This window comes from Lentzea sp. (genome assembly GCF_035525475.1).
In the GTDB taxonomy this organism is placed as follows: Bacteria; Actinomycetota; Actinomycetes; order Mycobacteriales; family Pseudonocardiaceae; genus Lentzea.
Window position 1 is genome coordinate 1 of the sequence record NZ_DATLEC010000100.1, and the last position, 56,167, is coordinate 56,167.

Genomic DNA, 56,167 nt, shown 5'->3' on the forward strand with positions numbered 1-56,167 from the left:
GACCTCTACACCCACCGCGACGAGTTCCGCGACCGGATCGTGCAGGTCATCGGCACCGACCTCAACGGCTACAGCCTCGAGGACGCGGCCATCGACTACCTGGAGCAGACGCCGCTCAAGCAGCTCGACCCGGCGAACATCCTGGACGCGCAGGGCATCCGCAAGATCACGGAGCTGACCGCGATCGAGCACGTCAAGACCAATGAGTTCACCCGCAACGAGGAGAAGGAGATCACGCGCCAGAACGTCAGCGCGCGTGAGGCGATCCTCGAGCTCGAACGGCGCCAGGCCGACGCGGAGATCAAGCAGCGGCGCGAGATCGAGACGGCCCGCGCGCAGCAGGAGGCCGAGACGCAGAAGGTGCAGGCCGAGGAACGCCTCAAGGCCAGCACCGCGTTCATCCGCACCGAGGAGCAGCTCGGCATCCAGACCGAGAACAAGGCCCGCGAGATCGCCGTGGCGGAGAAGAACCGCGAGCGCGTGATCGCCGTCGAGACCGAGCGCATCGAGAAGGACCGCATGCTGGAGGTCATCGCCCGCGAACGCGAGACCTCGCTGCGCATGATCGAGAAGGACAAGGAGCTCGAGCACGAGCGCCGCGCGATCGCCGACCTGGTGCGCGAGCGGGTCGCGGTCGAGAAGACCGTGGCCGAGCAGGAGGAGAACATCAAGCGGCTGCGCGCGGTCGAGGAGGCCGAGCGCGACCGTCAGCAGATCATCATCAGGGCCGAGGCCGAGGCGCAGGAGTCGCTGGTCAAGGACATCAAGGCCGCCGAGGCCGCGGAACAGTCCGCGCAGCACAAGGCCCGTGAGGAGGTCGTGCTCGCCGAGGCCCGCAACCAGGCCGCCGAGCTGGACACCCGCTCCAAGATCCGTCTCGCGGAGGGCACGCAGGCGGAGGCCGCGGCCAAGGGCCTGGCGGACGCACTGGTCAAGGAACGCGACGCCGCCGCGTCCGAGGCGCTCGGCCGCGCCGAGGCCGTGGTCGACCGCGAGAAGGCGCTGGCCGACGCCGAGGGCATCAAGGAACGCCTCAAGGGCGAGGCGGAAGGCCTGTCGCACAAGGCGGAGGCGATGGCCGCGCTCGACACCGCCACCCGCGAGCACGAGGAGTACCGGCTCCGCCTCGAAGCGGAGAAGGAGATCCGGCTCAGGGGCATCGACGTGCAGCGCGATATCGCCGAGGCGCAGGCCATGGTGCTCGCGGCCGGCCTGGAGAAGGCCGACATCGACATCATCGGTGGCGACACGATGTTCTTCGACAGGATCGCCAGCTCGATCACCGCGGGCAAGCAGGTCGACGGCTTCGTCGGCAGCTCCGACGTCGTGCAGGCGCTGGGCTCGAAGTGGATGGACGGGTCGGCGAGCTTCCCGGAGGACCTGACCAAGATCCTCAGCTCCTTCACCACCGGTGACGCGCAGAACATCGCCGCCGCGATCGCCCTGACCCAGATGGCCAAGAACAACGGCCAGAACGCATGACACAGCTCGACGCGGGCACTTATGAGGTGCTGCGAGCCCGGCTGGCCGAACAAGCGGCCGGGCTCGCGAAAAGCACCGAGGCGCTGAACGACCGGCGCGTCGAGACGTTCGGAAGCACGGCTCTCGAACTCGTCGCCACCGAACGCATCCGCACCGAGAACAACTGCGTGCCGCGCGACATCGTGGCGCTCGGCGACGTGATGCTGTTCGGCTACAACGTCTTCATGGGCCTCAAGCCCGAGACGGCGGTCACCGACGTCTTCGCGGTGCACGGCAGGGACTTCGGCACGGTCGAGGCCGGGTTCCTGAACGACCCCCGGTTCCGCGACGACTTCGCCGAGCTCTACCGCTACTACCGCGAGACCCGGCTGCTGCAGCTGCGGGTCGTCGAGCAACGGCTGCTCGCGGTGTTCCAGACCGGCGCGCGGATCGAGGACATCCGCGTGCTGCGCTGGGACATCGGGGTCGACGGCACGGTCACCTACGTCGACAACCGCGGCGACCGCGACCACGTCTTCCCGCCCTCGCACGACTTCGCGTGGGTCGAGACGACCCGCGAGCAGCACGTGCTGGGCCGGCACCCGCACATCGCGATCGACGGCGAGGTCTTCGTCGAGACGGTCGGCGGCACGCTGACCGTCAAGATCGAGAACAACACCGAGTCCGGCGAGGGTGTCTACGAAGAGCCCGTGGACGAGGCGTTGCAGAGCCTCGCGGACGCCGACGTGCAGTACGCGCGCGTCGGTCCGTTGATCCTGCTGCGCGTCCTCCCGTACAAGGAGACCGTGTGGCGGCACCTGGTGTTCAACACCCGCACCAAGGAGGTCGTCAGGCTCGACGGCATCGGCCAGGCCTGCCAGCGGCTGCCAGAGGACCAGGGGATCATCTTCCCCGGCGGGTACTACCTGGTCACGGGTGCGGACAAGACCTTCGACGTCGACACCGGCGAGCTGGAGTTCGAACGGGTCGTCCGGTCCGCGAACGGCGAGGACGTCCTGTACGTCTTCCACGCCCGCCGCGAGGGCCGCAGCCTGCTGCTGCCCTACAACGTGATCCGCAAGGAGGTCGCGACACCGCTGGTCTGCCACGGCTACTCGCTCTTCGCCGACGGCACGCTGGTGATCTTCCGCGAGACCGGCCCCGAACCCGTGCGCGTGCACCCGATGCAGGTCTGGCGCACGCCGTTCCTCGCGGACGAGGTGCTGCCGGAGCACGCGGGCCCGCTCGCCCGCATCGGCAACGCCGAGCTGGTCCGCGGCATCTCGGACTGCCTGTCCATCACCAGGATGAGCGCCGAGATGACGCCGAACGCGCCGGTGTTCGAGGGCCTGATCGCCCTGTGCACCAGGGTGGTCGACGGCGTCCACTGGCTCGGCGAGCTGGGGCTGAAGCAGGACGTCCTGGCCGTCCGGGCCACGGCCGAGCAGGTGCTGGACGAGTTCGAGGCCGTCCGCACCCTCACCGGGCACGCCGCCGAGCAGCTGCGAGTGGCCTCCGAGAAGCTGGCGAGCCTGATCAGGCTCGCCAGGTCGGCCGCGCCGCGCAGCGCCGACGAGTGGGTGCGGCTGCTGGCCGACCTGCGGTCCGCCCAGGGCCGTCTGATCACCCTCAAGGACCTGAAGTACGTCGACCTCGACGAGATCGACCGCCGCGAAGCCGAGCTGGTCGAGGAACTGGGCGCGTCGGCGAGACGAGCCGTCGCGTTCCTGAGCGGTGAGAGCGCGTTCTCCCAGTACCACGAGGAGATCGCCCAGATCGCGGACGCGGAGCTGGAGACCGCGGCCGAGGCGACGCCGTTGCGCGAACGGCTGGCGCACCAGCAGGCAGGGCTCGAGGTGCTGACCGAGGTCGTCAGCACGCTCGATGCCGCAGACACGACGACCCGCACGCGGATCCTGGCGAGCATCGGCGAGGTGCTGGCCGCTGTCAACCGCGCACGGGCCACTGTGGACGGTCGGCGCGCCGGGCTCGCGAACGCCGAGGGACGCGCCGAGTTCGCCGCGGAGTTCGCGCTGCTCGGCCAGGCCGTCACGGGCGCGCTGTCGGTCGCGGACACCCCGCAGCGGTGCGACGACCAGCTCGGCAGGTTGTTGCTGCAGCTGGAGAACCTGGAGTCGCGCTTCGGCGAGTTCGACGACTTCCTGGCCCAGGTCGGCGCCAAGCGCACGGACGTCTACGAGGCTTTCTCCGCGCGCAAGCAGACGCTGCTCGACGAACGCGCGCGCAAGGCCGACCGGCTCGTGCAGTCGGCGGAACGCGTGCTCGGCACGATCCGCCGCCGCGCGGGCAAGCTCACCTCGGCCGACGAGATCAACACCTACTTCGCGGGCGACCCGATGGTCGCCAAGGTCCGCACGGTCGCCGGTCAGCTCCGAGAGCTCGGCGACGTGCGGGCCGACGAGCTCGACGCGGGTCTGCGCGATGCCCGGCAAGAGGGAGGCCGGGCACTGCGCGACCGGGCCGATCTGTACGACGGCGCGTCGATCGTGCTCGGCCGTCACCGCTTCCCGGTGACGACCGAGCCGATGAACCTCACCCTGGTGCCGCGCGACGGCCGGTTGTTCTACGCGATCACCGGAACCGACTACCGCAGCGAGGTCACCGATCCCGGGTTCGCCGCCACCAGGCCGTTCTGGGACCAGCTGCTGGTGTCGGAGACCCAGGACGTCTACCGCTCCGAGCACCTCGCCGGTTGCCTGCTCGCCGAAGGCCGCACCGACGTCGCGAACGCCGCCGCGGAACGCTACGACGAGGGCTACGAGAAGGGCGTCCACGACCACGACGCCGAGAAGATCCTCGCTGTCCTGCAACGGCTCCACGCCGGTGCCGGCCTGCTGCGGTACCCGCCGGCGATCCGCGCGGAGGCCCAGATCCACTGGTCCGGACAGCCGGAGGACCAACGGGCGGTGTGGGCGCGCAAGGCCGAGTCGCTGGCCCGTGCCCGCACGATCTTCGGTGGCACGCACGGGATCCCCGAACTGTGCGCGCAGTTCGGCCTGCCGGAGCTCGCCGCCGAGTACCTGTTCGAGGAACTGGCCTGCGAGCCCAGGGGGTTCGTCACCGGCAAGGCCGCGCGCGTGGTGATCGACAGGTTCCGCGCGGCCGTCACCGAGGAGCTCCAGGACCGCGACCTGATCGAGGCGTGGCTGCGGGCGTTCCTCGGCGACGAGGACTGCCCGGAGTTCCCCGAGGTGGTCGCGGTCCTGCTCACCGACCTGCCGCGCTACGACTCCAGCGCCGCCCTGACCGAGACCGTCACCGGCCTGCTCGGCACGCACCCGCGCGTGACCGGCCAGTCGCTGGAGCTCCGCCTCGACGAGACCCTGACGAGGCTCCGCACCTTCGGAACCGAGCAGGTGCCCGCCTTCCGCGCCTACCAGCGCAGGCGCGACGAGCTGCTCGCGGAGGAACGCCGCAGGCTCAGGCTCGACGACTACCGGCCCGCGGTGCTGAACACGTTCGTGCGCAACAGGTTGCTGAACGAGGTCTACCTGCCGCTGATCGGCGACAACCTCTCCAAGCAGCTGAACGACGGCACGGGCCTGCTGATGCTGATCTCCCCGCCGGGCTACGGCAAGACGACGTTGATGGAGTACGTGGCGAACCGCCTCGGCATGGTGTTCGTCAAGGTCAACGGCCCGGCGCTGGGCACCGGCGTCACCTCGCTCGACCCACGGGAGGCACCGAATGCCACGGCCCGGCAGGAGGTCGAGCGGATCAACTTCGCGTTCGCCCTGGGCAGCAACGTTCTGCTGCACCTCGACGACATCCAGCACACATCACCTGAGCTGCTGCAGAAGTTCATCTCGCTGTGCGACGCGCAACGACGTGTCGACGGCGTCTGGAACGGCGAGGCACGCACGTTCGACCTGCGGGGCAAGCGCTTCGCGGTGTCGATGGCGGGCAACCCGTACACGGAGACGGGACGGGCGTTCCGCGTTCCCGACATGCTCGCGAACCGCGCGGACGTGTGGAACCTGGGCGACGTGCTGTCCGGCCGTGACGCGCTCTTCGCGTTGAGCTACCTGGAGAACGCGTCCGGCTCGAACCCGACGCTGAACGGCGTGGACGTGGAACCGCTGGTGCGCCTCGCGAACGGCGAGAGCGTCGCGCACGACCACGAGACCGTGGAGCTGGAACGGATGCTGTCGGTGGTCCGCAAGCTGCAACGGGTCCAGCAGGTCGTGCTCGCGGTCAACCGGGAGTACATCGCGTCGGCCGCGAACGGGGGCGAGTTCCTGCTGCAGGGCAGCTACCGCAACATGAACCGGATGGCGGCGAGGATCGTGCCGGCGATGAACGACGCCGAGGTCGAGGCGTTGATCGACGACCACTACCTCGGCGAGGCGCAGCTGCTCGGAACGCTGGCGGAGGCGAACCTCGCGAGGCTGCGCGAACTCAAGTCCTAGCCCTTGTCGCAGTCGAGCCGAAACCGCTCGAACCGGCGGCCGTTCGGTCCGCGCAGGTCGATCGGGTGCAGGTGGTTCTCCGCCAGGAGCTCGCAGAACTCCTCGGTGTCGAGCGGCCACTCCAGGCAGCGGTTGAAGTCGTCGTCCGAGACGTGCTTCGCGTCGCAGCGCAGGAGGTCGACCAGGGTGGGCGGCTTGGGCTTGCGCGGTGGTGGAGGCGGCGGGGGCCGGTGCCGGGGTGGTGGGTCGATCCCAGCGGGCGGGGGCGGCGGTGGCGGAGGAGGCGGCGGCCGCATCTGGCCCACGGCGGAGATGGTCGTGGTGGCGGTCGCGGTGACGACCTCGGGCGACGGGGGTGGCGGCGCGACGAGGCGAACGTCCACCGGCTTGTCCTCTGGTGCCGTGAACAGGGCCACGATCAGGGCAGCGCCCATCACCGCCACCGCGGCCGATAAGTAGCCGCGGCGTCTGACACCAGTCATCGCTCCGCTCCCCAGGGTCCGCCTGCCCGGTAGCCGCCGTCCCCGTGGAATCGTTTTGCCCGCTAACGGTGTTACGACCGGGGCATCAGCCCGTCCTATCGGGCCCGGCACCGGTCAGGAGACGCGCAGGACCACCCGCTGCCCGCGCTCCAACGCGGCGCGGTAGTCGTTCCAGTCGGGGTGCTCGCCGGAGATCGTCCGGTAGTACTCCACCAGCAGGTCCATCGCGTCCGGCAACGGCAAGACCGTCGTCGTCCATGGCCATCATCTTCTCCAGGCGCGACGATGTCCGCATGCCCGATCCGAACTCCGTGAGCTGGCAGATGCACGCGGACCCGACGATGTGGATCGCCGGGATCGCGAGCCTCTACCTGCAGGCACTGCACCCCAAGGCCGTCGCCGGTGTCGTGCAGAACTCGAACTTCCAGGCCGACCCGCTCGGCAGGCTGAAGAGGACGGCGGACTTCGTCGGACTCGGCGTCTACGGCACCGGCGAGGAGATCGCCGCCGCCGCGGCACGGGTGCGGGCCACGCACCGGAACCTGCGCGGTGTCGTCGACGGGCGGACGTTCCGGGTCGACGAGCCCGAACTGTTGCTGTGGGTGCATTGCTCGGAGGTTTCGTGTTTCGAAACAGTTCTCGACCGCGCGGGGTACGGATTGTCGGACCGGCAGAAGGACCTTTACTACGCCGAACAGCGATTCGCCGCGAGTTTGGTCGGATTACACCCGGATGAAGTACCCGGATCGCGTCGCGAGATGGCCGACTACTTCGATCGGATGCGTCCGGAACTGCGTCGAACGTCCGATTCCGATGTGATCTACACCTTCTTGCACGGCCCTCCGGTGCGGGGTTTCGTCCGCCACGGCCTTCCGCTGTACCGGGTCCTGGTGGGCCACCTGGCCTACTCGGTGCTACCCGATTGGGCGCTGGAGCTGTACGGGCACAAGCCTTACGCGCAGGCTGATCTTTGGCTGAAGATGATGCGCCGAGCTGCGCTTCTGGTGCCGGGCAAGATCAGAAGGCTCGCTCCTCCCGGGCATCTGCGGCACGCGATCGAGCGTCACGGCAGACATGTGACGCCAAGCAGGACGAGGCTTCCGTAGTTGTCATACGTCACAGTCGATCACTGCCGCAGGTCCGTAGCATTGCTCACGACTCCACACCACCCCTGGAAGGCCTGTCGTGATTCGTCGTGCCGCGCTACTGACAGCCGTCGCGGTGCTTGCCACCGCCTGCGGCAGTGGTGACGCCAACACAGTCATCGGACGTGCTGACTCCGGGAAGCTGGCCATCGGCATCCGCTACGACCAGCCGGGCCTCAGCGAGAGGCGGCTCGACGGCCGCTTCGTCGGCTTCGACGTGGAGGTCGCCAAGTACGTGGCGAACGAGCTCGGCGTGAAGGAAAGCGGTATCACCTTCAAGGAGGCGCGCGGCGCCGCCCGCGAGTCGATGCTCGAGACCGGCGAGGCCGACCTGATCGTCGCCTCCTACTCGATCACGGACGCCCGCAAGCAGAAGGTCGCGTTCGCCGGCCCGTACTTCGAGACCGGTCAGGGCATGCTGGTCCGCTACAACGAGTCGGCCATCCAGGGCCCGGAGACCATGAACGGCCGCAAGCTGTGCTCGGTCAAGGGATCCACCTCCGCCCAGAAGGTCAAGACGGACTTCTCCCGGAACGTGCAGATCGTCGAGTACGGCCAGTACTCCGACTGCGTGGTCGCCCTCATGGCGGGCAACGTCGACGCCGTCACGACCGACGAGGTCATCCTCGCCGGGTTCGCCGCCGAGAACCCCGAGCTGCTCAAGCTCGTCGGCAAGACGTTCTCGAAGGAGCGGTACGGCATCGGCGTGCCGAAGGGCGACGTGAAGTCGCGTGACGCCGTCAACGAGGCCATCGAGAAGATGATCTCCAGTGGGGAGTGGAAGCGAGCTCTGGAACGCTATGTCGGCCCGTCGGGTTACGAGATCCCGCAACCACCCCAGATCACCGAGAAGTCCTAGGGCGTCCCGGCGGACTTCGACGTCCAGGTGGCCCAGTCGAACGCCCAGTCGTAGTAGTCGCCGTCCGACGCCTGCAACGGCTGGGACGAACCGACGACCTCGACCGGGTCACCGATCATCGTGAGGTCGTAGAAGGTCTTCGCGTCGGTGCCGGACAGGTTCGCGCACCCGTGGGAGACGTTCGCCTTGCCCTGCGACGGGATCGTGCCGTTGTTCTCGTGCACGAACTCGCCGTTCTGCGAGATCAGCACCGCCCAGGTGACCGGGACGTCCTTGTAGCCGAAGACGGGGTTGGACATCTTCCGCGCCGCTTCCTTCTGCTGCACGACGTGGATGCCGCCCTTGGTCTCGGCTCGCTTGTCGCTCTCCATCCCGTACGACGCCGGGAAGTCGTGCAGCAGCGCGCCGTCGCGGTAGATCTCGAACCGGTGGGTCTGCGTGTTCGCCTTGGCCACCAGCGCGCGGTCGGCGATCTTGAACTGCACGTGCACGTCCTCGGCACCGTAGGCGCCGCCCCCGAACGGCACCCCGTACACGTCGACGTCCACCGAGACCTCGGTGTTCGGCTTGAAGTACTCGCGCGGCCGCCAGTGCGCCTCGCGGTCGGACAGCCACGCCCACGCGCCCTCGGTCGGCACGGAGGTCTTGACCGTCATGGCCTTCTGCACCGACGCCTTGTCCTGCACCGGTGAGCTGAAGGTGACCTTGATCGGCATCGCGATGCCGTAGGTCTGGTGGTCGCCGATGTTCATCGACGCGCGGGTGAGCCGCTGCGGCTTCACCGTGCGGAACGAGCCGGTGACCGGCACGTCCGCGCCGTCCGCCCCCTTGGCCGACCCGGACCACGCGTAGGCCTTGTCGTAGCCCAGATCCTCGGTGGCGACCCACCTGTCGCCGGTCAGCTCCCCCTTGACGACCGTGCCGTCCGCACCCGTGAGCGCCACGGAGGTGAGCGCGCCACCGGTCACCCCGACCTGGAAAGGTCCAGACGGGCTCACCCCGTCACCCGACTCGGGCGTCACGGTGAGTGCTGCCCCCGCCTTGTCCTCCACGACCGGAGCAGTCGGCGCCGACGGTGTGCCGGGCGCGGCGCTGCAAGCGGTCAACCCCAGCAGTAAAGCCAAAACCAGTGGCCGGAACACGTGTTCTCCCCAAGATCCCCTCGTCCTACGCTGAGAGGACGCGCGAGGCTCGGGCACGTTGCTTGACGAAACGCGATCACCCGCTCGGACCAGCGGGTTTCCCCCTGTTGAGGCACCAAACCGGCCAGTAATGACCTGTAGTGCTATGACGCATCACACGTTAGGCTGACCCGCGCAGGCCGTGGTTTCTGTGTTCGTGCTCCACACGCTCGCGGAACGACACGCGGGCGTGCTGTGCGCTCTCACCGAGCGAGCTGAACGCCCCCGGGACGGCCGGGGTTGCACGGTGCAGCCCCAAGCTTTCCTGCGATGGAGGCAGGTACATGGCACAGGGCACTGTCAAGTGGTTCAACTCCGAGAAGGGCTTTGGTTTCATCGCCCAGGACAACGGCGGCGCAGACGTCTTCGTCCACTACTCGGAGATCCAGGGTCAGGGCTTCCGGACCCTGGAGGAGAACCAGCGCGTGGAGTTCGAGGTGGGCCAGGGCACCAAGGGTCCGCAGGCGCAGAACGTCCGCGCGATCTGATCTGATCTCGCCGCAACCGAAGTCGTACGTGAGAAGGACCCTCTGCCGGGCTCGGCAGAGGGTCCTTCCTCGTTCGGTCGACGGCTCCGGGGCTCCTCGGCCGCGACTGTCGCGGACGAGACTCACGGGACACGCACTAGTGGCCGCGCTGGCGCGCTTCCCACTCCAGTCGCTGCATGACCCACTCCGTGGCGAGAGCCTGCGGGGAGGTCTGGCGCTCGGCGGCGAGCTCCTTGAGCTGCTCGTTCGCCATCGGTTGCAGCCGCAGCTGGTACACCTGGGAGCTGCCGAAGCCCGAGGCGGTGGTCTCGTTGTCCGAGTCAGGGGCCAGGGCGGCCAGGTACGAGGTCAGCTCTTCGTCGTGCGACGTCTCCTGCTGCGGTGCGTCCGCAGGGCGGTGACGGCCGGACTTGGAGCGTCCGAGGGATCCGATAGGCACCGGGACACGATAACGGCTCGGTCACGGATGCCAAACCCCTGTGAGCCAGGTCATCCCACCGTGTCGAAGGCACCCACGCGGAGTGGATGTTCGCCGGGCCGCGAGAGGTGAGCACCTACGGGGGCAGGGAGAGGGAGGAGAGGCCCCCGCGCCAGGGGGAGGAACGCGGGGGCCGGAGGGGATCTCCACAGGCGCTGACCGGGGGTGTGTCAGCTTTTGGATTGTTGCACGCGCACGTTCGTGTTGGGGAGTGTTCGCGCGGAAGATTCTTACGCGGCTGATGGGCGGAATCCCCGCAGTCGCAAGCTGTTGCTGACCACGAACACACTGCTGAACGCCATCGCCGCTCCCGCGATCATGGGGTTCAGCAGTCCGAGCGCCGCGAGCGGAAGTCCAGCGACGTTGTAGGCGAAGGCCCAGAAAAGATTTCCCTTGATCGTGCCCAAGGTCTTGCGGGACAACCGGATCGCGTCCGCCGCCACGCGCAGGTCGCCGCGCACGAGGGTCAGGTCGCTCGCCTCGATCGCCACGTCGGTGCCGGTTCCCATGGCCAGCCCGAGGTCCGCGGCGGCCAGGGCCGGCGCGTCGTTCACGCCGTCGCCGACCATCGCCACGACCCGGCCCTGTGCCTGGAGACGGCGAACCGCGGCCACCTTCTCACCTGGCACGACGTCGGCGATGACCTCGTCGATGCCCACCTCGGCGGCCACCGCCGCCGCGACCGACGCGTTGTCGCCGGTCAGCAGCACGGGGTGCAGGCCGAGTTCCCGCAACGACCGGATCGCCTGCGCGGACGTGGGTTTCACGACGTCCGAGACGACGACGAGACCGACAACCTTGTCATCGAAGGAAACCGCGACAACGGTTCGAGTCGCGTGCGCGGCCGCTGCCTCGGTCAATTCCCGCGGAACGGAAACCTCGCGCACCCGCCCGACAACAACGCGCCGTCCTTCGACGACTCCGCTGACACCGATGCCATCCGTGGAAACGAACTGAGAAACGGGAAGCACTTCGGCGACTTCGCGGACGATCGCCGCGGCGACGGGGTGTTCCGACGCGTTCTCGACGGCCGCCGCGAAACGCAGAACCTCGTCGCGTGACACGCCTTCGACGGCAATCACGTCGACGAGAGTCAAACGACCGGTGGTGACCGTGCCGGTCTTGTCGAGCACGACGGTGTCCACGCGCCGCGTCGACTCCAGCACTTCGGGTCCCTTCACCAGGATCCCGAGCTGGGCGCCGCGGCCGGTGCCGACGAGCAGCGCCGTGGGCGTCGCCAGGCCCAGCGCGCACGGGCAGGCGATCACGAGCACCGCCACCGCCGTCGTCACCGCGAACTCGAGCGGCCGTCCCGCGAGCAGCCAGCCGCCGAACGCCAGCAGCGCGATCACCACGACGACCGGGACGAACACGGCCGACACCCGGTCGGCCAGCCGCTGCACCTCCGCCTTGCCCGCCTGCGCCTGCTCGACCATGCGGGCCATCCGCGCGAGCTGGGTGTCCGCGCCGACGCTCGACGCCTCGACGACCAGCCGGCCACCCGCGTTGACCGTCCCGCCGACCACGGCGTCACCGGCGCCGACCTCGACCGGCACCGACTCGCCGGTGACCATCGAGCTGTCCACGGCGGAGCTGCCCTCGACCACTAGCCCGTCCGTGGCGATCCGCTCACCCGGACGGACCACGAACCGTTCGCCGACCCGGAGCTGCCCGATCGGGACGCGGGTCTCCACGCCGTCGCGCAGCACCGACACGTCCTTGGCGCCGAGCGCGAACAACGACCGCATGGCGGCACCCGCACTGCGCTTGGACCTCGCCTCCAGCCAGCGTCCGAGAAGCAGGAACACGGTCACGCCGACCGCGACCTCCAGGTAGATGTCACCGGAGGCCGAGGACGCCGCGGGGCGGAGCGGGCTGAACTCGTGCCGCATGCCGATCGTCCCGGCCTCGCCGAACACCAACGCGTAGAGCGACCAGAGGTACGAGACCGTGACGCCCATCGACACGAGGGTGTCCATCGTGCTGGCGCCGTGCCGTGCGTTGACCACGGCCGCACGGTGGAACGGCCAGCCGCACACCCACACGACCACGCTGGCCAGCGCCAGCGCGACCCACTGCCAGACGGGGAACTGCAGCGCCGGGACCATCGACAGGACGATCACCGGCACACCGAGCACCGCGGCCAGCGCGAACCTCAGCCCCAGCTCACCGGACTCGTCCGGTGTCTCCGGCTTCGGCTCCTCCGCGTCGTACCCGGCCGCGCGCACCGTCGACACCAGGTCGTCGACGCGCAGGTTGTCCGGGAACTGAACGCTGGCCTTCTCCGTCGCGTAGTTCACGGTGGCGGAGACGCCGTCGAGCCTGTTCAGCTTGCGTTCCACGCGCCTCGCACAGGAGGCGCAGGTCATGCCGCTGATGCTGAGCTCGACGTGACGGGGCTCGGTGGTCGTCATCAGGCGACCTGGTACCCGGCCTCGGTCACGGCGGCGACGACCTCGGAGCGGTCGAGCTCGCGGTCGCTCGTCACGGTGACCGCGCCGGTCTCCAGGACGACGTCGACGCCCGTGACGCCGGCGACCTCGGTCAGCTCCTCCGTGACGGAGCTGACGCAGTGGCCGCAGGTCATGCCGGTGACGGTGTAGGTGGAGGTGACGGACATCGGAGCCTTCTCTCTGTCTACGGGGCTCCGAGTCTATACCCCCCTGGGGTAAGCCATCTACTGAGGACTGTCGGGTTTCGGCTGGTCCAGCTTCTGGATGTTCTTCTCGATCTCGTCGACCAGGTCGTCCAGGCCCGCGAGCATCTTGTCGAGCTCGGCCATCCGCGAGCCGAAGGCGGACTCGATGTCGGCGTCGATGGTGTTCACGTCGATGCCGCTGATCGCCTTGAAGATGGCCTCCTGGTCGACGGGAGGAGGTGTCTGAGACGCGTTTTGGCCCTCTGCTTCGAGGGAAGGCTCCGGCGTGGGGTCGCTCATAGGACCATCATCCCTTGGTCGGTTCCCCACGAGGTATCCGCCGCACCAGCACGGAAAGTAACGCTGGGTGTCGGTGGAATCACTCTGCGGGGGGCTGCGGCTGTTGTCCCAGGTCGCTTAGCCTCGCGCCACACCTCAAGTCGGGGAGGGTGCTATGAGCGGGTCACTGGAAGTGCGGAACTTCCTGTTCACGCAGGACGAGAGCATGTCGCGACAGGGCGGGCCGAGCGTGCCGTCCCAGCGCAGCGGAGAACCCTCGCGGATCTCCGACGAGCAGGTCCACCGGGCGAGGCTCGCCGTCGCGCGCAGCGCGCTGGGCACCGAGGACTGCCGGATGCTGCTCGACATGCTGGGTCTGTCACCGGGCGAGGACGGCGGTACGCCACCCGTGCAGCGGTGAGCTGATGCGAACGAGGAAGCGGCCCTGACGCGAGACGCGCACCCCCCGGAGCGCGTCTCCCGAAGCAGGGCCGCATCCCGAAACATACCCACGGGTCTCTTTCGCGGCAACGGCTAACCTGGGACTCATGCCCCAGCAGGACCGGGCCCACGCGACACGAGAGGCGATCCTCCGAGCCGCAGCCGAGGAGTTCGACCGCCTCGGCTACGAACGCACGTCGCTGACAGCGGTGCTCACCCGCGCCGGCCTGACCAAGGGCGCCTTCTACTTCCACTTCGCCTCCAAGGAAGCGGTCGCGGCCGCGCTCGTCGAACGCCAGGACGAGCTGTGGGCCGAGGTGCGGCAGGCGTGGCGCATCCGCGGGGTCGACCCGTTGAGCGCTCTGCACGGCATGTTCCTGGAGTCGGCCGACCGGATGGCGGCGGACGTCGTGCTGCGCGCGGGCGTGCGGTTGAACGCCGAACGCGAGATCGGCTATCCGGGCGTCCCGAACACCCACATGATGTGGGAGAAGCTGATCGGCACCTACCTGGTCGAGGCGCGCGAACGCGGGCACCTGCTCCCCGGCGTCGACCCGGAAGCCGTGGCACGGACCCTGTGCAGCGCCGCTCTCGGCGCGCGGCTCATCTCCTCGGCGACGACGTCCTGCGCCGACTTCCCCGACCGGTTGCGCGAAGTTCTCCGGCACGTCCTGCCCTGTGTCGTGCCGGCCGGCTGGAAGTTGTCTGGATCACACAACGCGCCGGAAGAGGTCATCGGGCCGTGAGCAGGCATTTGTTGATCTGGGCCATCCGGCTCAGAAGTGGGTTTCGGCAGGTCAGCGCATAAGTGGGACCCCCGTTTTGGAGGTGCGAGGACCCATGGCATATGCTTACGATGCTTCCAGAGACCAGCTAGTCCCCATCATCTAGCGGCCTAGGATCCCGCCCTTTCAAGGCGGTCGCGCGGGTTCGAATCCCGTTGGGGGCACGCAGTAAAAAGCAGTAGATGCAGTACGGTACGATATGCACGAGCAAGGCCCAGTGGCGCAGTTGGTTAGCGCGTCGCCCTGTCACGGCGAAGGTCGCGGGTTCGAGTCCCGTCTGGGTCGCTTCATCTAGTCCTCATGGCCAGGTAGCTCAGTTGGTACGAGCGACCGCCTGAAAAGCGGTAGGTCGGCGGTTCGACCCCGCCCCTGGCCATTCCTCTTCGAAAGAAGCCCCGCAGCGTGCTGCGGGGCTTCTTTCGTCATGTCGTGATTCGGGCGATCGCCTGGTCGTCGTGCGTTTTGGAGCGCGGCCACCGCTTGTGCTCCGAATCACCGCGTTCCGCTTCGCGGATTCGGTCGAGAACTCCACCCAGCGGCATTTCCGCGAGGTCCTCCCACGAGAAGAGCCCGTACTCCGACACTCCACAGGAGACTCCGTCGGTGAGGGCGATCACCGTGCGCACCTCGGACCGCGGCCAGCGGGCCGTCACGGCACGGTGTCCCGCGACGGGGTCGGCCTCCGCGACCCACCACCCGTTCGGCTTGTTCTTCCACGCCAGGATGTCCGGCTGCGATCGCAGGTCTTCGAGTCTCGTGTCCTCGAGCACGTGGGTCGTCCGTCCGAACGCGACCACCGGGGTGTCGCACAGGACGAGCGCGTCGATCGTCTCGTCGTTCCACCGCACGATCGACGCGGTCGACGACGGCGAGTCGCCGGGCACGAGATCGTGCTCCTCGGCGAGATTCGCGATGGCCCGCGCCAGGACATCGGTCAGCGGGTCGGTGTCGTTGATCAACCGGACGAGCTCGTCGGCGAGGTTTGTGGCGTACCAACCACCGTTGCGGCCGGGTGGCCTCCGTGAAGTGACGCCGTCGAGGACGACGACGGCGTTGGTCGTGACCCGGATCCGGTCCTCGGACACGTGTCCCGGTGCTGCCTGCTCAGCGGTCTCGATCTTCACGGCCCCAACGTAGCTGTCAACGTCGGTTGACGGATCGCGGTTGTCAACGTACGTTGACATCATGACTGAAGCGACGGATCTCGCCACGGCGGCAGGAGACCGCGACCCGAAGGTCGGGTTGCGGGCCGTCACCGCGCTGCGGCGACTTTTGGAACATCTCGAGGCCGTCCAGGTCCGCAGTGCGCGGGCCCAGGGCTGGTCGTGGCAGGACATCGCGGCGGAACTCGGCGTCTCCCGCCAGGCGGTGCACAAGAAGCACGGGGGTCGATGATGATCGCGGAACGGTTCACCAGGGAAGCTCGCGAGGCGGTCAGGACCGCTGTGCGGGAAGCGGAACAGGACCGCGCCGGCGAGGTCGGCGTCGAGCACCTGCTGCTGGCGTTGCTCGACGCGCCGGTGCTGGCGGGGTTCGACCTGCCGCGCGCCGGGCTGGAGACGGCGTTCAGGGACTACCGGCGCAAGGGCGGGCTGACCAAGGCGGACGCGGAAGCGTTGCGGGGCTTGGGGATCGACGTCGACCAGGTCATCGACTCGGTCGAGCAGTCGCTCGGGTCCGGTGTGCTGCGGCCGGGTCCGCGCAAGCGGTGGTTCGGGATGCCGTTGGAGGCGGATTTCAAGAAGGCGCTGGAGAACTCGCTGCGCGAGTCCCGCGACCTCGGCCACAACTACCTGGGTGCCGAGCACATCGTGCTGGCGTTGCTGCAGGGCAGGGGGATCGTGGCCGAGGTGCTGACCGAGCACGGGGTCACGTACGAGGAGATCCGCAAGCGGGCCGCGAGCGCTCGCGCCAGGTGAGCGCGGGCAGGAACAGCTGCGAGAGCGGGCCGATGCCGAGCGCGTAGAGGATCGTGCCGATGCCGACGGTACCGCCGAGCAGCCAGCCGGTGCCGAGCACGACCAGCTCGACGACGGTCCTGGTGAGGCGCAGTGACACACCCGTGCGGCGGCAGAAACCGGTCACCATGCCGTCGCGCGGGCCTGCTCCCAGCCGGGAACCGACGTACGCGGCGAACGCGACGGCGTTCAGCACGATGCCCAGCGTCATGAGCGTGATCCTGGGCAGGAGTCCTCCCGGCGCCGGCAGGATCGCCAGCGTCACGTCGACGCTGACGGCGATCAGCACGACGTTGCCGATGGTGCCGATGCCGGGTTTCTGCTTCAGCGGGATCCACACGAGCAGCACCAGGACACCGGTGATCGCGGTGATCAGGCCGAAGCTCAGGCCGGTGCGCTTCTCGAGCCCCTCGTGCAGCACGTCCCACGGGTTCAGGCCGAGGGTCGCGCGGATCTGCATCGCCATGCTGGCGCCGTAGAGCCAGAGACCTGCGAAGAGCTGCGGGAGGCGGCGGGCGGGGGCAACGCGGACGGGGACCTGGTCGAGTGCGGTCAAGGTGGCCATGTGGCCATCCTGCGCTGTGATTGGCCTGGTAATCCATAGCCAATTGAGGATAATTGGCTTCATGCTCCCACCAGGTGGACGTATATCGGGTGCCCGGCTCGTCCGACTGCTCGGATCGTGGCGCCGTGGACTGCCGCGGCAGTGCTCAAACGATCTCGTCGCGGCGATGAAGCTGCTGGTGGCGGACGGGCGGCTGCCCGTCGGCACCCGGTTGCCGTCCGAGCGCGAGCTCACGGAGGTGCTGCCCGTGAGCCGCACCACGATCACCGCGGCGTTCGACCAGCTGCGCGCCGAGGGGGTGGTGCAGTCGCGGCGCGGGGCCGGGTCGTGGATCAGCGGACCCGTCGGGGCGGGGGGTGGCATCACCGTCGCCGACGACACGCTGATCGACCTGTCCCGCGCCGCGCCTGCCGCGCTGTCGTCCGTGCGCTGGGCCATGGACGCCGCGATGACCCGGATGCCGGAGCACCTCGCGTCGCACGGGTACGACGAACGGGGGCTGCCGGTGCTGAGGCAGCGGATCGCGGACCGGTACGCGGCCCGCGGGCTGCCCACCTCACCCGACCAGATCGTGGTGACCTCGGGGGCGCAGCACGCGTGGGCGCTGGTGCTGCGGCTCTTCGTCGGGCCTGGTGACCGGGTGCTCGTGGAGCAGCCGAGCTACCCCAACGCGCTGGAGGCGGTGCGGGCGTCGTTCGGGATCCCCGTGCCGGTGCCGATGCTCGGTGACGGCTGGGACGTGGACGGGTTCGAGGCCGCGCTGCGGCAGGCCGGTCCCCGGCTGGCCTACCTGATCCCGGACTTCCAGAACCCGACCGGGCTGCGGATGTCGTCCGAGTCGCGGGAGGCGCTCTCGGCCGTGCTGCGCAAGGCCCGTACTCCCTTCGTCGTCGACGAGACCCTGGTGGAGCTCTCGCTGGACGACTCGCCGGAGCCGTTGCCGATGGCCGCGTTCGGCGGCGACTCGGTGGTCACGCTGGGGTCCGCGAGCAAGTCGCACTGGGGCGGACTGCGCATCGGGTGGATCAGGGCGTCGTCCGACGTCGTGCACCGGCTGCTGTCGACGCGGGCGGGAACCGACCTGGGCACGCCGGTGTTCGAGCAGCTGGTGATGGCCGCGCTGCTGGAGTCGCCGGAAAGCGTGCTGCGGCAACGGCGCGAGGAGGCGCGGGCGCAGCGGGACGTGGCGGTCTCGGCGCTGGGGGAACACTGTCCACAGTGGAAGTTCGAGGTGCCTGCGGGAGGGCTCGGCCTGTGGTGCGCCCTCGACGGGCCGGTGAGCACGCGGATCGCCGTGATGGCGCAGAACCACGGTGTGCGGCTCGTGCCAGGACCGCGGTTCGCGGTGCACGGGGGCTGTGAGCAGATGCTCCGAGTGCCGTACACGCAGTCGCCCGAAGTGCTCCGCGAGGCGATCGGCCGTTTGGGTGTGGTGGCCGCATCCGTTGCGGGTACGGGTTTTCCCGGCGACGCCGACCTGTCGCTGCCCGTCGCGTGAGACACGTCGGCCCGGTCTCCCGCAGCGGGGGAGACCGGGCCGACGGACTTGCTGACGAGAGGCCTGCGGCGGGGAACGTCCCAGGGATTGACGTCCCCCGTCCGCAGGTTTCCCGTGTGGTCCGAGACTGCGGGGGCAGCGCGGCACTCGGACCAGACCCGACCTGCCAGGGCGCGGTTGGCAGGTCAGGAAGACTGGGTTCCTTGCGTACAACGGGAAATGCGATGAGGAGTTACTGGCGCGACGGAACGAGAGGGTCACAAATCGCGCAGAGGACAGACCTGTCCTGTCGGACTCAGTCGGGTGACGTGGCGGGCAGGCCGGGAATGCTGCCCGGCGCAGTGCCGTCGCGACGCTCCTCGACCGACCACGTGGTGGACGGGAAGAGCGAGTTGTGCGACGTCAGGACGGCGAGCACGCCGCGCGTGCCGCCGGAGTTGTCGGTGTGGCCGGACGCCGCGGAGGACGTCGCGACGACAGGCGCCTGCTGCGGCGTGGGCAGCGGGGCGTCAGGTCCGGGGATGGTCCACGTGAGGTCGCTCACGGGCGCGGGCTCGGTCTTCGCGGGCGCGGGAGGGGGCAGCAGGTCGGGCAGCAGCGGCACGACCTGCTTGGCCACGACGACAGGTGGCGCGGGCGGAGGTGGGGGCGGCGGCAGCTCGGCGGCGAGCTTCGCGGCCTTCCTGGCGGCGCGGACCTGGGCCTTGACCTGAATGACCTCGGGTGGCGCCTGGTTCGAGACGGAGCCGGACCGCGTGGTGCCCTTCGCGCCGCCGGTGAAGTCGAGGACGGGGCCCTCGTCCTGCGGTTCTGGCTCGTCCTCCGGCGTCACGACGACCGGGGGCGGGATGACCACCGGAGGCGGGACGAGCTTCGCCGGTTCGTGACGATCCACCAGGTCCTCGGCGAACGTGGTGACCCAGCCGGCCGGATCGTCCACCAGGGCCGGGGCCTCGGTGGTGATCTCGACGGCCGGCGGCGCCTCGTCGGCACTGGCGGACGCGGTCGGCCCGCCCAGCAACCAGGCGGCGGCGGTCAGTCCGCCGAGCGCAGCGGTCCGCAGCAGCAGTGCGACAGCCCCACCACTCGCCACAGGATCACCACCCGTCCACCTAACAGGTCACCGCCGACGCCCCAGCGCCGTCGGAGGTCGACGTCGAGCTATGTCTAGCACTGGAGAGTGGCTTTGCGAACCCGCTCAGCGCGAAACACTCGGAAGGGCGGTCACGTGCGGCTGTCCGGGTTGCCCTGATCAGGTGTGAACACCCTGAGTGTCGTCATCGGATCGAGTGACATCGCCGCTTTGGTCCCGTGTGGACCGTGTCGCGGCGCGGGATGGTGTCCGATGTGGACGCGCCCAAACAGGTCAACAGCCTCTCTGAGCTGGCCGATCACGCCGCCCGTGCGCTCGGCCCCGTGCACGTGCACGATCAGGCGGGACCAAACGAGAGCTTGGTCCGTTCGGGGGAGCTGATCGTGCTGCCGTCGGACGCATCCGCGGTGCGCAAGCGCTTGCGGGGCAGCTACTCGCACGAGGAGGTCGCTTCAGGGGCCATCCGCATGTTCCTGAAAGCCCCCGATCGTGTGGACGTCGTGGACATCGCCCGGGAAGTCGGCGCGACTCCGAACCACGTCCACTTCGCCTGCCCGATCATGATCGGCACCTCCCGTCCCGTCGTCGGCACGCGGCTGCCGGAGCTGGTGGGCGAGGGCACCGTCGCGTTGCTCGACACCTGTCTCGACGCCCCGCACGGTTCGTTGGTCGCCGGCGTTCTCCGCCACCACGGCGCGGCCGTGCGCCCGTTCCCCGTCCTGGCTCCCTCGGGGTTCGGCGACGACCTGACCCTCGCCGCCGCTCTGCACGCCACCCGCGACCTGCCGGTCGTGCTGGTCTCGTCCGGCACCTGCACGTTCGACGACGAATGCCCGCCGGTGCTGGCGCGGGCCGGGAGCAACGTGGTGGCCGCGGCGGGCAACGGCGGCTCGTCCCGTCCGTGGTGGCCTGCCGCGCTGCCCGCGGTGACGGCGGTGGGCGCTTCGGCTCCGTTCTCAGGTCACGGACCGTGGGTGGACGTGGTCGCCAACGGGGTCGACGTGCCGGCTTCAGTGGGTTCGTCCCAACTGCTGTGCACCGGCACGTCCTTCGCGGCCGCCGTGCACGCCGCGACCCTGGTCCCGGTGCCGTAGCAGCTGAACCCGAGGTGGGCGACGGCTCCGGCGGCCTCGGCCGGGTGGTCGATCAGCCGGTGGACCTCGGCCATGGCCTTCCCGGCCAGTGCGTCCGGCAGTGGCAGCACGCCGGCGATCACGGCCCTGGTGCCCGCGTCGAGGAACGCCCTGGCCAGCCCCGACTCGCACGCCGACAGGACGACGATCTCCGGCGGGTGCTCGATCCTGGCGATGTCGTAGCCGTAGAGCGGGCCGTCCGCGAGCTCCAGGTGCGAGAACAACGGGTTCTCGGGGTGGACGTGCCCGTGAGCGGCGATGTGCGCGATCCCGGCGCCTTCCAGCCCCTGGAGCGCGGACTCCACAGTGGACTCGACGACCGTCCCGCCGTGCTCCTGCTGGAGCGCGGTCACCTCCTCGTCCGCGAGCAGGGGCCCGGCGACCCACACCCGGCGCCCGCCGCGGCTCGGCGGTCGCCAGTGCCGCAGCGACGGGAGGACGTGGACCCGTCCGAACGCCGCCCACGGCATGTCGTGCAGCACGCCGTCCGGGATCACGACGACTTCCCCGGCGTCCGGCAGGAGGTCCGTGGTGATGGTCCGGCCGGCGCGCAACGCGAGTCTGGCGGTGCGGACGAGCTCGGCCGGTTCGGGAACCTCGCGCATCCGGGCACGGCCGCCGGCCAGCGTCACCGCGGTCATCCGTCCTTCGTGGACGATGAAGCTGACCAGTGGAAGTCCTGGCGGCGCAACCACTTCGTCCGTCGTGCGGCGCCGGTGCGCGAGAGTCAGCCTGCGGACGTCCCGCTCCAACGCCTCCAGCGGCAGCCCGAACGCCCTTGCTCTCCGCAGGTCCGTGAGCGCCCGTGCCAGCTCGGGATCGTTGGGCGGGAGGGGCGTCGAGGCGCGGTGCCGTTCCGACCAGTGCAGCACCTCGCGTGCGGTCCGCGCCCGGCTGAGCGCGTGCCCGGTCAGCTCGCGGCGCGGCCAGTCGCCGTGGTGCTCGTCGAGCAGCCTGAGCCCCGCCCGGCACGCCGCCAGCGCACCCCGCCGATCCGACCGGCGGGCCTGCGCGAGCCACCCGAGCGCCCGCGTCTGCACCGGTCCGCGAAACCTGTGCGCCGCGACGGCGTCGAGCTTCCCGGCGGCGAGCATGAACTCGACGTCCTGGCCTCCCAGGCGCAGCGCGGGCTCCGGGTCCCCGTCCCGCAACGCGCACCGCGCGCTCAGGACCGCCAGCTCGGGCACGTGCCGGTCGCACCGCCGCAGCAGTGCGATCGCGGGCGCCAGCACCCGTCTCGCCTCCGTGGTGAGCCCGGCGGCGAGCAGCGCCTCTGCCCGGTCGACCAGGGCCTCCGGCTTGCTCGTGGAGTCGAGACCGGCCTTCGCCGCCTCCTCGTACCTGCGCAGGGCGAGCGGCAGATCGCCGGCGAGCATCGCGACGAACCCCCTGTTGTGCAGGCACATCGCCGCACGACCGGGCTCGCCGATGGCCTGCAGCACCGTCTGCGCGGCCGTGAAGTCGCGTTCGGCCGCCACCAGCCTGGTCGCGTTGCACCGCGCGATCCCGCGCCCGATCAACGCGTTGGCCAGCCAGCGCTCGTCGCCGTACCTCTTCAGCTCCCTGATCACCGCGGTGAGCTCGGCGATCGCCAGGCGCGGCTCTGCCGACTGGCAGAGGTGGAGCCCGCGCAGGCACCGGGCGCGCGCCAGCTCGGGCCCGCGCAGGTGCGGCGTCGCGAGGTCGAGGTGCCGGAGGCTGTGCTCGCGGCGGCCACGGTCCAGGTCGATCCACGCCAGCGCGAGGTGGAACCGCGCCTCCCCGGTGAGCCGCAGCCCGCGCCGCGCGAACCCGGCGGCGACGTCGAGGTGGCCGAGCTCGACGTGGGCGGTGCTGAGGTCGTGCAGGGCGTCGGCGCGTTCGGCCTTCGTGCCGCGGACCTCGGTCGCCGCGATGGTGGCCCGCGGGTCGGCGCTGGCGCTCATGCGACGAACCACCCCGTCGTCAGCCCCAGCTCGGGCACGGTCACGCACACCGGCCCCGGCTCGACACCGGCGCGGAACCAGCCCTCGGCGTCCGGGCGGAGCGCCAGTGCCGAACCGGGAGTGCGCACCTCGACCGAGACGCCCCTGTCGTCCAGCACGCCGGTCAGGTGCGAGGAGTCGATCTGCAGGTACAGGCGTCCGGCACCGGCGTGGAACACGAGCTGCCGGGACGGGCCGCGCACCGGTTCTTGGACGGGCTCCATGGGTTCGAGGCCGGTGGGGCGCGGCGCGAAGACGGGCGGCGGGGCATCGGAGCGGAACAGGTCGGCGAGCTCGTCGAGCAACGGGTCCCTCATCGCAGCGCCTCCAGCTTCCCCCGCAGGTCAGCCAGGCAGCGGCTGCGCGTGGAGCCAACGCTCCCCACCTTTATCCCCAGGGCGTCGGCAACCTGTGCATAACTCAGCTCAGGGCTGTGGGCAGCTATGCGCAGCAGCCGCTGGCACCGCTCGTTCAACGTCATCAGCGCGCTCCACAGCCGCCGCTGCCGGTCGTGGGTGATGGCCACCTCGTCGGGCGTGGGCAGCACCGACTCCGGCTCCCACAGGTCGAACGACACCTCACGCCCACGGGCGCGCAGCACCGCGATCGACTGACGTGTAGCGGTACGGACCAGCCACACGCCCAGCGCTTCCGGTTGTCGGATGCGAGTGAGGTGTTCGGCCAGGCAGAGCCATGTGCACTGGTAGACGTCGGCCGCGTCGGCGTGGCTCAGGCGGAACGATCTGGGCACCGACCAGACCAGCCGGGAGTAGCGCTCGACCAGCGCGTCCCAGCCGCAGGAGCCGGCACGCCAGCCGGCGAGAACCTCTGTGTTCGAGTTCATGCCGTTTGGAGTCGAACCCCGGCGGAAAGGCTCCCGGCCTCACCCGAAAGTGGTTTGTCCACAGGTGTGGAGAAACTCATCCACGCCTGTGGACAACTACAGCTTGTGGAGGCGCTCCACGGCTTCGTCGATCACCGCGTCCTGCTTGCAGAACGCGAAGCGGATCAGGTGCTTCCAGTCCTCGGGGTGGTCGGTGAACACCTGGACGGGCACCGCCGCGACACCGATCCGCGCGGGCAGCTCACGGCACAACGCCAGACCATCGCTGTAGCCCAACGGCCGGACATCGGCGCAGATGAAGTACGTGCCCTCCGACGACCGCACCTCGAACCCGGCCGCACGCAACCCTTCGGCCAGACGCGCGCGCTTCGAGGCCAACGAGTCGCGCAGCGACGACACCCAGTCCAGCTCAGCCGTCAGGGCGTGCGCGACAGCGGGCTGGAACGGCGCCCCGCCCACGAAGGTCATGAACTGCTTGGCCGCGCGGACCGCACCGACCAGCTCCGCCGGCCCGCACGCCCAGCCGATCTTCCAGCCGGTGCAGTTGAACGTCTTGCCCGCGCCGGAGATCGACAACGTGCGCTGAGCCATCCCCGGCAGCGAGGCCAAGGGGATGTGGACGAGCCCGTCGAACACCAGGTGCTCGTAGACCTCGTCGGTGATCGCCAGGAGGTCGTGCTCGACGCACAGAGCAGCGATCGCTTGGAGCTCCTCCAAGCGGAACACGGTCCCAGTCGGGTTGTGAGGCGTGTTGACCAGGATCGCACGGGTCCGCGGCGTCACGGCGGCCCGCAACGCGTCGACGTCCAACGCCAACCGCCCCGACTCGTCCTCGCGCAGCCCGACGGTCACCCGAGTCGCACCGGCCATGGCGACCGAGGCGGCGTAGGAGTCGTAGTAGGGCTCGATGAGGATGACCTCGTCACCGGCCTCGACCAGCGCCAGCAGCGAGGCCGCGATCGCCTCGGTGGCACCGACCGTGACCAGGACCTCGGTGTCCGGGTCGTAGGAGAGCCCGTAGCGCGAGCGGTGGGTGGCGATGGCCCTGCGCAGCACCGGCATGCCGGGCCCCGGCGGGTACTGGTTCATCCCCGACCCGATCGCGGCCTGGGCGGCCGAGAGCATCGACTCCGGACCGTCGGTGTCGGGGAAGCCCTGACCGAGGTTGACGGCGTCGTGCTGCACGGCCAGCGCCGTCATCTCCGCGAAGATGGTCGACGTGAACGGCTGCAACCGGGGAACTAGCGCTGGTACCCGCACAGCCATGGATCTTCACCTGAATCGCGCGCGGAGGGAAGTCCGGTCCCTCCAGGTGTGAGAAATCCGCATGATCGTTCAGGTTGCCCGGCCGAACACGCCGCCCGTCCACCGCGGCCGGCGGTGGACGGAGAACGCGACTCGAGGAGCCGAGCGCGAGCTCGCCCCCAGATCGAGAAGTTGACGGACAATGGACCCGTGGAGCAACTGACCGCCGCTGACCAGCGGAAGCGCAAGGACCTGCGCAAGATGAAGCTCGTCGCGACGAGCTTCCTCGTCGGCGCGACGGTCATCTTCTTCGCCACCCACGCGTTCGAGGGCGCCTGGGTCGGCTACGTGCGGGCCGCCGCGGAGGCCGGCATGGTCGGCGCCCTGGCCGACTGGTTCGCCGTGACCGCCCTGTTCCGGCGGCCCCTCGGGCTGCCGATCCCGCACACCGCGATCATCCCCGAGCGCAAGAACATGTTCGGCCAGACGCTCGGCGACTTCGTCGGCGTCAACTTCCTCAGTCCCGAGGTGGTGCAGGACAAGCTGCGCCGGGCCGGTATCGCCGAGCGCGCCGGCGCGTGGGTCAAGCAGCCCGAGAACGCCGAGCGCATCACCACCGAGATGGCGAACGTGCTCAAGGGTGCGATCACCGTGCTCAAGGACGACGTGGTGCAGGCCGTCGTGGAGCAGGCGATCGTCAAGCGGGTGACCGAGAAGCCCTGGGGGCCGCCGCTGGGCAAGCTGCTCAACCAGGTGCTGGCGGACGGCGCTCACCACAAGCTCGTCGACCTCATGTGCGACCGCGCCTACGAGTGGGTGCGCGACAACTACGACAAGGTCAGCCTCATCGTCACGGACCGCGCGCCCACGTGGTCGCCCAAGTTCGTCGACGCCATGCTCGGCGACAAGGTCTACACCGAGCTCGTCAACTTCGCGTGGGCCGTGAAGACCGACGTCAACCACCCGATGCGGCTGGCCGTGGACCAGTTCCTGCTCGAGTTCTCCACGGACATGCAGAGCGACCCGGCGACGATGCAGCGCGCCGAGCAGGTCAAGCAGCAGGTCATCAACCACCCGGACGTGCAGAAGCTGATCAGCAGTGCGTGGGGCACGGCGAAGAAGATGCTCATCGACGCCGCCGAGGACCCGTCCAGTGAACTGCGCAAGCGCGTCACGCAGGGTCTGATCACGCTCGGCACGAACCTGACCGACGACCCCCGGCTGCGCGCCAAGGTCGACGGCTGGCTGGAGCAGGCCGCCGGGTACGTCGTGGGCAACTACCGCGCGGAGATCACCACGCTGATCACCGACACGGTCGAGCGCTGGGACGCCGAGGAGACCTCGCGCAAGATCGAACTGCAGGTCGGCAGGGACCTGCAGTTCATCCGGATCAACGGAACCGTGGTCGGCGCGCTCGCCGGCCTGGTGATCTACACCGTGGCCAGCTTGCTGTTCTGAGATGTGTTCTGGGCGCGGGTCCGTCTCCGGAACGTGCGGGCCTTCTCGCGGTTCCCGCACACCTGCATCGAGCACCAGGTGCGCGAGCGGTTGCGCGAACGGTCGAAGAACGCACGGCGGCAGTCCTCGGCGGGACAGATCTTGAAGCGTTCCCACGAGCCCAGCACCGCGAGGCGGGCCGAAGCGGCGAGCACCGCGCCGAGCGCGTCCGAGCTCGACAGCACCGGGACGCCGTCGGTGAGCTCGATGTGCACCACGCCCGCGGCCGTGTGCGGCCCTGAAGATCCCTCGATGGACGATCTCAGCGCCGCACGGGCCGCGCGCGCCTGCGCGATTTCGCTGCTCCGCCCGAGGCCGCGCTCGGTCACCCACGCGCGCCAGGAGGCTTCACTGTCCAGTACGTGTCGAGTGTTCAGGAAGTCGAGCAGCAGCTCGACGTCGTGATCCCAGCCGACAGTCAGACCAGTCACCCCACCACTGTAGGCGCCACGGCGGTCACCCGTCAGGGCATCCGATGAATACACCCCGTGTATACATGGTGTGTATAGTGCTCCTCATGTCGATCGGACACGCACTGTTGGGCCTGCTAGAAGGCGGTCCAAGGCACGGGTACGACCTCAAGCGCGCCTATGACGAACGCTTTGGTCAGGACCGGCCGCTGCACTACGGGCAGGTGTACTCCACCCTGTCGAGACTGCTGAAGAACGGCCTCGTCACCGAGGCGGGTGTGGAAGCCGGTGACGGTCCGGAGCGGAAGCGGTACGCGATCACGGACGCCGGCGTCACCGACGTGGAGCGCTGGCTCGGCACCCCGGAGAAGCCGGAGCCGTACCTCCAGAACACCCTGTACGCGAAGGTGGTGCTGGCCCTGCTGTCGGGTCGCAGCGCCACGGAGGTGCTCGACGCACAACGCGCGGCGCACCTCACCACGATGCGCGAGCTGACCAAGCGCAAGGTCGACGGCGACCTGGCCGACCAGCTCATCTGCGACTTCGCCCTGTTCCACCTCGAAGCGGACCTGCGGTGGCTCGAACTGACCGCCGCCCGTCTGGACCAGCTGGCCGTGGAGGTCGCGCGATGAGCCTGTTGAAGGCAGAGGGCCTGGTCAAGTCGTTCGGCAAGACGCACGCGCTCGACGGCGCGGGCATCTCGATCCGCGCCGGTGAGGTCGTGGCGGTGATGGGGCCGTCGGGCTCCGGCAAGTCCACGCTGCTGCACTGCCTCGCGGGCATCCTGCCGCCGGACAAGGGCACGGTGCACTACCGCGACCAGGACCTGACGGCGATGAACGACGGCGCCCGCAGCGAGCTGCGGCGCACCGAGTTCGGGTTCGTCTTCCAGTTCGGCCAGCTCGTGCCCGAGCTGACCTGCCTGGAGAACGTGGCGCTGCCGCTGCGCCTGAGCGGCATGAAGCGCAAGGACGCCGAGCGGGCCGCGACGGACTGGCTCGGCCGGCTGGAGGTCGACGGCGTCGCCGACCAGCGCCCCGGCGAGACCTCCGGCGGTCAGGGGCAACGCGTCGCGGTCGCCCGCGCCCTGGTCACCGGGCCGAAGGTGATCTTCGCCGACGAGCCGACCGGCGCGCTCGACTCGCTCAACGGCGAACGGGTCATGCACCTGCTCACGGCCGCGGCCCGCGAGACGGGTGCCGCCGTCGTGCTCGTCACGCACGAACCCCGTGTCGCCGCCTACTCCGACCGCGAGGTCGTGGTGCGCGATGGACGTTCGCGTGACGTGGAGTTCGCCCGGTGAAGCGGGTGATCAGCGACCTCGCCCTGGGGGTCCGGCTGGCCGTCGGGGGCAGCCGGAAGTCCTGGGCGAGGCTCGCACTCCAGGGTGTCGGCATCGGTCTCGGCGTCGCGCTGCTGCTGTTCGCCGCCTCGCTGCCGCACGTGATGGACGCACGGGACGACCGGCAGGACGCCCGCAGGTCCGTGGCCCAGGGCACCGGACCGGCACCGCTGCTGGCGATCGAGCACGGCCACGCGTTCCGCTCCGAGTTCATCCGGGGCCTGTACCTCAAGGCGCGGTCACCGGAGGCCCCCGTGCCGCCGGGCATCGACAGGGTGCCCGGTGACGGCGAGATCTTCGTGTCACCCGCGCTCGCGAAGCTGCTCGCCGCACCGGGCGGCGAACTGCTCAGGCCGCGGTTTCCGCAGCGGGTCGTCGGCACGATCGGCCAGGCGGGGCTCGAGAACCCGAACGAGCTCCATTTCTACGCCGGTGACGCGAGGGTCCAGGAGGAACCGGGCGTCAACACCGTCTACCGCTGGGGCGTCGGCGATGACGGGGGTGGCGGGATGGACCCGGCGCTGTGGCTGCTCAGCGTGGTCGGCCTGGTGGTGCTGCTGTTCCCGGTGCTCGTGTTCGTCGGGGTCGCGACGAGGCTCGCCGCCGCCCAGCGCGACCGCAGGCTCGCGGCGCTGCGGCTGGTCGGCGCGGCGGCGAGCAGGGTGCGGCTGATCGCGTCGGGGGAGGCGCTGGCCGGTGCGCTCGCCGGGCTCGTGGTCGGGTTCGCGATCTTCTTCGCGGTCCGCCCGTCCGTCAGCGGGATCAGCATCGCGGAGCTCTCCGCCTTCTCCAGCGACGTCATGCCCGCACCCGCGCTCACGCTCACCGTGGTCGTGGCGGTGCCGGTGCTCGCGGTGGTCACGTCGCTGGTGGCGATGCGCCGCACGATCATCGAGCCGCTGGGCGTGGTGCGGGACCAGAAGCCGGTGCGGCGCAGGCTCTGGTGGCGGCTCGTGCCGGTCGCGGCCGGTGTGGCGCTGCTCGTCAGCCAGATCGGCAAGCTCGGCACCGCGGAGAAGCCGGGCGAGTGGCAGGTGGTCGCCGGCATCGTCCTGTTGATGCTCGGCATTCCCGTGCTGTTGCCGTGGCTGGTGGAACGCGTCGTGTTCATGGTGCGGGGCCACACGCCGGCGCTGCAGCTCGCGGTGCGCCGGTTGCAGCTGGACAGCGGCACGGCGGCGCGTGTCGTCGGGGGCGTGGCGGTCGTGCTCGCGGGCACCGTCACGTTGCAGATGTTGCTGGCGGGGGTGGAACAGGACGTGCGGACCGACGAGAAGAAGGAGGCGTCGTTCAACTACCTGACCGTCAACCCGGACTCGGCCGCGAGTACCCGCGGCATCGTCGAGTCGCTCGAGAAGACCGACGGCGTGAAAGGCGTGCACGAGATCGGTCAGGCGTACGCCGAGGTGCGCCGTGGTGGCTTCGTCTCCATCAGCGTCGCCTCGTGCGAGGCGCTGCGGTCGCAGGCGGCCCTCCCGGACTGCGCGGACGGGAAGGCCTACGTCGTGCCGTACTCCAACGGGTGGGCGGAAGCCAGCGCCGGTGACGTGCTCACGGTCAGGGACTCCGGCGAGAAGTGGACGGTGCCGGCGGTGGAGCCGGTCGAGGGCACCCGTCCCGGTCTCCTCGTCACCCCGGCGGCCGCACGCGGTCTGCCGACCGCGGGGTCCGAGCTCGTCGCCGAGCTCGACGTCTCGGTGCCCGACGTCGCCGAGCACGTGCGCAACGCGCTGGTGGCCTACCCGTGGCAGGCGCACACCTACTACGTCGGCCAGGACGACACCGACGAGGCGGACCGGGTGTTCGGCGTGATCCGCCGGGCGCTGCTGGCCGGTTCGCTGCTCACGTTGCTCGTCGCGGCCGCGTCACTGCTGGTCGTGGCCCTGGAGCAGGTGCGGGAACGGCGCAGGCCGCTCGCGATGATGGCGGCGAGCGGGGTGCCGCGCGGCACGCTCGCGCGGTCGCTGCTGTGGCAGAACGCCCTGCCGCTCGCGATCTCCACGATCGTGTCGCTGGCCACCGGTATCGGGCTCGGGGCGCTGATGATGCGGGTGTTCGGCACCGAGGTCGTCTACGACTGGGCCGGCATCGGGCTCATCACCGGGATCGTCGTGGGCCTGACCCTCGCCGTCACCGCTCTGACGTTGCCTTCGCTGAGGAGGGCGACCGGAGCGCTCGGCCTGCGGACCGAGTAGTCACCTCGTGCTCTGCCAGGCGGTCCTGCACCAGTCCGTGCCGGAACTGGTAGCAGGCTCCCGCCCGGCAGAGCACGCCGAGCTTGCGCGCGTCCTCCAGGAAGACCATCAGCTCCCAGGGCAGCTTCCCGCGCATCGCCAGCCAGATCCGCGCGACGGTGAACCACCACCAGCGCAGGTGCAGCACGGCGAGCGCGAACCCGAGCATCAGCCCCGACGCGAGACCCAGCCCGACCATCCCGGTCTGGGCGGGACCGAACACCAGCGCCGCCGCCGAGCCGAAGACCACCGCCAGGACCAGGGACCCGGTCCACACCGCGATCCTGTCGCGTTCCATCGTCCACTGAGGACTGGAAGCCTGCGAGAGCTCGGCGGAGCTCGTCAGCGCGAACCGCAGCGCGACCGCCACCGCGAGGCCCAGCCCGACCACGAGTCCGGCGGAAAGCCCGTACAGGGCACCGAAGACCAGTCCCGCGGCCAGTCCCAGCACACCGGGGACGAGCAGCAGGCTGCGCCAGATCCCCAAGCGTGGCTTGGACCTGCCCTCGCGCGACGCCGTCAGCGCGGCCCCGCCGACGGCGATGCCCGCGACCAGACCGGTGACCGGCGCGAGCGACGGCGTGATCGAGTACGCCATCAGCCAGCCGACGCCGAACCCGCCGATCGCGCCCAGCACCAGTGCGCCGAGCACGGCGAGCCACGTGGTTCCCACCGACCGGCGCAGCTCCCACCAGGCCAGCTCGCGGATGCCGCGGTCGCGCATCTCGTGGGCGAGGAACTCGAGCCAGCGGCGGGCGCGGTCGCGCGGCCAGACCTGCGACGCCTTGGCGTGGTGCGCGAACGCCCTGTTGCCGAACGCCCGCGACACCAGCGCGTCGCAGAGGTGGTCGGAGATCGCCCGTGCGCCGGGGAAGCGGCCGCGGTCGAGCAGTTCGGTCGGTTCCGCCTCGTCGTCGGCGTAGACCATGCCGGCGAGCCACATCGTGAGCGGCGTCGACAACGCGTCCGCGAGCCTGCCGTCCGGTTCCTCTCGCAGGTGGATGAACACCGGCTCCCACCGCGCCGCGCCCCAGCTGTCGGCGCTGGCCCGCAGGTAGGCGGCGACCTCCTCCAGGTCGAGCGGCGCCAGTTCGACGACGTCCGCGCCCGGCACCGCGCCGGCGGCGCGCACGGCCTGCGCGAACTCGGCCGTGCGGCAGGTCAGCACCAGGGGCCGGTTGGCGGGGAACGCCCTGGTGATGCGGGCGAGCGCGTCCGCGCGCTGGTGGCCGGGGACGTCGTCGAGGCCGTCCAGCACGGGCAGCACGAGGCGCTGCTCGACCAGCAGGTCACCGGCGTAGCTGCCGTACAGCTCGGTGTTGCGCAGCGCCGGGTGGTCCTCGTACAGCCTGCGGGTGATCCACGTGCGGATGTCCTCGGCCGCCGGGTCCCACGTCGACAGGGGCAGCAGGACGGGCACCATGCCGCCGTCGTAGCGGTCGAGCAGACCGCACGTGAGCAGCATCGCGACCGTCGACTTGCCGGTGCCCGCGTCGCCGATGACCACCATGCGGCGGTTGGCCTGCCGTTCGAACGCGCCGACCACCGCGTCGCTGCGTCCCGGCGGGGCGGGCGCCTCGGAGCTGACGTCCAGCTCGGGAGCGGTCCAGTGCAGGTCGAGCAGGTCGGGTTCGGCGAGACCGCGCGAGCGCACCTCCTCGTTCCACTGCGCCTGCAGGCCGACGGCGAGCGCGCGGCACGCGGCGTCGAGGTGCTCGTCGGTGCTCAGCGCGGCGTTGTGCCTGCGCCGCAGCCACGGGTCGAGCAGCGCCAGCAAGCCCAGGAACGCCACCGCGAGCACGACCAGCCACAGGTGCGCGTCGATGCCGTGGTCGGTCACGAACAGCCCGGCGGCGGTGAGCAACGCGGTCAGCACGCAGCCGGTCAGCAACGCCCGCTGACGGAATCTGGACATGCGTCGCATCATGACGCACCGCATCCACCCGTAGTCGATTCAGTGACCCGTGTCGTGACGTTCAGTTGTTGATCACAGATGCCAGTGGTGATCGCCGAACGTCAGGAACTGGCCGTCGTGCCCGATGGTGACCCCGAAGTGCTGCCTGCGCGGTTCGCCCAGCTCACGCCACTCGGCGACGGCCCGTTCCGCCAGGTCCCACAGCCGGCGCGGACCGCCCTGGTCGACGTGCGAGCCGTGGTGGTGCACCCACGAGCCGTCCGGGTGGGCCAGCCAGTCGCGGCCGGCGACGACGCCGGGCAGGGCGATGCCCGCGAAGAACTCGAACGGGCTGGCCGGGTCGATCACGGTGGCCAGCGGCAGCGTGGTCCTGCCGCGTTCGAACGTGCCTTCCCCGGCGAGCGCGGGCGGACGGGCGTGCGCGCGCAACGGCATGAAACGCCCGTCCTCGACCAGAACGCGGCCTTCGCCGGTGCCGTCTCCGTTCGACGAGATCCTGACCAGCCCGGCGCCGATCGGGCGGTGCAGCGTCGTGACGACCAGACCGCCGGGCCGGGTCTGCTCCAGCCAGGCGGCCGGGATGGTCGAGACGGAGCACGTGGCCAGCACGCGGTCGTACGGCGCGCGCCCCGGATGGCCGAGCGCTCCGTCACCCGTGATGCACGTCGGCTCGAACCCGTTGCGCCGCAGTCTTTCCCGCGCTCGCCGGGAGATGTTCGGGTCGACGTCGATCGTCGTCACGTTCGCGGAACCCGCGACGTGGCACAGCAGAGCCGCGTTGTACCCCGTGCCAGTGCCCACCTCCAGCACCGACTGTCCCCTGTGGACATCCAGTGCCTCCAGCATGATCGCCATGATCGTGGGCATGCTCGACGAGCACGTCGGAGCGCCGCCGATCACCGTGTCGTCACCGTCGAACTGGGTGACCCAGACGCGGTCGGCGTAGACCAGCTCCAGCCAGTCCGGGTGCGCCGCGGTGACCCGTTCCCAGTCGCCGTCGTGCAGCTGGCGGTAGAAGACCGGCAGGAACTCGTGCCGCGGGACCGAGCGGAAGGCGTTGAGCCACCTCGGATCGCGCAGCACGCCGTCGCCGAGCAGCTGGTCCGCCAGCTCGGCTCTGAGGGTTCCGGCGTCGTCCATGTCACCCGTCACGGTAGTCCTGTGGCGCAGCACACGCAGCGATTGCTAGCAGGGTGCTTGCAACTGCTAGCACCCGTCGCTAACGTGGTCGGTGGCACGAGGAACGGGAGCGGGAACAGTGGACAAGTCCATCGACGAAGCAGTCGCGGACCTCGGCCGCAACATCGGTGAGTACATCCGCGAACAGCGCAACAGCGCCAAGATCTCCCTGCGGGAGCTGGCGAAGCAGGCGGGTGTCTCCAACCCCTACCTGAGCCAGATCGAGCGAGGACTGCGCAAGCCCAGCGCGGAGATCCTCCAGCAGATCGCCAAAGGGCTGCGCATCTCGGCGGAGGCGCTCTACGTCGAGGCCGGGATCCTCCAGCAGCGCGAAGGCGGTGCGTTGGCGGACGCCATCGTCGCCGCGACCGATCTGACCGAGCGGCAGAAGCAGGTCCTGCTCGACGTCTACGAATCTTTCAGGCGGGAGAACACCGCCACCAACAAGGAGGACTGATCTCCATGCCGAAGCTCACCCAGGACGACGTCCGCAAGGCCGCCGAGCAGGGCGCCCACGCCGCGCGTCAGGCCCTCCTCGCCGCCCTCGGCGCCGGTGACCTCGCCGCCAAGGCCGTGGTCGAGGCCCTGACCAAGGCCAAGGAGCGCGCCGACGAGGCCCGCGTCCAGGCCAAGGACCTGCCCGCCGAGTTCGGCGACCTGCGCGAGAAGCTGCAGCCGGCCGAGCTCAAGAAGCTGGTCGACGCCTACACCGCCTCCGCGGTGAACCTGTACACCTACCTCGCTGAGCAGGGCGAGCAGACGCTGGAGCAGATCAAGGCCCAGCCGCAGGTCAAGCAGGCCGTGGTGCAGGTCGAGCAGGCCGTCGGGGCCGCGCAGAAGCGCGCCGGGACCGCCGCCGCCGACGCCAAGGTGATCGCCGACGACGTCCTCGGCAAGGTGACCCGCCGCACCCGCTCGGTCGGCGAGAAGGTCGCCAACCAGGTCGAGAACAGCGCCGAGAAGCTGGCCGAGGAGATCGTCGAGGTCGGTGGCGACGCCGCGCACGAGGTCCGCAGCACCACGCGCAAGGCCGCGAACCGCACCGCGCCGCGCAAGCCGGCGGCCACGACGACGACCCCCGCCACCACCGCCGCTCCGAAGAAGACCACGCCGAACACCACCAAGTGATCCGGGTCTGACGTTTTCGCCCGAGAGGGGAGTGGTCCGAGAGGGCCGCTCCCCCCTCGCCGTACCGGCACGTAGGCTGGGTGCGTGTTCGACTTCCCGATCTTCAGCATCTGGTACCTCGACAGCGTCGTGTACTTCGTGTTCGACCTCGGGTTCAGCATCCTGGGGCTGTTCGCGTTCTTCCACGCGCTGACCCAGCGGGTGGACGCCTACACCGCGATCGAGCGCATGACCAAGCCCGCCTGGCTGGGCATCACCGGCGGCGGGACAGCGGCGATGCTGTTGTTCACGCCCGGTGGCATCGGGTCGATCTTCTGGCTGGCCGGCCTCGTCGCCGTCCTCGTGTACATGGTGGACGTGCGCCCGAAGCTGATCGAGGTCCAGCGCGGCCCCCGCTGGTGATCACCCGGTCCTACGGCTCCGGCTCGCCGGTGACCCTGGTCGCCCACGGGCTCGGCGCCACCGCCGGCGAGGCGCGCGTCCCCGCCTCCGGGCTTCCCGGCACCCGTGTCGTCGTGACGCTCCCGTCGCACGCCGACGCCCCGGACGCACCTCCCGGGTACTGGGACTACGGCCGGATCGCGGCCGATCTCTCGTCCGTTCCCGCTGACCAGGCCGTCGGCGTCTCCCTGGGCGCCGGGGCGCTGGTGCGGCTGCTCTCGCTCGAACCGGATCGTTTTCGCCGCGTGGCGCTGCTGCTGCCCGCCGTCCTCGACCAGCCGAGGCAGTCGTTCACGTTGCAGCAGCTCTCCGACCTGACCGTCGGCCCGCCCGCCTACGTCGCCGAGCGCCGCGCCGCGTTGGGCCGCCTCGAAGCCGCGGCCTCGCAGCTGCCGGGTCAGGTGGCCGTTCCTGATGCTTCTGTGCTGGCCTCGGTGTCGGTTCCGGTGCTGGTCATCGGGGCTGTGGGCGACCCGCTGCACCCCGGGGACGTGGCAGAGGCGACCGCCGCCGCGTTCCCCGCCGGTGAGCTGTGGCTGATCGACTCGCCCTCACCGATGATCACCCACCGCGGTGCGATCCGGCACCGATTGGTCTCGTTCCTCGGCGGGTAGCCGAAGTGCATGGCTGAACAGAAGAAGATCGCATTTCTGGTCGACACGGAGGGCATCGAGCAGGTCGAGCTCACCGACCCGTGGACGCACGTGGAGAAGGCCGGTGGCGTTCCGCGCCTGCTCGCGCCGAAGCTGGGCGAGGTGAAGGGCTTCAACCACCTCACGCCCGCCGACTCGTTCCCGGTCGACACGACGTACGCCGACGCCGAGGCGGAGGACTACGACGGTGCTGTGATTCCCGGCGGCGTTGCCAACGCGGATTTTCTGCGCATGGACTCCGACGCGGTGGCGCTGGTGAAAGCCCTGGTCGCGGCGGGCAAGCCGATCGCGTCGATCTGCCACGGACCGTGGCTGCTCGTCGAGGCGGACGTGGTGCGCGGCAAGATGCTCACGTCGTTCTCGAGCCTGCAGACCGACATCCGCAACGCGGGCGGAGACTGGGCCGACCAGGAGGTCCGGGTCTGCGACATGAACGGGTGGACGCTCGTGACCTCCCGCACTCCCGACGACCTGCCGGCGTTCAACCGCGAGGCCCTGAAGGCGTTCGGGCTGGACTGAGCGCCGGGATCTGCAGCTCCCGGCGGTCAGGTGCTAGAGACGCGTCTCGGCGTAGTGGGCCATGGCGTCACGGGTCCACCCGGCCATGTTGCCGCCGCCCTCGACCTCGAAGTTGGCCCGGAACTCGTCCGAGTCGACGTAGAGGTCGCCGAGGCCCTTGTAGGACTCCCTGTCGGGCGTCCAGCTCAGGCAGATCCAGCGGTAGTGGCGGTCGATCTGCTCCTGCGTCCGAGGAGCGTCGATCGCCGTGCCCGCCGTGTACAGGGCACCGAGCTTCTCCGCGATGTCCCTCCACTCGGCCATGAACCGGTCCGCGTCGGCACGCGTCCAGTTCTTCATCTTCCCGCGGCTCTCGGCGATGTGCTCCCGCGCGCCGTCGCCGTAGCGTTCGACGAGCTCGGCCTCACGCCGTTCCTGCGTCTTCGCGTCGAAGCCGTCGAAGAGCTCTTCCATCTTCACCTCGTCCCCTCCTTCCAGTTCCTCGATCGTGCGCGCGACGGTGTTCGCCAGCCGGTCCAGCCGTTGCTTCTCCTCCTGCAGCCACCTGTGGTGGTCGCGCAGGACCGTCAGCTGGTCCGTGCCGTTCACGACCTCCGCGACCACGTCGAGGCCCAGGCCCAGGTCGCGCAGCAGCAGGATCTGCTGCAGGCGGTGGACCTGTTCCTTCTCGTAGTAGCGGTAGCCGTTGTCCCCGATCCAGGCCGGCGGCAGCAGCCCGATCGAGTCGTAGTGCCGCAGCGTCCTGGACGTCACCTTCGACATCCGGGCCACCTGGGCGATCGACCAGGCCATCTCGGCTCTCCCTTCGCGCTCTGAAAACGAAGGTAGAGGTTGACGCTGCGTCAAAGTCAAACGGAGTTTGGCAGGATGGGTGTGAATTCGCGCCGGTTGTCCGGTCGCCCCTTCGTCGTGATTCGGCGAAGCCCAATCGCGGCGAAGCGGTGGCCGGACGACCGGCTGCCAGGCGAATTCACCGGAGTCTGCGGAGCAGCGACAATGGACACCGTGTGGACCATCGCTGGGTCGCTGGAACCCTTTCCCGTGCTGTCTCGCCTCGACCTGGTGCCTGCGCCCGTCGAGGCCGCGCTGAAGTCACTGGATGGTGCCGACCGTGTCGCCGTCACCGAGATCGACGCCTCTCTCGCGGACACCGCCGAGTTCTGTGAGCACTACGGCTCGCCCCTGGCCGCCTCCGCCAACTGCGTCGTCGTCGCCGGCAAGCGCGGTGACCAGGTCCGTTATGCGGCCTGCATGGTGCTGGCGACCATGCGCGCCGACGTGAACGGCGTCATCCGCAAGCGGCTCGACGCGCGCAAGGCGTCGTTCGCGCCGATGGACGAGGCCGTGGCGTTGACCGGCATGGAGTACGGCGGCATCACGCCCATCGGCGTGCCCGCGGACTGGCCGATCCTCGTGTCACCGGAGGTGGCCGCCGCCCCCGAGCTGGTCGTGGGCAGCGGCATCCGCGGCAGCAAGATCCTCATCCCCGGCGACGTGCTGATGAAGCTGCCCGGCGCCGAGATCCTCGAGGGCCTGGCCCGCTAGCAACCCGACGCGCAGAGCCGGGCGATCACCTGGTCCGGGTCCAGCTCCCACCGGATCACCCGCGGGTCGGGGCCGGACGACGTGAGGTCGCCGCCGTCGTCGAACAGCACGGCGTTGACCGGGCCGGTGTGCCCGGTCAGCGTCGCGACCTGGGTGCCCTCGGCGACCCGCCACAACGTGATCAGGCTGTCGTTCGCGGCCGCCGCCACGGTCGTGCCGTCCTTGCTGGCCGTGACCGCTCCGATGGCGCCCCGGCCGGTGAAGAGAGTGCGCGCCCGGCCGCCGCGGCCCCACAGTGCGACCTCCCCGCCCGCGTCGCCGACCACCAGCAGGTCCGAACCCGGCACGGCGGCGATCGACTTCACCGCGGGACCGGTCTCCCGGACGACCTCGACCTGGTCGCCGGACCACCGCAGCACCCGGCCGTCGGCGCCGCCCGAGGCCACCGCGTCGCCGAGCAGCGCCACGGTGTTCACCGGGCCCGAGTGGCCGGGGGGCAGCGGGTGGCCTGGCCCGGCGGAGTTCAGGTCCCAGACCACCACCGCGCCGTCCGCACCGCCGGTCACCGCGCGGTCGCCCGACACGACCAGGCCCTTGATCGCGCCCTGATGCCCCTGCCACGTGCGCAGCGGCGTGCCGTCGGTCCGCCACGACGACAGCACGCCGCGCATGTCGGCGACCACGACCTCGGTGGCGCTCCGGAACGCCAGCGCCGTCACGTGCGCGGGCACGTCGATCCGCCCGGCCTGCCTGCCCTGGCGGTCCCACAGCAGGACCATCCGGTCGCGCCCGCCCGTGGCCAGCACCGCGCCGTCGGGGGACAGGGCGATGCCGTCCGGCGGACTGGTGTGCCCGGTCAGGGGCGGCAGCGGCTGGTTCCAGAGGCTGACGCTCTCGTCGCCGCCCGCCGCGAACCAGGCGCCGTCCGGGCTGAGCGCCGCCACGTAGAACGGGTGCGTGCGGGTGATCAGCCCGGTCAGCCACCCGCCGTCGGGCACGGTCCACCAGCGGATGCTGCCGTCGTCGCTGGTCGAGACGACCTTGGTGCCGGTCGCGTCGAACTGCACCGAGTGCACGCCGCCGACGTGCCTGCGCAGTCCGGACGTCTTCCCGGTCGCGAGCACTCGCAGCACCACCTGGTAGTCGTCTCCGCCGGAAGCAAGCACACGGCCGTCGGGGCTCAGTGCGACCGTGCGGACGGCTGCGCTGTGATCGGCGAACGTGCGCGTGATGCCGTTCTCCACCACCAACGTGCCCTTGTCCCCACCTGCGGCGAGCACGGATCCGTTCAACGAAAGCGCGTGGACTTCGCCGAGTTCGTGCACGACTGTGTTCGTCCGAGTCCAGTCGTCCGTGCGCCACAGCGAGATCAGGCCGTCAGCCGTCGCGACCGCAGCGGTCGATCCGTCCGCCGTGAGCACGAGCACTCGTATCGGCGAGTCGAGGGAGATGGTTCGCAACGGCAGGCGGGTTCTCGTGTCCCACAGGATGATTCGCTTGTCCTCACCTGCGGACACGAGCACCGCGCCGCCTGGCATGAACGCGAGCGCGCGCACGGTGCCGTTGTGCTGCGCCAGGACTGACGGCGAGTCAGAAGAAGAAGGCGACCGCAGCAGCACTGAGTGGTCATCGCCCGCAGTGGCGAAAGTCGAACTGTCCGCGCTGAATGCGATCGCGCGCACCGGTCCGCGGTGGTCCTTCAGCACTGTTCGCGCGGGCTTGTACGCCGCCGTGCTCAACAACGCCCCGCGTGCTTCCGCGGTCGCCGATGTCCGGTAGGCCTCCACGGCGAGTTCTCCGGCGGCATCCGGCCACGACGCGCTGAGGTCCTGCGCCTGCACGGCGATCTGGCGCGACTCGGCGACCTGCTGTTCCCGCACGGCGGCGGTGCCCTGCACGACGGCCACGGACGCCACGGCCAGGCACGCCACCGTCAGCACGGCCAGTGACTTCACCAGCGTGCGCAACCGGCGGGCCTGCTGGTCCGCCGCCTGCCGGGAGGCGCTCTCCTCGTCCAGCGCCGCCTGCAGGAACTCGCGTTCCAGCTCGTTGGACGACATCGGCCACTCGATCCGGCCCGACAGCTCGCGCATCGCGGCGAGCCGGGCACCCCGGTAGAGCTCGCCGGGATCGCGTCCGGCCGCCTGCCACGCCGTCGCTGCGGTGGTGAAGTCGCGGTGCAGCCGCAACGACTCGCGGTCGTCGTCGATCCACTTCCGCAACCGGGGCCACGCGCGCACGAGCGCTTCGTGCGCGAGTTCGACGACGCCGTCCGCGACGACGATCAGCCGTGCGTTCGCGAGCACGTTCACGACGTGTGCGGTGTCAGCCGGCCGGCCTGCGGCCATCACCTCGTCGAGCGGTGCACGTCGTCGTAGGTCGGTCACGTCGTCGTGGGTCTGCACGAGCCTCAACAGCACCGCACGTGCGACGGCTTGCTCTCGGACGGACAGCTCGGCGTAGGTGCTCTCGGCCGTGGCGGCGACGGCACCGGCGACCCCGCCACTCGCGCGGTAACCGTCGAGGGTCAGTCGTCCGCGATCGCGTCTCCGCCACGTCTCCAGCAGCGCGTGGGACAGCAACGGCAGCGCGCCCGGCTGACCTCGCACGTCGGCCATCACGGCCGCGAGCATGTCCGGCTGCACCTTCAGCCCCGCGCGCACGGCCGGTTGCTCGACGGCGGCCCTCAGCTCGTCGTCGGTCATCGGCCCAACGAGTACCTGGGCGTCGCGCAACGCCTCCACCAGCGCGGGCACCGTGGCGCAGTGGCCGAGGAAGTCCGCTCGCACGGTCAGCAACACCCGTTTGCCGTCGTCGAGCAGTGATGCGACGAACGACTCCCGGTCGACCGCGCTGTCGAAGTGGGTGAACAGTTCCTCGAACTGGTCGACCACCACGAGGTCGGCCTGGCCGCCGCGCCAGGTCGTGGGCGTCGCGGTGAGGACGGTCCAGTCCGTCAGCGCCGGCAGCACCCCGGCGTGGACGAGCGAGGACTTGCCCGACCCCGACGGCCCGAACACGCCGACGACGCGCTGCCTCCTGATCCGGCCGACGATGTCGGCGGCCAGTTCGTCGCGTCCGAAGAACCGGTCCGCGTCGCAGATCCCGAACGCCGTCAGCCCGAGGTACGGCGTCGAGTCGTCCTCCCCCTTGGCGGCCTGCCGCCAGCGCTGCTCCCATTGGGCCACATCGCCTTCGCACGCCTGGACGTACGCGAGTGCGACCGCCAGCGACGGCAGCTGTTCTCCCGCCGCGGCTTGAGACAGCGCCGTGGCGGAGTAGTGCGCGCGTTGGGCGAGCGTCCGGTAGTTCGGTGAGCCTGCCTTCTCCCGCAGCTGCCGCAGCTCCCACGCGAACCGCTGGACAGGACCCTCTCCGGGGTCGATCGGCCGCTCTCGTCTGCCCACGCGGACTCCAGTTGATCCGAGTTGATTGAAAAGCTCCCGCGCCACTGCCTGATCAACTCAACCCGCTCTAGACCTGGTGCCGCAACGACTTTCGGGCTGAGCAGGAGTGATGATGACCAGACGCTGGCGCACAGCACTTCTAGTGGCGTTGACGGGCGCGTTGAGCGCGGCGTTGCCCGCGCAGGCACAAGAGGCGGCAGACGACCTGATCCACAGCCGCCCAACGGGTGCGTTCGCGTTGACACCCGACTGGGGTCTGGAGGCCACTGCGGCGAGCCTGCAGACCGCGGTCGGCACCACGACGTCGGTCGCCGCGTTGCTGCGCGACGCCAACCGGGACCTCGCGTCGTGCAACAGCGCGCAGCAGCAGGCGCTCCCGGAGAACTACAGCCGAACGGACTACCCGCTGACGTCCGGGCAGATCCTGCACAGCAACGAGAAGTACTGCTGGGACCCCGGCGACAGCAAGGTCGACTACTGGATCCCGCAGGGCGTCACCGGCTCCGCGGACGCGGACGACGACGGCCTGTGGGGCGAGAACCGCATCCTGCTCGTCAGCTGGCACTACGACGACGCCGCGCCGGACAAGGGCGTGCGCATCTCGTTCGTCGACCTGAAGAACCGCAAGTACCGGCACGTGCTGCTGGTCGAGCCGACCGCGAACGCGAACTACAAGGCCGTGCCGATCCACGCCGGCGGGCTCGCATGGCTGGGCCACTACCTCTACGTCGCCGACACCGACGGTGGCCTGCGGGTGTTCGACGTCGAACGCCTCCTCGAGGTGTCCGACGCGCAGGACAGCATCGGCAAGAGCGGCAGCACCTACTACGCCCACAACTACAAGTACGTGCTGCCGCAGGTCGGCTGGTACCGGCAGAACGTGCGCATCGACTGCGTGCCGAGCGCCTCGCAGCTGTGCTTCTCGTCGTTGTCGCTGGACCGCAGCACCACACCGGACACGCTCGTCGTCGGCGAGTACCGCGACGGCCGCAGCACCGACACCGCCGTCGACGGCGGCCGGGTGGTCCGCTACCGCGTCGACGCGTCGTCCAGGCAACTCGTGCTGACCGACGGCAAGGCCGTGCCGCAGGACGTGGTGACCGTGCCGCGCGGCAACCTCCAGGGCGTCCAGACCTGGGAGGACCGCTACTACCTGGGCCGCAGCTCGAACCGCAACCACAGCTGGATGCACTCCGGTTCCGTCGGCGGCGCCACGGAGACGAAGAGCTGGGCGATCGGTGGCGAGGACCTCTACCACGAGCACGGCACGGGCATCACCGCCGGAAAGCTCTGGACCGTCACCGAACACGCCTGGTCAGAGGACGGCGGCACGTTCATCGACCGGCGAGCGATCTTCGCCGTCCCGCTCAGCTCGATCGGCTGAGCCCACTCGACCTCCGCCTCCTCCGAGGCGGAAAACCGTACAACTGGAGGAATCTTCTATGCGCAAGCTCGTGCTTGCTCTTTCGATGGCCGTTCTGGCCACGGTGGGCGCCATGATGCCCGCCTCCGCATCGGCGGAGGTCACGTCGGTGCAGGCGGTGTCCGAGGTCGGCGCGGCGGCCGACGGCGTCGAGTTCGCCGTCGCCGGCTCGCTGCCGCCCCGCTCCCAGCTGGAGTGCCACTCCTACACGGCCGTCGAGATCTGCTACGAGAAGGGCGGCGACCACTGGTGGGTGCAGGACCAGGACAGCTCTGACAACGCCTCGGCCGGTGTGTACTGGGAGAACATGCGCGGCGGCTCGCTCTACCGCAGCGGCTTCTGCATCTCCAGCCTCGGCAACGGCAACTGGGGCCAGTGCAACAAGAACTACTACGAGGACAGCGTGCTGAACGGCTTCCCGTGCACCTGGAACCGCAGCACGGGCGGCGACATCGTGTGCTCGTCGTCCGGCTACCGCTACCAGTGATGAGGAAGCGACTGGTCGCTCTCGCGGCGGCGTCCGCCTTCGTCAGCGTCCTCGCACCGGGCACGGCCTCGGCCGCACCCGACTGGGAGGTCGACTACGGGGTCAAGGGCACCCCACCGGCGGACGTCGTGTGCGCCAACCAGATGGACAAGGCCTGGGTCTGCTACGAACGGGGTGGCGACCGCTGGTGGGTGCGTGACAACGCGCAGGACGGCATGTCGGCCCTCGTGCAGTGGTTCAACTACCGCGACGGCTCGCTCTACCGCCGCGGGCGCTGCATCAACAGCCACGAGGCCGGCACCTGGGCGTCGTGCAACAAGAACTACTACGAGGACAGCAGGCTGACCGGCTTCCAGGGTGCCTGGGACCGCGGCGATGAGGGCTCCGTTCCGGTGTTCTACGAGACGGAGTGGCAGTTCCAGTGAGCTGGTGGCGCGACCCGGAACGGTGCCGGGCCACGCCACTAGGACTGGTACTTGACCAGTAGTTCGACGGCCTCGTCGACGTCGTCCGTGACGAGGATCCACTGCTCTGCCTCCCGGCCCGCCGCGAGCTTCTGCACCAGCGGCGCGGCCGGGACCTCGTCCGTCCAGAACGCCTTGCCCAGGAACACCATGGGAGCGGCGGGGCCGACGCTGCCGTAGTAGTTCTGCGTGAAGTCCTGGAAGACCTCCTGGACCGTGCCCGCCTTGCCCGGCGTGTAGACGATGCCGCCGGTCGCGATGGTCAGCAGGCCCTCCTCGCGCACCGAGTTGGCGAAGTACTTCGCGTGCAGCTCGCAGGCCGGGTTGGGCGGCTCGTGGCCGTAGAACCAGGTCGGGATGCCGATCGTGCGCGGGGTGTCGAAGTGCGGGAGCTCCGGGAACGCCGCCAGCCAGCGGCCGATCGACTCGTCGTCGCCGCCGAACGACGGCGCCTGCGCGAGGGCGTCGAGGACACCGGGATCGGCCTCGCCGAGCCGCACGCCGAGCGGCACGGCCTCCATCGCACCCGGTCCGCCGCCGGTCAGCACCGTGAAGCCCGACCTGCCCAGCGCGGCGCCGAGCTCGACCGCGTCGCGGTAGCCGGCCGAACCCCTGGCCAGCGCGTGGCCGCCCATGACCGCCACCGGTGAGCCCGTCAGGATCTCGTCGAGGGCCTCGGTGATCGAGTGGTCGTGCAGGCGTTCGGCCAGCGCGTGCAACGGGTCGGGGTGGTGGCCCTGCCGCTTGCTGTGCTTGTAGATCACCGCGTCCGGGGTGTTCGCGTACGACTTCGGGTCGGCCGGGTCGAAGCCCTCGAACAGCTCCGCCGGCGTGTAGAGCGACGACCGGTACACGTCGTAGGGCAGGTCCGGGATCACCGGGAAGATCAACGCTCCCGCCGCCTCCGCCCGCCGCTGCATGCTCTCGCTGAGGGTGCACCCGAGCAGTAGCGCCCCGTCCAAGGGCACCCGCACGTCCTCGCGAGTGAGGTCAAGCCCGATGATGACGGCTTTGCGCAGGTCAGGCTGTGCCCGAAGCTGGTCGAGGCCGGTGATTTCGATCCGCACGGGAAAAAGACTAAGCCTCGGGCGAACCAGAGGGCCCCGGGATCCGAATGAGTAGTGGGAACCAAGGTCCGCTCGCCACCCCGACGAGCGGCCCCTCGTGCCGCGCTGCCCAGGAAAGGTTCCCCGCAATGGTTGTCGAACAGCTGACCGGCTGCGCCGCCCGTGGCGCCCGAGTGGTGGATCCCCACCGCGTCGAGTACCTGGACTGCGGTGGTTACGGAGTCCCGCTGCTGGGCCACGCCCACCCCGAGGTCGTGCGTGCCGTGGTCGGCCAGGTGCGCAGGCCGTCCCTGCTGGACCGCCTGATGCTCGACCTGGTCACGCCCAACGGCCTCGACCACATCCACACCTTCGCATCGGCCTCCGAAGCGGCCCAGTTCGCCGTGGCCCTCGCACAGGCCAACGGCCGCCCTCGCGTCCTGAGCACAGGCGACGTCCCGTACGGCGGCATCGATTCGTTACGCGCCACCCTCGCATCCGGCCCACCAGCGTGCGTGATGGTGGAACCGGTCCGCGGCGTCGCGTGCCCACCCGACGGCTACCTGAGCGCCGTGGCCGAGGTGTGCCGCGAGCAGGGAGCCCTGCTGGTGGTCGACGAGACCCGTTCGGGCCTGGGCCGCCTCGGCGTCTGGTGGGGCGTGGACCTCGACGAGGTGACGCCGGACATCATGCTGGTGGGCGAGGGCCTGTCCGGCGGCGTGCTCCCGATCGCCGCCGTCGTGGCCTCGGCCGCCGTCGAGGTGCCGCTGTGGCGCGGCCACGACGCCGTGTCACCCCTGGCCTCCGCCGCCGTCAACGCCTGCCTGCGCGTCATCGCCTCCGAAGGCCTGGTCGAACGGGCCAGGCTCCTGGGCGACGAGCTGCTGTACGGCCTGCGGGCCGTGGTGGCGGGCAAGGCGCACGCGTCGGGCCGCGGCCTGCTGCTCGGCGTGGAGCTGCCGGACAAGCAGGCGGCCGACGTGTTCACCGGCGAGCTGCTGCGGCTGCGGGTGCTCGCCGACTTCCGCGGGCGGACGGTGAGCTTCACGCCTCCGGCCGTGATGTCGGCGGCGGACGCCGGGTGGATGGTGGAGGCGGTGGGCCGGGCGGCCGCGAAGATCTGACGGACCGGCCTGCTCGTGCTACTTGCCGGGCTCCCACGCCAGGACGTCCAGCACGAGCAGGTCACCGGTCTTCACCTCGGTGAGCCGGACGCGGGCGAACGTCCTGCCGTTGGTCTTCACGCAGAAGGTGGCGTCGGGAGCGACGGCCTGGCCGCTCACCGAACCCTTGTACCCGGCGCTGACGCAGTCCTCCAGGGTCGCGTCCGCCTTGGCCGGAGCCAGGTCTTCGCGTGCGCTGAGGCTGTAGCCGTCGTAGGACAGGTCGTACCTCTCGTCCCTCTGGTTCGTCCTCACCGCGCCCCAGTCCAGTGCGGTGGAGTCGAGGTCCACCCCGTAGCCCTGGGTGAGCTGAACCGGCCTGTCCCCGCTGGTCCGCTTGACGCCGGGCGCTTGCTGAGGTGGCGGGGAGGTGGTGGTCGCGGGGGCGGTCGAGGATCCGGTCGTGGTGGTGGGACCGGACGGCGTCGTGCCGGAGGCCTGGCCGGGAACGTCCGTCACGGCGCGGGTGGCGACGACCGTGACCGCCGCCGTCCCCGCGATGATCCCGACGACCGCCAGCAGGACCACCCCGTCGACCGGTTTGCCGAACCTCGCGACCACCAGGCCCGCGCCGATCAGCAACGCGACGACACCGATCACCAGTGCCGCCGTCGACGCCGAACCGGACAACACCGTCACGATCGCCGAGACGTCGGCGATCAGGCTGACGGGCAGCAGCCACTGCCAGCCGCGGTTGCTCTCGTTCTCGCTCAGAAGATCACCGTCTGGTTGCCGTGCACCAGCACCCGGTCCTCCAGGTGCCACCGCAGCCCGCGCGCCAGCACGACCTTCTCGATGTCCCGCCCCTTGCGCACCATGTCCGCGACCGAGTCGCCGTGGTGCACGCGCAGCACGTCCTGCTCGATGATCGGGCCCGCGTCCAGGTCGGCCGTCACGTAGTGGCACGTCGCGCCGACCAGCTTCACGCCGCGGCGGTGCGCCTGGTGGTACGGGCGGGCGCCGATGAACGACGGCAGGAAGCTGTGGTGGATGTTGATCGTGCGGCCGGACCAGGCCGCGCAGAGCTCCGGCGGCAGGATCTGCATGAAGCGGGCCAGGACCACGGCGTGCGGGTCGTGCTTCTCCACCAGGGCGCGCAGTTCCGCGAACGCCGCCTGCTTGCCCTCGGGGTTGTTCGCCGGGAACGGCACGTGGTGGAACGGGATGCCGTGCGCGCGCGTGATGTCGCCCAGCTCGGGGTGGTTGCCGATCACGGCGGACACCTCGACGTCCAGCTCGCCGGTCGAGACCCTGGCCAGCAGGTCGTACAGGCAGTGGCCCTCCTTCGACACGAGGATCACCACGCGCTTGCGGGAGCCCGTGTCGGTCACCGTCCACGTCGACTGCGCGCCCAGGCCGGCGGCCACCTCGGCGAACTGCGTGCGCAGCTCGTCCACGCCGAACGGCAGGGAGTCCGCGCGCACTTCCTGGCGCGTGAAGAACCAGCCCGTCTCGGGGTCGGTGTGGTAGGCGGCCTCGACGATCCAGCCGCCGTTGTCCGCGAGGAACGACGAGATCCTCGCGATGATGCCGGTGCGGTCCGGGCAGCCGAAGGTGATCACGTAGCGACGTTCAGGCGATGACACGCAGCAGGAGTATTCACGCCCTGGGCAGCGCCGCCAACAGCGACTCGTCGCCCGTCACGATCGCGTGACCCGGCCGGCCCCACAGCGCGCGGTAGACCGCGTCGGCGGTGCCGGCGAGGGTGACGTCCGCGTCGACGGCCGAGTCGAGCACGCCCGTCACGACGAGGGGCTCACCGGCCGCCAGCCAGACCTCCCACGTGCGGCCCGCGTCGGCGGCGTGCACCAGCAGCTTGCCCGTCCTCTCGATCACCTGGCCGCGCTCCAGCTGGCGGGGCGCCATCACGGTCAGGTACTCGTCGATGCCGTCGGCGGCGAACTCCGAGCCGAACAGCAGCGTCGGCGGTTCGTGACCGGTCGCGATCTCCGCGTCGAGGCGGTGGACCGACGTCTCGTGGGCCTGCCTGCGCGCCCAGAAACCGGCTCGCTGCGGGCCCTGGAACGTCCACGACGGACTGTCGGGGGACACCGACCGCAGCCGGGAGACGAGCAGCGACGACCCGCTGTCCCACCAGGCGAGCGCCTCGTCCCAGTCCTGGGGCGCCTCCGGCCACGCGGGCCTGCCGGCGACGGGTGCGGTGACGACGGCCTCCGCCGCCCACGTGTGCACCTCGGCCATGTGCCGCACGAGGTCCAGCACCGTCCACTCGGGACAGGTGGGAACCGGGGCGTCCTGGCCGGCCTGAACGGCGGCCGAACGCATCGCCGACGCCTGCTTCTCGATCTCCGCGACGAAGTCCACGAAACCCACCCTAGGGTGCGACGGCCGCCCATTCGAGCGTGATTTCGCCGAGCCGCCAACGCCGCCGGTCGTCGAGCACGGGCCAGCCGCGTTCGACCAGCAGCCGCGCCGACTCCACCCACCGCGCGCGGGGGCCGAACGGCGCGAACGGCGCCGCGGTCGCCCAGCACGCGTCCAGCTCGGTGAGCAACAGGTGCACGCGCTCGCCCGGCACGTTCTTGTGGATCAGCGCCTTGGGCAGCCGCTCGGCGAGGTCGGACGGCGTCTCGATCCCCGAAGGCTTGCAGGCCAGGGTGAACGTCCGAGGCCCTTCCGACGACAACGTCACCCACGTGCACCGGCGGCCGATCTCGTCGCACGTCCCCTCGACGACCAGGCCGCCGGGGGCCATGCGCGAGAGCATGGTGTCCCACGCCTCGAAGGCCTGCTCTTCGGTGTACTGGCGCAGCACGTTGAACGCGCGCAACAACACCGGCCGCGCCCCGGCCAGCTCGAAGCCGCCTCGCCGGAAGTCCAGCAGCGGCGGGTCCGAGACGGCCTTGCCCGCGTCCACCCGGTCCTGGTCGATCTCCAGGCCGAGCACGCGCACGTCGGGACGCACGGAACGCAGCCGGGAGGCCATCTCGACGGTCGTGATCGGCGACGAGCCGTACCCGAGGTCGACCACGAGCGGGTCGGCGGCGTCCGCCAGGAACCGCGACAGCGTGCCGGTCATCCACCGGTCGACCCGGCGCAGGCGGTTCGGGTTGGTCGTGCCGCGCGTCGGCAGGCCGAGCGCACGGGCCCGGCCCGCGGCTAGGCGCGGTTTGCGAGCCATTCGGAGGTGAACTCGCTCTCCTTGTCGAGCAGCACGGCGACCTGCTCGGCGATCAGCTTCTCGAGCTTGCCGCCCAGCAGCGGGATGCTCACCTTGACCTCGCCGGTGAGGGTGGTCCTGGAGCCGGAGCCGTTGTCCAGGACGGTGAACGCGCCCTCGAGGCGGCCGGGCACGCCGTTGACCGCCACCTCGACCGTGCCGGCGCCCGCGGCCCACGTCTCGGTGCGCTGGATCACCAGGTCGCCGCCGAGCGCCGCCTTGACCGCCGACGGCAGGTGCTCGGCGGGGACGCCCTGCTTGAGCTGGTACGACGTCCGCTCGTCGGTCTTGTCGAACGAGATGAGCGCGGCGTTGTCGCCGCCGATGGCGGCCAGCCGGTCCCGCAGATAGGTCTCGTCCACCATCGCGGCGAAGACCTTCTCCGCCGAATGGGGTGACGTGGTGTGGTGCTCGATGCGGCGTGCCATGTCGCGGAGGCTACCGTTGACGTCCGTGACCACCACGCAGTCCGTACCTCTGGCCGAGCGCACGACGCTCCGACTCGGTGGGCCTGCCGCTCGGTTCGTCCACGCCACGACCGCCTCTGAGCTGGTCGAAGCCGTGCGAACAGCCGACGCCGACGACGACGAGAAGGTCCTCGTGCTCGGCGGCGGGTCCAACCTCGTGATCTCCGACGGCGGCTTCGACGGCACGGTCGTGCACGTCGCCACCAAGGGTTTCCGGCTCGACCCGCTGGGCGGAGGCATCGTCCAGTTCACCGTCGAGGCCGGCGAGGAGTGGGACGCGGTCGTCGCCGAGGCGGTCGCGCAGGGCCTCGGCGGGCTCGAGTGCCTGTCGGGCATCCCCGGTCTCAACGGCGCCACGCCCGTGCAGAACGTCGGCGCGTACGGCGTCGAGATCTCCCAGGTGCTGCAGTCGGTCGACATCCTCGACCGCCGCAGCGGCAAGGTGCACCAGGTGCCCGCCGCGAAACTCGGCCTCGCCTACCGCGGCAGCGTGCTGAAGAACACGGACAACGCCGTCGTGCTGCGCACCCGGTTCTCGCTCACCGCCGGCGGCATGTCCGCGCCGATCCGCTACGGCGAGCTGGCGCGCGTCCTCGGTGTGGCGCAAGGTGATCGCGTTCCGGCGGACGAGGCCCGCAAGGCGGTGCTGGAGCTGCGCCGCGGCAAGGGCATGGTGCTCGACCCCGCCGACCACGACACGTGGAGCGCGGGCTCGTTCTTCACCAACCCGATCCTCGACGACTCGACGTTCGCGGGCGTGCTGATCCGCATCGCCGAACGCCTCGGCTCCGACGTCGACGTGCCGAGCTACCCCGCGGGCCACGGTCAGCGGAAGCTCTCCGCGGCCTGGCTGATCGAACGCGCGGGGTTCCGCAAGGGCCACCAGGGCCCCGGCGGCCGGGTGTCGTTGTCCGGCAAGCACACCCTGGCTCTGACCAACCGCGGCGGCGCCTCCACCGAGGACCTGCTCGACCTGGCGCGCGAGGTGCGCGACGGCGTGCGGTCGGCGTTCGGCGTCGAGCTGCACCCGGAACCCGTTTTCGTAGGCGTCCAGCTCTGAGTCCGTTCAGCCCCGAGTCCGTTCAGCCCTAAGTCCGTTCAGGTGACTGCATGTGACGAACCGCTACCCCGCGTGTTTCATTGAGGTAGAGGGAACGGAGGTCGCCATGAGCTACCTCGACGAGAACGCGAGAGCGGTCATCAGGCCGGTCAAGCGCATGGTGGAGGACGAGTTCCTCTCCCGGCCGGGCGTGATCGGCGTCGACATCGGCGAGAAGGTCACCGGTGGCCTTCCGACGGGCCGCGCGGCGATCGTGGTCTACGTGTGCGCCAAGGGACCCTGCCACCCGCGGCAGATCCCGCGCGAGGTGGGCGGCGTCCTGACCGACGTCGTCGCCGAGTCGATCGTGCTGCACCGCGCCATGGTCGCCCGCGCCGCCGAATCCGTTGTGGCGGAACGGTATCCGGTGCTGCGCGGCGGGATCAGCATCGGCCCGGCGCGGACGTTCCGGGTCGTGCCGCCGGAGGTGCCGAAGGCAGGCGAGTACGTGATCGCGGGCACGCTCGGCGCGTTCGCCGCCACCCGCGACGAGCACAGGAAGGTGCTGGGGCTCACCACGTTCCACGTCGGGTGCGTCGACGACTCGTGGTCGGTGGGCGACGAGTTCGTGCATCCGTCCAGAGTGGACGGTGGGGTGCCGGGCGCCGACCTGGTCGCGGTGCTGGACCGCGCGGCGCTCGCGGGATCGGTGTCCGCGGCCGGGCTGCGGATGGGTGCCAGGCCGTTCCGCGCGGAGGTCGTCGACATCGGCGCGGTGACGGGGAGCGCTCGGGCCGAGGTCGGCTCCACCGTGCGCAAACGCGGCCGCACCACCGGGCTGACGTACGGAGTGATCACGTCGACGGACGCGACGGTCCGCCTCGACTTCGGCCCCGGCATCGGTGTCCGGACGTTGCGCGACCAGATCCGCGTGTACTCGTCGGAACGCTTCGGCGACCACGGCGACAGCGGCGCGGTGCTCGTGGACGCGGACAACCGGGTGGTCGGCCTGTACGTGGCCGGCAGCGGCTCGACGGGGTTCGCGAACCCCGTCGAACCGGTCCTGCGTCAGCTCGACGTGGAGTTGCTCACTCCCGGTGTACCCGAGTCGCGGAGGCCTGGGCGCGGGGCTTGAGCACGATCTCGTCCAGGTTCACGTGCGACGGCCGCGTGACCGCGAACGCGATGACGTCCGCCACGTCGTCGGCGGTGAGCGGCGTGAGGCCCTGGTAGACCTTGGCCGCGCGCTCGGTGTCGCCGCCGAACCTGTTGGCGGAGAACTCGGTCTCGACCATGCCCGGCAGGACTTCGGTGACCCGCACCGGCTGGCCCAGCAGCTCGCCGCGCAACGTCCGGTGCAGCGCCGACTGCGCGTGCTTCGCGCTCGTGTAGCCGGATCCGTTGTCGTACGCGTCACGTGCCGCGACGGAAGTCACGGACACGATGTGCCCGTCACCGGACGCGATCAGTTTGGGGATGAACGCCTTGGTGACCAGCAGGGTGCCGAGGACGTTCGCCTCCCACATCCAGCGCCATTCCTCGGGACTTCCCTCCGCGACGGTCGAAAGCCCACGCGCTCCGCCCGCGTTGTTCACGAGGACGTTGGCGTGGGGTACCCGGTCGGCGAAGGCCGCGACGGAGGTCTCGTCGGTGACGTCCAACTCGATGGCCGTCCCGTCGATGTCCTTCGCGATAACGTGGAGAAGGTCCAGACGACGTGCGCCGAGCACGACGTGGAACCCCTCGGCGGCCAGCCGCCGCGCGGTGGCCTCGCCGATGCCCGCGCTAGCTCCGGTCACTACTGCGACAGGTCGATTCACGACCCCGATCGTAGGCGGCCGAACAGCGTGTGACCGACGTCACTCGCACCACCCGGTCGTGTTGGACGTCCTGTCTGTGGGAGGTCGAAACCGTGAAGAGAACACTTGTCGCGCTGGTCGCCGGGCTGACGCTGCTGACCGGCTGCTCGAGTGTCGAGGCGGGGTCACCGAAGGCGGACAGCTCGTTACCGTCCGTGAAGGTCACCCTGTCGCCGGTCGACGGCACCAAGGACGTGCAGGTCACGACCCCGGTGCAGGTCACGGTGGTGGACGGCAAGATCGAGTCCGTCGCGGTGAAGTCGCCGGAGGGCAAGGACGTCAAGGGCACGCTGACCGAGGACAGGTCGGGCTGGACGACCGCCGAGCCGCTGGGCTACGGCAAGACGTACAGCTACTCCGGCAAGGTCGTCGGCACCGACGGCAAGCCCGTCGAGCTGAAGGGCTCGTTCACCACCGTCGCGCCCGGCTCGCAGACCCGCGCGACGCTCTGGCCGTCCGACAACCAGACCGTCGGCGTCGCGGCGCCGATCATGGTCAAGTTCGAGTCGCCGGTCGAGGACAAGGCGACCGTCGAGAAGGCCCTCAAGGTCACCAACTCGGCGAACGTCACCGGCTCGTGGGCCTGGCTCAGCGCCCAGGAGGTGCACTACCGGCCGGAGAAGTACTGGCCCGCCAACACCACGGTCAAGGTCGAGGCGAAGCTCTACGGCGTCAACTACGGCGGCGGCGCGTTCGGCAAGGCCGACGTGACCAGCGACTTCACCGTCGGCCGCAACCAGGTCGTGAAGATCGACAACCCGACGCACCGGCTCAAGGTGTTCCGCGACGGCCAGCAGACCGCCGACTACCCGGCGTCGTTCGGCAAGGACGCCGACCCCGAGCTCACCACGCCGAACGGCACGTTCGTCGTCATGTCGAAGCACGACACGTTCTCGTTCGACAACCCGCGCTACGGCTACACCAACGTCGTGAAGAAGTGGGCCGTCCGGTTCTCCAACCACGGCGAGTTCATCCACGAGAACAACGACAACGCGGGCAACATCGGCAGCAACAACACCTCGCACGGCTGCGCGAACCTGCTGGAGGCCGACGCGAAGGCGTACTTCGACTCGGCGCTGGTCGGCGACCCCGTCGAGGTGACCGGCTCGATCACCACGCTGCCGGCCCAGTTCGACTGGTACGACTGGCAGATCCCGTGGGAGCAGTGGAAGGGCAAGTCCGCCGTCAAGTAGGGCGTGCGGGAATGCGTCCCCCGGCCAGGTCGTTTGCGCATGTGTGCATCTGACACACGTGACGGCGGCCGGCGGGGGACGACTGGCCGTCCGTGAATCAGGTCCGGACGGCGCGCCGCCGGTGGTCCTCGTCCACGGCTGGGCGCAGACGGGTGCCGTCTGGAACCTCCCCGGCTTCCGCGCCTACGCCGTCGACCTGCGCGGACACGGCGAGTCCGACGACTTCGGCGACTACCGGGACTCCGCCCGGTGGGCCGCGGACCTCGAGGCCGTGCTCCGCCACACCGGGCCTGCAACGGTCGTCGGGTGGTCCTACGGCGGGCTCGTGATCACCGACTACCTGCGCTTCCACGGCACCGCGGGCATCGACGCGCTGGTGTTCGTGAGCGCCATCACCGAGATCGGCCGCGGTCGCCCGGGAGGCGCCACGGGCCCCGTGATGCGCGCCGCGCTGCCCGGTGCGATCACCGACGACGAGGTGCTCGCGACGTTCTGCCGGGCCATGGCCCCTGGTCTGCCTGCTGAGACGGTCGGCGAACTCACAGCCGCCGCGACGTCGGTGAGCCATAAGGTGCGAGGTGAGCTGTTCCGCAGGGATGTGGGCAGCGCTGACGTGCTGACCGCCGTCGACGTGCCGACCTTGGTGGTGCACGGAACTCAAGACGAGGTGGTGGCCCCTGCCGCCGCCGAGTACTCCGCCGACCTGATCCCCGGAGCCGAGTTGAGCCTGTATCCCGACACAGCGCACGCGCCCTTCCTCGAACAGCCGGAGCGGTTCGCCCACGACCTGGCGCGGGTCGCCCGGTGAAGCGCGTCGCGGTGCTCTCGGTGCACACCTCGCCGCTCGAACAGCCCGGCACGGGTGATGCGGGCGGGATGAACGTCTACATCGTCCAGACGGCCACTCGAATGGCCCAGCGGGGCGTCGAGGTGGAGATCTTCACGCGTGCCACGTCGTCCGAGCTGCCGCCGGTGGTCGAGCTGGCGCCGGGCGTGCGCGTCCGCAACGTCGCCGCGGGCCCGTTCGAGGGGCTCGGCAAGGAGGAGCTGCCGGGTCAGCTCTGCGCGTTCACGGCCGGTGTCCTGCGCGCGGAGGCACGCCACGAGCCCGGCTACTACGACGCGATCCACTCGCATTACTGGCTGTCGGGGCAGGTCGGCTGGCTGGCGCGGGAACGCTGGGGGGTGCCGCTCGTGCACACCGCCCACACGCTGGCCAAGGTGAAGAACCTGGCGCTGGCCGAGGGCGACGCGCCGGAGCCCAGGATGCGGGTGATCGGCGAGGAGCAGGTCGTCGCCGAGTCGGACCGGCTCGTGGCGAACACCGACATCGAGGCCAGTGAGCTGATCAAGCTCTACGACGCCGAACCGTCCAAGGTCGCCGTGGTTCCGCCCGGAGTGGACCTCGACCGGTTCACGCCCGGCGACCGGCGCGCGGCCCGGCGGTCGCTCGGCATCCCGCAGGACGCGGTCGTGCTGGCGTTCGTCGGCAGGATCCAGCCGTTGAAGGCCCCCGACGTGCTGCTGCGAGCCGCCGCGGAGATGCTGGTGCGCGATCCGGGGCTGCGGGCGAGGCTCGTGGTGCTGATCGTCGGCGGGCCGTCGGGCAGCGGGACGGAACGGCCGAAGGCGCTGGAGGAGCTGGCCGCACAGCTGCGGATCGCGGACGTGGTGCGCTTCCTGCCGCCGCAGCCGGGGCCGGCGCTCGCCGAGGTCTACCGGGCGGCGGACCTGGTGGCGGTGCCGAGCCACAACGAGTCGTTCGGGCTGGTGGCCCTGGAGGCCCAGGCCTGCGGGACGCCGGTGGTCGCGGCGGCCGTCGGCGGGCTGCCGGTCGCCGTCGACGACGGGATCTCCGGGGTGCTCGTGCACGGCCACGAGCCGGGCGAGTGGGCCGCGGCGATCACCGGGGTGGCGCTGCCGCGGCGGGAGCACCTGGCGAGCAACGCCGTGGGCCATGCGCGACGCTTCTCGTGGGACCGCACGACTGACTCCCTGCTGGCGGGGTACCAGGAGGCGGCAGACGTGTTCCGCCGGGAGGTTTTCGCTTGAGCGTCGACGCTGTGATCAAAGGGTTCCTGGACGAGCGGGAGCTGGAGTACGACCGGCGCGAGCCGGGGAAGTTCTTCGTGACCCTGCCGGGCACCAAGAAGCTGCAGACCAACGTGTGGCTGGTCGAGACGACGCACGCGCTGCTGGTCGAGGCCTTCGTGTGCCGGCGGCCGGACCAGTCGTTCGAGGACGTCTACCGGTTCCTGCTGCGCCGCAACGCACGGCTCTACGGCGTGCACTACACGATCGACGCCGAGGGTGACATCCACCTGGTCGGCCGGGTCGGGAAGCACGCCGTGACGCCCGACGAGCTCGACCGCGTGCTCGGGCAGGTGCTGGAGGCCGCGGACGGCGACTTCAACCCGCTGCTCGAGATCGGGTTCGCCGACGCGATCCGCCGGGAGTGGGCGTGGCGGGTGTCGCGCGGCGAGTCGCTCGCGAACCTGCAGGCGTTCCAACATCTCGTTTCGGAGTAGCCGGCAACTCGTTTCGGCCTACGCGGCAACTCCGCACGTGCTCCGTCCCGTCCGAACAGCATGCGTAGACCAGTGCTGTG

General features: G+C 70.2%; 57 protein-coding genes and 3 tRNA genes (1 of these 60 cut by a window edge). 34 read left to right on the top strand and 26 right to left on the bottom strand.

Annotation, left to right across the window (positions count from 1 at the left end; genetic code table 11):
* Together VM306_RS17415 and VM306_RS17420 are read left to right on the top strand one after the other, a co-directional pair.
* A partial coding sequence (locus VM306_RS17415; protein ID WP_325516043.1) for a flotillin family protein occupies positions 1–1,482 on the top strand: 1,482 nt, incomplete at its 5' end.
* Positions 1,479–5,891, top strand: a complete 4,413-nt coding sequence (locus VM306_RS17420; protein WP_325516044.1) for a DNA repair ATPase — start codon at positions 1,479–1,481, stop codon at positions 5,889–5,891. The genes VM306_RS17415 and VM306_RS17420, both read left to right, overlap by 4 nt.
* Here VM306_RS17420 and VM306_RS17425 read toward each other — a convergent pair.
* Positions 5,888–6,373, bottom strand: coding sequence for a hypothetical protein (locus VM306_RS17425; protein WP_325516045.1), 486 nt, complete (start codon positions 6,371–6,373; stop codon positions 5,888–5,890). The two genes, VM306_RS17420 and VM306_RS17425, sit on opposite strands and share 4 nt — an antisense overlap.
* 114 nt (positions 6,374–6,487) lie before the next feature.
* Complete coding sequence (locus tag VM306_RS17430) at positions 6,488–6,610, bottom strand: hypothetical protein (RefSeq protein ID WP_325516046.1); 123 nt, start codon at positions 6,608–6,610, stop codon at positions 6,488–6,490.
* 20 nt (positions 6,611–6,630) lie between these two features.
* On the opposite strand from VM306_RS17430, the gene VM306_RS17435 reads away from it, so the two are divergent.
* Positions 6,631–7,479, top strand: coding sequence for an oxygenase MpaB family protein (locus tag VM306_RS17435; protein WP_325516047.1), 849 nt, complete (start codon positions 6,631–6,633; stop codon positions 7,477–7,479).
* 82 nt (positions 7,480–7,561) lie between these two features.
* Positions 7,562–8,377, top strand: a complete 816-nt coding sequence (locus VM306_RS17440; protein ID WP_414672408.1) for a glutamate ABC transporter substrate-binding protein — start codon at positions 7,562–7,564, stop codon at positions 8,375–8,377.
* Here VM306_RS17440 and VM306_RS17445 read toward each other — a convergent pair.
* Positions 8,374–9,483, bottom strand: a complete 1,110-nt coding sequence (locus tag VM306_RS17445; protein WP_325516049.1) for a L,D-transpeptidase — start codon at positions 9,481–9,483, stop codon at positions 8,374–8,376. The two genes, VM306_RS17440 and VM306_RS17445, sit on opposite strands and share 4 nt — an antisense overlap.
* 359 nt (positions 9,484–9,842) lie before the next feature.
* Between VM306_RS17445 and VM306_RS17450 the strand changes: the two genes are divergently transcribed.
* Positions 9,843–10,046, top strand: a complete 204-nt coding sequence (locus VM306_RS17450) for a cold-shock protein (protein ID WP_030473173.1) — start codon at positions 9,843–9,845, stop codon at positions 10,044–10,046.
* A 136-nt stretch (positions 10,047–10,182) separates the two neighbouring features.
* On the opposite strand, the gene VM306_RS17455 is transcribed toward VM306_RS17450, so the two are convergent.
* From VM306_RS17455 to VM306_RS17470, 4 genes are all read right to left on the bottom strand, one after another.
* Positions 10,183–10,485 carry a hypothetical protein gene (locus tag VM306_RS17455; protein ID WP_325516050.1) on the bottom strand — a complete coding sequence of 101 codons (303 nt, stop codon included), beginning with the start codon at positions 10,483–10,485 and terminating at the stop codon, positions 10,183–10,185.
* 269 nt (positions 10,486–10,754) lie between these two features.
* Positions 10,755–12,938, bottom strand: coding sequence for a heavy metal translocating P-type ATPase (locus tag VM306_RS17460; protein ID WP_325516051.1), 2,184 nt, complete (start codon positions 12,936–12,938; stop codon positions 10,755–10,757).
* Positions 12,938–13,144 carry a heavy metal-associated domain-containing protein gene (locus VM306_RS17465; protein WP_325516052.1) on the bottom strand — a complete coding sequence of 69 codons (207 nt, stop codon included), beginning with the start codon at positions 13,142–13,144 and terminating at the stop codon, positions 12,938–12,940. Before VM306_RS17465 ends, VM306_RS17460 begins: the two co-directional genes overlap by 1 nt.
* A 57-nt stretch (positions 13,145–13,201) precedes the next feature.
* The gene (locus VM306_RS17470; RefSeq protein ID WP_325516053.1) at positions 13,202–13,462 is read right to left on the bottom strand and encodes a hypothetical protein; all 261 of its coding nucleotides are present in this window, start codon (positions 13,460–13,462) and stop codon (positions 13,202–13,204) included.
* 154 nt (positions 13,463–13,616) lie between these two features.
* On the opposite strand from VM306_RS17470, the gene VM306_RS17475 reads away from it, so the two are divergent.
* The 5 genes from VM306_RS17475 to VM306_RS17495 all read left to right on the top strand — a co-directional run bounded on the left by VM306_RS17475 (position 13,617) and on the right by VM306_RS17495 (position 15,043).
* Positions 13,617–13,862, top strand: coding sequence for a hypothetical protein (locus tag VM306_RS17475; RefSeq protein ID WP_325516054.1), 246 nt, complete (start codon positions 13,617–13,619; stop codon positions 13,860–13,862).
* Positions 13,863–13,989: 127 nt separating this feature from the next.
* Entirely contained in the window at positions 13,990–14,628 is a 639-nt protein-coding gene (locus tag VM306_RS17480) for a ScbR family autoregulator-binding transcription factor (protein ID WP_325516055.1), read from the top strand.
* Positions 14,629–14,758: 130 nt separating this feature from the next.
* A tRNA-Glu gene (locus VM306_RS17485) sits at positions 14,759–14,831 on the top strand.
* Between the two features lie 47 nt (positions 14,832–14,878).
* A tRNA-Asp gene (locus VM306_RS17490) sits at positions 14,879–14,952 on the top strand.
* Positions 14,953–14,969: 17 nt separating this feature from the next.
* A tRNA-Phe gene (locus VM306_RS17495) sits at positions 14,970–15,043 on the top strand.
* A 46-nt stretch (positions 15,044–15,089) separates the two neighbouring features.
* Here VM306_RS17495 and VM306_RS17500 read toward each other — a convergent pair.
* On the bottom strand, positions 15,090–15,791 hold the full coding sequence (locus VM306_RS17500; RefSeq protein WP_325516056.1) for a protein phosphatase 2C domain-containing protein: 702 nt from the start codon (positions 15,789–15,791) through the stop codon (positions 15,090–15,092).
* A gap of 61 nt (positions 15,792–15,852) precedes the next feature.
* Here VM306_RS17500 and VM306_RS17505 point away from each other — a divergent pair, with 61 nt between their 5' ends.
* The gene (locus tag VM306_RS17505) at positions 15,853–16,062 is read left to right on the top strand and encodes a helix-turn-helix domain-containing protein (RefSeq protein WP_045309630.1); all 210 of its coding nucleotides are present in this window, start codon (positions 15,853–15,855) and stop codon (positions 16,060–16,062) included.
* Positions 16,059–16,586: a Clp protease N-terminal domain-containing protein gene (locus tag VM306_RS17510; RefSeq protein WP_325516061.1), complete on the top strand. Its 528-nt coding sequence runs from the start codon at positions 16,059–16,061 to the stop codon at positions 16,584–16,586. Before VM306_RS17505 ends, VM306_RS17510 begins: the two co-directional genes overlap by 4 nt.
* Here the strand turns inward: VM306_RS17510 and VM306_RS17515 are convergent.
* Positions 16,537–17,190, bottom strand: a complete 654-nt coding sequence (locus VM306_RS17515; protein ID WP_325516063.1) for a hypothetical protein — start codon at positions 17,188–17,190, stop codon at positions 16,537–16,539. The two genes, VM306_RS17510 and VM306_RS17515, sit on opposite strands and share 50 nt — an antisense overlap.
* Before the next feature lie 61 nt (positions 17,191–17,251).
* Here VM306_RS17515 and VM306_RS17520 point away from each other — a divergent pair, with 61 nt between their 5' ends.
* Positions 17,252–18,688, top strand: a complete 1,437-nt coding sequence (locus tag VM306_RS17520; RefSeq protein WP_325516065.1) for a PLP-dependent aminotransferase family protein — start codon at positions 17,252–17,254, stop codon at positions 18,686–18,688.
* A gap of 295 nt (positions 18,689–18,983) precedes the next feature.
* Here VM306_RS17520 and VM306_RS17525 read toward each other — a convergent pair whose 3' ends face one another.
* From VM306_RS17525 to VM306_RS17545, 5 genes are all read right to left on the bottom strand, one after another.
* Positions 18,984–19,781, bottom strand: coding sequence for a hypothetical protein (locus tag VM306_RS17525; protein WP_325516067.1), 798 nt, complete (start codon positions 19,779–19,781; stop codon positions 18,984–18,986).
* Positions 19,782–20,742: 961 nt separating this feature from the next.
* On the bottom strand, positions 20,743–22,839 hold the full coding sequence (locus VM306_RS17530; RefSeq protein ID WP_325516069.1) for a CHAT domain-containing protein: 2,097 nt from the start codon (positions 22,837–22,839) through the stop codon (positions 20,743–20,745).
* Entirely contained in the window at positions 22,836–23,195 is a 360-nt protein-coding gene (locus VM306_RS17535) for a hypothetical protein (protein ID WP_325516071.1), read from the bottom strand. Before VM306_RS17535 ends, VM306_RS17530 begins: the two co-directional genes overlap by 4 nt.
* Entirely contained in the window at positions 23,192–23,722 is a 531-nt protein-coding gene (locus tag VM306_RS17540) for a sigma-70 family RNA polymerase sigma factor (RefSeq protein WP_325516073.1), read from the bottom strand. The genes VM306_RS17535 and VM306_RS17540 overlap by 4 nt, the downstream gene beginning before the upstream one ends.
* Positions 23,723–23,818: 96 nt before the next feature.
* Positions 23,819–24,982: a pyridoxal phosphate-dependent aminotransferase gene (locus tag VM306_RS17545; protein WP_325516167.1), complete on the bottom strand. Its 1,164-nt coding sequence runs from the start codon at positions 24,980–24,982 to the stop codon at positions 23,819–23,821.
* Positions 24,983–25,177: 195 nt separating this feature from the next.
* Between VM306_RS17545 and VM306_RS17550 the strand changes: the two genes are divergently transcribed.
* The gene (locus VM306_RS17550) at positions 25,178–26,425 is read left to right on the top strand and encodes a DUF445 domain-containing protein (protein WP_414672405.1); all 1,248 of its coding nucleotides are present in this window, start codon (positions 25,178–25,180) and stop codon (positions 26,423–26,425) included.
* Here VM306_RS17550 and VM306_RS17555 read toward each other — a convergent pair.
* Positions 26,398–26,895: a CGNR zinc finger domain-containing protein gene (locus tag VM306_RS17555; RefSeq protein ID WP_325516075.1), complete on the bottom strand. Its 498-nt coding sequence runs from the start codon at positions 26,893–26,895 to the stop codon at positions 26,398–26,400. The genes VM306_RS17550 and VM306_RS17555 overlap by 28 nt on opposite strands.
* An 86-nt stretch (positions 26,896–26,981) precedes the next feature.
* Here VM306_RS17555 and VM306_RS17560 point away from each other — a divergent pair, with 86 nt between their 5' ends.
* Genes VM306_RS17560 through VM306_RS17570 form a run of 3 tightly spaced genes read left to right on the top strand, consistent with a single transcriptional unit; the run spans position 26,982 to position 30,411 of the window.
* Entirely contained in the window at positions 26,982–27,506 is a 525-nt protein-coding gene (locus VM306_RS17560) for a PadR family transcriptional regulator (protein WP_325516077.1), read from the top strand.
* On the top strand, positions 27,503–28,177 hold the full coding sequence (locus tag VM306_RS17565) for an ABC transporter ATP-binding protein (protein WP_325516079.1): 675 nt from the start codon (positions 27,503–27,505) through the stop codon (positions 28,175–28,177). Before VM306_RS17560 ends, VM306_RS17565 begins: the two co-directional genes overlap by 4 nt.
* Complete coding sequence (locus VM306_RS17570) at positions 28,174–30,411, top strand: ABC transporter permease (RefSeq protein WP_325516081.1); 2,238 nt, start codon at positions 28,174–28,176, stop codon at positions 30,409–30,411. Before VM306_RS17565 ends, VM306_RS17570 begins: the two co-directional genes overlap by 4 nt.
* On the opposite strand, the gene VM306_RS17575 is transcribed toward VM306_RS17570, so the two are convergent.
* Together VM306_RS17575 and VM306_RS17580 are read right to left on the bottom strand one after the other, a co-directional pair.
* Complete coding sequence (locus VM306_RS17575) at positions 30,347–32,365, bottom strand: NACHT domain-containing protein (RefSeq protein WP_325516083.1); 2,019 nt, start codon at positions 32,363–32,365, stop codon at positions 30,347–30,349. The genes VM306_RS17570 and VM306_RS17575 overlap by 65 nt on opposite strands.
* A gap of 72 nt (positions 32,366–32,437) precedes the next feature.
* Positions 32,438–33,505 (bottom strand): methyltransferase domain-containing protein, encoded by a 1,068-nt coding sequence (locus VM306_RS17580; protein WP_325516085.1) that lies wholly within the window; start codon positions 33,503–33,505, stop codon positions 32,438–32,440.
* A gap of 118 nt (positions 33,506–33,623) precedes the next feature.
* Between VM306_RS17580 and VM306_RS17585 the strand changes: the two genes are divergently transcribed.
* The 5 genes from VM306_RS17585 to VM306_RS17605 all read left to right on the top strand — a co-directional run bounded on the left by VM306_RS17585 (position 33,624) and on the right by VM306_RS17605 (position 36,285).
* Entirely contained in the window at positions 33,624–34,001 is a 378-nt protein-coding gene (locus VM306_RS17585) for a helix-turn-helix transcriptional regulator (RefSeq protein ID WP_325516087.1), read from the top strand.
* A 5-nt stretch (positions 34,002–34,006) separates the two neighbouring features.
* The gene (locus VM306_RS17590) at positions 34,007–34,672 is read left to right on the top strand and encodes a hypothetical protein (protein WP_325516089.1); all 666 of its coding nucleotides are present in this window, start codon (positions 34,007–34,009) and stop codon (positions 34,670–34,672) included.
* Between the two features lie 108 nt (positions 34,673–34,780).
* The gene (locus VM306_RS17595) at positions 34,781–35,074 is read left to right on the top strand and encodes a DUF2516 family protein (RefSeq protein WP_325516172.1); all 294 of its coding nucleotides are present in this window, start codon (positions 34,781–34,783) and stop codon (positions 35,072–35,074) included.
* Positions 35,071–35,727, top strand: a complete 657-nt coding sequence (locus VM306_RS17600) for an alpha/beta hydrolase (protein ID WP_325516091.1) — start codon at positions 35,071–35,073, stop codon at positions 35,725–35,727. Before VM306_RS17595 ends, VM306_RS17600 begins: the two co-directional genes overlap by 4 nt.
* A 9-nt stretch (positions 35,728–35,736) precedes the next feature.
* On the top strand, positions 35,737–36,285 hold the full coding sequence (locus VM306_RS17605; RefSeq protein WP_325516093.1) for a type 1 glutamine amidotransferase domain-containing protein: 549 nt from the start codon (positions 35,737–35,739) through the stop codon (positions 36,283–36,285).
* Between the two features lie 33 nt (positions 36,286–36,318).
* On the opposite strand, the gene VM306_RS17610 is transcribed toward VM306_RS17605, so the two are convergent.
* Positions 36,319–37,077 carry a MerR family transcriptional regulator gene (locus VM306_RS17610; RefSeq protein WP_325516095.1) on the bottom strand — a complete coding sequence of 253 codons (759 nt, stop codon included), beginning with the start codon at positions 37,075–37,077 and terminating at the stop codon, positions 36,319–36,321.
* Between the two features lie 204 nt (positions 37,078–37,281).
* Here VM306_RS17610 and VM306_RS17615 point away from each other — a divergent pair, with 204 nt between their 5' ends.
* Complete coding sequence (locus tag VM306_RS17615) at positions 37,282–37,830, top strand: YbaK/EbsC family protein (RefSeq protein ID WP_325516097.1); 549 nt, start codon at positions 37,282–37,284, stop codon at positions 37,828–37,830.
* On the opposite strand, the gene VM306_RS17620 is transcribed toward VM306_RS17615, so the two are convergent.
* The gene (locus VM306_RS17620) at positions 37,827–41,237 is read right to left on the bottom strand and encodes a WD40 repeat domain-containing protein (protein WP_325516099.1); all 3,411 of its coding nucleotides are present in this window, start codon (positions 41,235–41,237) and stop codon (positions 37,827–37,829) included. The genes VM306_RS17615 and VM306_RS17620 overlap by 4 nt on opposite strands.
* A 112-nt stretch (positions 41,238–41,349) precedes the next feature.
* On the opposite strand from VM306_RS17620, the gene VM306_RS17625 reads away from it, so the two are divergent.
* From VM306_RS17625 to VM306_RS17635, 3 genes are read left to right on the top strand one after another with little or no spacing between them, the layout of a single operon-like run.
* A complete protein-coding gene (locus VM306_RS17625) occupies positions 41,350–42,621 on the top strand; it encodes a hypothetical protein (protein ID WP_325516101.1) in 1,272 nt (423 codons plus the stop codon).
* A gap of 58 nt (positions 42,622–42,679) precedes the next feature.
* Positions 42,680–43,147 carry a hypothetical protein gene (locus VM306_RS17630; protein WP_325516103.1) on the top strand — a complete coding sequence of 156 codons (468 nt, stop codon included), beginning with the start codon at positions 42,680–42,682 and terminating at the stop codon, positions 43,145–43,147.
* Positions 43,147–43,572: a hypothetical protein gene (locus VM306_RS17635; protein ID WP_325516105.1), complete on the top strand. Its 426-nt coding sequence runs from the start codon at positions 43,147–43,149 to the stop codon at positions 43,570–43,572. Before VM306_RS17630 ends, VM306_RS17635 begins: the two co-directional genes overlap by 1 nt.
* A gap of 38 nt (positions 43,573–43,610) precedes the next feature.
* On the opposite strand, the gene VM306_RS17640 is transcribed toward VM306_RS17635, so the two are convergent.
* A complete protein-coding gene (locus tag VM306_RS17640) occupies positions 43,611–44,678 on the bottom strand; it encodes a hypothetical protein (protein ID WP_325516107.1) in 1,068 nt (355 codons plus the stop codon).
* 128 nt (positions 44,679–44,806) lie between these two features.
* On the opposite strand from VM306_RS17640, the gene VM306_RS17645 reads away from it, so the two are divergent.
* On the top strand, positions 44,807–45,781 hold the full coding sequence (locus VM306_RS17645; RefSeq protein ID WP_325516109.1) for an aminotransferase class III-fold pyridoxal phosphate-dependent enzyme: 975 nt from the start codon (positions 44,807–44,809) through the stop codon (positions 45,779–45,781).
* Positions 45,782–45,799: 18 nt separating this feature from the next.
* Here the strand turns inward: VM306_RS17645 and VM306_RS17650 are convergent, their stop codons facing one another.
* The 5 genes from VM306_RS17650 to VM306_RS17670 are packed head-to-tail and all read right to left on the bottom strand — an operon-like array spanning position 45,800 to position 49,429.
* A complete protein-coding gene (locus tag VM306_RS17650) occupies positions 45,800–46,585 on the bottom strand; it encodes a hypothetical protein (RefSeq protein WP_325516112.1) in 786 nt (261 codons plus the stop codon).
* On the bottom strand, positions 46,531–47,382 hold the full coding sequence (gene purU, locus VM306_RS17655; RefSeq protein WP_414672406.1) for a formyltetrahydrofolate deformylase: 852 nt from the start codon (positions 47,380–47,382) through the stop codon (positions 46,531–46,533). The genes VM306_RS17650 and purU overlap by 55 nt, the downstream gene beginning before the upstream one ends.
* Before the next feature lie 37 nt (positions 47,383–47,419).
* Positions 47,420–48,145: a maleylpyruvate isomerase family mycothiol-dependent enzyme gene (locus tag VM306_RS17660; RefSeq protein ID WP_325516116.1), complete on the bottom strand. Its 726-nt coding sequence runs from the start codon at positions 48,143–48,145 to the stop codon at positions 47,420–47,422.
* Positions 48,146–48,155: 10 nt separating this feature from the next.
* Positions 48,156–48,962: a class I SAM-dependent methyltransferase gene (locus VM306_RS17665; RefSeq protein ID WP_325516119.1), complete on the bottom strand. Its 807-nt coding sequence runs from the start codon at positions 48,960–48,962 to the stop codon at positions 48,156–48,158.
* On the bottom strand, positions 48,941–49,429 hold the full coding sequence (locus VM306_RS17670) for a DUF2505 domain-containing protein (protein WP_325516121.1): 489 nt from the start codon (positions 49,427–49,429) through the stop codon (positions 48,941–48,943). The genes VM306_RS17665 and VM306_RS17670 overlap by 22 nt, the downstream gene beginning before the upstream one ends.
* A 16-nt stretch (positions 49,430–49,445) precedes the next feature.
* Between VM306_RS17670 and VM306_RS17675 the strand changes: the two genes are divergently transcribed.
* Together VM306_RS17675 and VM306_RS17680 are read left to right on the top strand one after the other, a co-directional pair.
* Positions 49,446–50,528: a UDP-N-acetylmuramate dehydrogenase gene (locus VM306_RS17675; RefSeq protein ID WP_414672407.1), complete on the top strand. Its 1,083-nt coding sequence runs from the start codon at positions 49,446–49,448 to the stop codon at positions 50,526–50,528.
* Positions 50,529–50,634: 106 nt separating this feature from the next.
* A complete protein-coding gene (locus tag VM306_RS17680) occupies positions 50,635–51,642 on the top strand; it encodes a hypothetical protein (protein ID WP_325516126.1) in 1,008 nt (335 codons plus the stop codon).
* Here the strand turns inward: VM306_RS17680 and VM306_RS17685 are convergent.
* Positions 51,596–52,327 (bottom strand): SDR family oxidoreductase, encoded by a 732-nt coding sequence (locus tag VM306_RS17685; RefSeq protein ID WP_325516128.1) that lies wholly within the window; start codon positions 52,325–52,327, stop codon positions 51,596–51,598. The two genes, VM306_RS17680 and VM306_RS17685, sit on opposite strands and share 47 nt — an antisense overlap.
* 92 nt (positions 52,328–52,419) lie before the next feature.
* Between VM306_RS17685 and VM306_RS17690 the strand changes: the two genes are divergently transcribed.
* The 5 genes in view from VM306_RS17690 to VM306_RS17710 are tightly spaced (at most 60 nt apart) and all read left to right on the top strand, a layout consistent with a single transcriptional unit that may run on beyond the window.
* Positions 52,420–53,559: a L,D-transpeptidase gene (locus tag VM306_RS17690; protein ID WP_325516130.1), complete on the top strand. Its 1,140-nt coding sequence runs from the start codon at positions 52,420–52,422 to the stop codon at positions 53,557–53,559.
* Positions 53,560–53,602: 43 nt separating this feature from the next.
* Entirely contained in the window at positions 53,603–54,367 is a 765-nt protein-coding gene (locus VM306_RS17695; protein ID WP_325516132.1) for an alpha/beta hydrolase, read from the top strand.
* Entirely contained in the window at positions 54,364–55,611 is a 1,248-nt protein-coding gene (gene mshA, locus VM306_RS17700; protein ID WP_325516134.1) for a D-inositol-3-phosphate glycosyltransferase, read from the top strand. Before VM306_RS17695 ends, mshA begins: the two co-directional genes overlap by 4 nt.
* Positions 55,608–56,087, top strand: coding sequence for a YbjN domain-containing protein (locus VM306_RS17705; protein ID WP_325516136.1), 480 nt, complete (start codon positions 55,608–55,610; stop codon positions 56,085–56,087). Before mshA ends, VM306_RS17705 begins: the two co-directional genes overlap by 4 nt.
* Before the next feature lie 60 nt (positions 56,088–56,147).
* Positions 56,148–56,167: the beginning of a DUF4349 domain-containing protein gene (locus VM306_RS17710; RefSeq protein ID WP_325516138.1), read on the top strand. It continues 838 nt past the right edge of the window; 20 of the gene's 858 nt are visible here — the first part of the coding sequence; it begins with the start codon at positions 56,148–56,150; the stop codon falls past the right edge of the window.

Bases quoted from the DNA above. Each gene is read 5' to 3' on its own strand.
- VM306_RS17420 (WP_325516044.1), top strand. From the start codon at position 1,479: ATGACACAGCTCGACGCGGGCACTTATGAGGTGCTGCGAGCCCGGCTG.
- VM306_RS17425 (WP_325516045.1), bottom strand. From the start codon at position 6,373: ATGACTGGTGTCAGACGCCGCGGCTACTTATCGGCCGCGGTGGCGGTG.
- VM306_RS17435 (WP_325516047.1), top strand. From the start codon at position 6,631: ATGGCCATCATCTTCTCCAGGCGCGACGATGTCCGCATGCCCGATCCG.
- VM306_RS17450 (WP_030473173.1), top strand. From the start codon at position 9,843: ATGGCACAGGGCACTGTCAAGTGGTTCAACTCCGAGAAGGGCTTTGGT.
- VM306_RS17460 (WP_325516051.1), bottom strand. From the start codon at position 12,938: ATGACGACCACCGAGCCCCGTCACGTCGAGCTCAGCATCAGCGGCATG.
- VM306_RS17465 (WP_325516052.1), bottom strand. From the start codon at position 13,144: ATGTCCGTCACCTCCACCTACACCGTCACCGGCATGACCTGCGGCCAC.
- VM306_RS17470 (WP_325516053.1), bottom strand. From the start codon at position 13,462: ATGAGCGACCCCACGCCGGAGCCTTCCCTCGAAGCAGAGGGCCAAAAC.
- VM306_RS17475 (WP_325516054.1), top strand. From the start codon at position 13,617: ATGAGCGGGTCACTGGAAGTGCGGAACTTCCTGTTCACGCAGGACGAG.
- VM306_RS17480 (WP_325516055.1), top strand. From the start codon at position 13,990: ATGCCCCAGCAGGACCGGGCCCACGCGACACGAGAGGCGATCCTCCGA.
- VM306_RS17505 (WP_045309630.1), top strand. From the start codon at position 15,853: ATGACTGAAGCGACGGATCTCGCCACGGCGGCAGGAGACCGCGACCCG.
- VM306_RS17510 (WP_325516061.1), top strand. From the start codon at position 16,059: ATGATGATCGCGGAACGGTTCACCAGGGAAGCTCGCGAGGCGGTCAGG.
- VM306_RS17515 (WP_325516063.1), bottom strand. From the start codon at position 17,190: ATGGCCACCTTGACCGCACTCGACCAGGTCCCCGTCCGCGTTGCCCCC.
- VM306_RS17520 (WP_325516065.1), top strand. From the start codon at position 17,252: ATGCTCCCACCAGGTGGACGTATATCGGGTGCCCGGCTCGTCCGACTG.
- VM306_RS17530 (WP_325516069.1), bottom strand. From the start codon at position 22,839: ATGAGCGCCAGCGCCGACCCGCGGGCCACCATCGCGGCGACCGAGGTC.
- VM306_RS17535 (WP_325516071.1), bottom strand. From the start codon at position 23,195: ATGAGGGACCCGTTGCTCGACGAGCTCGCCGACCTGTTCCGCTCCGAT.
- VM306_RS17540 (WP_325516073.1), bottom strand. From the start codon at position 23,722: ATGAACTCGAACACAGAGGTTCTCGCCGGCTGGCGTGCCGGCTCCTGC.
- VM306_RS17560 (WP_325516077.1), top strand. From the start codon at position 26,982: ATGTCGATCGGACACGCACTGTTGGGCCTGCTAGAAGGCGGTCCAAGG.
- VM306_RS17565 (WP_325516079.1), top strand. From the start codon at position 27,503: ATGAGCCTGTTGAAGGCAGAGGGCCTGGTCAAGTCGTTCGGCAAGACG.
- VM306_RS17575 (WP_325516083.1), bottom strand. From the start codon at position 32,365: ATGTCCAGATTCCGTCAGCGGGCGTTGCTGACCGGCTGCGTGCTGACC.
- VM306_RS17580 (WP_325516085.1), bottom strand. From the start codon at position 33,505: ATGGACGACGCCGGAACCCTCAGAGCCGAGCTGGCGGACCAGCTGCTC.
- VM306_RS17590 (WP_325516089.1), top strand. From the start codon at position 34,007: ATGCCGAAGCTCACCCAGGACGACGTCCGCAAGGCCGCCGAGCAGGGC.
- VM306_RS17605 (WP_325516093.1), top strand. From the start codon at position 35,737: ATGGCTGAACAGAAGAAGATCGCATTTCTGGTCGACACGGAGGGCATC.
- VM306_RS17610 (WP_325516095.1), bottom strand. From the start codon at position 37,077: ATGGCCTGGTCGATCGCCCAGGTGGCCCGGATGTCGAAGGTGACGTCC.
- VM306_RS17615 (WP_325516097.1), top strand. From the start codon at position 37,282: ATGGACACCGTGTGGACCATCGCTGGGTCGCTGGAACCCTTTCCCGTG.
- VM306_RS17625 (WP_325516101.1), top strand. From the start codon at position 41,350: ATGACCAGACGCTGGCGCACAGCACTTCTAGTGGCGTTGACGGGCGCG.
- VM306_RS17630 (WP_325516103.1), top strand. From the start codon at position 42,680: ATGCGCAAGCTCGTGCTTGCTCTTTCGATGGCCGTTCTGGCCACGGTG.
- VM306_RS17635 (WP_325516105.1), top strand. From the start codon at position 43,147: ATGAGGAAGCGACTGGTCGCTCTCGCGGCGGCGTCCGCCTTCGTCAGC.
- VM306_RS17645 (WP_325516109.1), top strand. From the start codon at position 44,807: ATGGTTGTCGAACAGCTGACCGGCTGCGCCGCCCGTGGCGCCCGAGTG.
- VM306_RS17665 (WP_325516119.1), bottom strand. From the start codon at position 48,962: ATGGCTCGCAAACCGCGCCTAGCCGCGGGCCGGGCCCGTGCGCTCGGC.
- VM306_RS17670 (WP_325516121.1), bottom strand. From the start codon at position 49,429: ATGGCACGCCGCATCGAGCACCACACCACGTCACCCCATTCGGCGGAG.
- VM306_RS17680 (WP_325516126.1), top strand. From the start codon at position 50,635: ATGAGCTACCTCGACGAGAACGCGAGAGCGGTCATCAGGCCGGTCAAG.